Here is a 45,696-nt window from a genome sequence, read left to right as displayed (position 1 = left end):
GGGGGCAAAAGGGGGGAAGAAGGAAGGGGGGGGGCGTGGGATAAGGGGGCGAGAGCCGGGCCAGGCTGCACGACGGCGTATTGCCTGGCCCTGATTGCGCGATGACTAGTCGGTGAGGCGACTAGTGGGCTGGATGGCGCGGCCTGGTGCTCAAGCGCCACCACTCTCGTCCGACGACTCGTCACCGGCGACATGCAGCGCGACCTCGTGCTGACGCATCAGGGTCAGGATGCTTTCCGGGGGCTGGATATCGGTGAAGAGCGCATCGAGCTGACTCAGGTTGCCCTGGCGCACGACCGCATTGCGCTGGAACTTGGAGTGATCCGCGATCAGGAAGACCTGGCGTGAGTTGTGGATGATCGCCTGGGCGACACGCACTTCCTGATAGTCGAATTCCAGCAGCGAGCCATCTTCATCGATGCCGCTGATGCCAATGATCCCGAAGTCGACCTTGAACTGGTTGATGAAGTCGATGGTGGCCTCGCCGATGATGCCGCCATCGCGGGAACGCACCATGCCGCCGGCCACGATGACATTGAAATCCTCCTTGTGCTGGAGGATGGCCGCCACGTTCAGGTTGTTGGTGATGACCTCAAGCCCGTGGTGATCACATAGCGCCTCGGCCACCATCTCGTTGCTGGTGCCGATGTTGATGAACAGCGAGGCGTGGTCTGGAATCTGCCTGGCCAAGGCCGCCGCCATGCGCCGCTTGGCGCCCAGGTTCAATGTCTTGCGGGTGCTGTAGGCGGTGCTGACGGTACTGGACTCAAGCCCCGCGCCCCCGTGCACGCGCTTGAGCGCGCCGGCCTCGGACAGCTGATTGAGGTCGCGACGAATGGTCTGCGGCGTGACCTCGAAGTGACTGGCCAGCTGCTCGATGGAGGCATATCCCTGACGCGTGATCAGTTCGACAATGGCGCGATGGCGCTTTGGCTGCATCATCCTGCTCTCTTGTTGTCAGCGGCTTGCGAAACGTGAGTTCACTTCATGTCAGCAAGTGCGCATCACGGTTGCCGTTGGGGAGTGGGGTCGTCCAGCGAGGGTACATCCTAATCCAACAGGGGGGCGTCAGTGCAATTTGACGAATGGCGTCAAGGTGTTGCGAAGCTGCAACAGGCCATGTCGGCGCAATGGACATGAGACCAAGGTACAATGATATTGATTGGTAATACGTTTGTGATAGCGCGCATTTGGCGCTAACGTTTGCAGCGATATTCGAAGACGAACATTTCGTGTTCGGTTGTGATGGTTCAAGAGGAAGTGTTCTCGCTGCGCCTGCCAAGCGCGGAGAGGACAAAGCCAACCCGCTTTCTCCTGTCGCTCTCACATGATACCCGAGCCAATATAGTGAAGTACCGCAGTCTCCGCTGACGTGTACTCTCAGAAGCAGCCTCGAAGCCAAGGACAGTCATAATGTCTAGCCCCAAGCCAGAGAAAGACTCTCGCGTCGATGGACCCACGCGCATTCTCGCGATCGACCAGGGTACCACCAGCTCCCGCGCCATCCTGTTCGATCGTGAAGGGACGGTGACAGGTCTGGCACAGGAAGAATTCCCGCAGCATTTCCCGGACAGCGGGTGGGTCGAGCACAACGTCGATGATATCTGGGGGTCGGTGAAGCGCACCGTGCGTCAGTCGCTGATCAACACCAATGTCGGCGCCGAGCAGGTGGCCGCCATCGGGATCACCAACCAGCGTGAGACCACCATCGTCTGGGACCGCAAGACCGGCGTGCCGGTCTACAACGCCATCGTCTGGCAGGACCGTCGCACCCACGAGTACTGTCGTGAGCTTTCCGATGCCGGTCATGGTGACATGATCCAGCAGAAGACCGGTCTGCTGATCGACCCGTATTTCTCCGCGACCAAGCTGCGCTGGATTCTCGAGAATGTCGAAGGCGTTCGCGCACGCGCCGAGAAGGGCGAGCTGGCCTTCGGTACCGTCGACAGCTACCTGATCTGGAAGCTGACCGCTGGCAAGCGTCACGTCACCGATGCCACCAACGCCTCGCGTACCTGCCTGTTCAACATCGTCGATCAGTGCTGGGACAGCGAGCTGCTGGAGCTGTTCGGTATCCCGGAATCCCTGCTGCCGGAAGTGCTGGATTCCAGTGATGATTTCGGCACCACCGACCCGCAGCTGTTCGGTGCGGCGATGCCGATTCGCGGCGTGGCCGGCGATCAGCAGGCGGCGCTGGTCGGTCAGGCCTGCTTCACGCCCGGCATGAGCAAGAGCACCTATGGCACTGGCTGCTTCATGATCATGAACACCGGCGAGAAGATGGAGCTGTCCCGCAATCGTCTGCTGACCACGGTGGGCTATCGCCTCAATGGCAAGCCGACCTATGCCATGGAAGGCAGCATCTTCGTGGCGGGCGCAACCGTGCAGTGGCTGCGTGATGGCCTGAAGCTGTTCTCCGATGCCTCCGAGACCGAACCGCTGGCGCGTGCGGCCAAGGCCGACCACGGCGTCTACATGGTGCCGGCCTTCACCGGCCTTGGGGCACCGCACTGGGACCCGCAGGCGCGTGGCGCGATTCTGGGGCTGACCCGTGGCACCGGCATCACCGATATCGTGGCGGCCGGCCTGCAGTCGGTGTGCTATCAGACGCGTGACCTGCAGGAGTGCATGCTGGATGACGTGGCCATCAACTGCGCGAATCTGCGCGTGGATGGCGGCATGGTCAGCAACAACTGGGTGATGCAGTTCCTGTCAGACATGCTGGGCGTGAAGGTGGATCGTCCGCGCGTGCTGGAGACCACGGCGCTGGGTGTCGCGTATCTGGCTGGCCTGCATATCGGCTGGTATGAAAGCCTGGATGAGATCAGCGAGCTGTGGCATTGCGAGCGTACCTTCGCGCCGGAAATGGCGGAAGAGCAGCGTGAGCGCCTCTACGCCGGCTGGCTGGAAGCGGTGGAAAGAGTGAAAAGCGACGGAGGGCACTGAGCATGTGGACTGATGTCATGACAGGCGAGTTTCTCGGCTGTCTGTTCCTTATCCTGTTCGGCGGTGGCGTGGTCGCCAATGTGGTGTTGTCTGACACCAAGGGCAATGGTTCCGGCTGGATCGTGATCACCACCGGCTGGGGCTTTGCCGTGATGATCGGCGTATTCGTGGCCGTCTCGACCGGTTCGCCCCAGGCGGACCTCAATCCGGCGGTGACGCTGGCCAAGTATCTGCTCGGGGTGCATGCCACCCTCGTTGATGTGGCGCGGCATGTCATCGCGCAGATGCTCGGTTGTTTTGCCGGTGCCGTGATGGTGTGGCTGGCCTATCTGCCGCACTGGAAGCGCACCAGCGATGCTGGCCTCAAGCGGGCGGTGTTCTGCACTGACCCGGCAGTCGAGTGTCGTCTGGGCAACATGCTCAGCGAAGTGATCGGGACCGTGGTGCTGATCTTCGGTATCGGTGCCATCGTCGGTTCCGGCACCATCAGCGCTGGCCTGCTGCCGTATCTGGTCGGCATGCTGGTGTGGGCCATCGGTCTCTCGCTGGGTGGCGCGACCGGTTATGCCATCAACCCGGCACGTGATCTGGGCCCGCGTATCGCGCACTCCTTGTTGCCGATTCACGGCAAGGGCGCTTCCGGCTGGGGGTATGCCTGGGTGCCGATCGCCGGCCCCCTGGCGGGTGCCTTGATCGCGGCCTCCATGTGGCATCTGCTGCTGTAACAAATCCTTGCCGCAATCCGCTGGAGCAGCCCCCTGCACCTGTGGCACTGTAGCCTGACTTCGCCCCGTCCCTCGACGGGGCGAAGTCATTTCGGGTCTCCGCCTTTTCTCGCCATCCCCCCGGCGATAGCACCACTCCATCGTCATGGGGCGCGTTCGTGCGGGCGAGAGGTGGCGGTAGACGACTGACAGGGGGCAAGTGGCGGAGGTCATCAATATGTGGACTGACGTCATGACGGGCGAGTTTCTGGGTACCACCTTCATGATTCTGCTGGGAGGTGGCGTGGTCGCCAATGCGATGCTCAGGGGCACCAAGGGAGCGGGTTCCAGCTGGTTGATGATCAATGCCGGCTGGGGATTTGCCGTGATGGTCGGGGTGCTGGTCTCGACCTCGACAGGGTCGCCCTACGGCGATCTCAATCCGGCGGTGACGATCGCGAAATACCTGCTGGGCGTGCATACCGACGAGCTCAAGGTCGCCAGGATGATGCTGGCGGAGCTGCTGGGCTGCTTCATGGGGGCGGTGCTGGTGTGGGCGGCCTATTACCCGCATTGGGAGGTGACCCGAGACCCGCTGCGCAAACGCGCGGTCTTCTGTACTGATCCGGCAGTGGCCAACAAGGCGGCCAATGTCATCAGTGAAGCGATCGCGACGGTGGTGCTCATCTTCGCCATCGGCAGCATGGTCGACAGCGCGCTGGTCACCGATCAGGCGCTGCCATATCTGATCGGTGTGCTGGTCTGGGCGATCGGCCTGTCGCTGGGTGGGCCGACCGGCAACGCGATGAACCCGGCGCGTGACCTGGCGCCGCGCATCGCGCATTGGGTATTGCCGATTGCCGGCAAGGGCAGTTCGGGCTGGCAGTATGCCTGGGTGCCGATCGCCGGTCCCTTGCTGGGGGCCGTGTTGGCAGCTGCGCTGCGTCGGGTCTTCCTCTAGCCGTCGAGGCGCTGCGGCCAGCCATTGTCGTGTCCGTGCGCTGCCAGCCAACCTTGTGCCATTCGACAAGAGTGGTTGGCGGCGTAGGGCTGAGCAGGGCAGATCAGACCGGATGAGTCCTTTTCAGGCCTGGCCGCGATGACGTGCCTCGCTTGCGTGCCACGCGCGCGGCCGGTCCGTGCTCGTTCTATGTCCGCTCTATGCCCGTTCTATTTGCCTGATCATGGCAAGGCGGAATGGCGAGAAAATTTTTTATCATCAGGGGGTTGCATCAAAACGGGAGTTGCGTAGAATACGTCCTCGCTGACAGGGCAAAGCACTTCGCATCACACTGCTTCGCGTTTCAGCATGCTGACATAGGACCATAGCTCAGTTGGTTAGAGCGCCACGTTGACATCGTGGAGGTCGGCGGTTCAAATCCGCCTGGTCCTACCAGCATCGGCACTGATGGCAACATCGCGCCACTTGATTCAGGACCATAGCTCAGTTGGTTAGAGCGCCACGTTGACATCGTGGAGGTCGGCGGTTCAAATCCGCCTGGTCCTACCAAGCCGTTCCACGGTATGTTTCAAGTGTTCCTGTGTCATCTGCCACACTTCAGGACCATAGCTCAGTTGGTTAGAGCGCCACGTTGACATCGTGGAGGTCGGCGGTTCAAATCCGCCTGGTCCTACCAGATTCCAGAAAACGCCCGGCTCATCGAGTCTGGCGTTTTCGTGTGCGTGTCATGAAAATCTGCCGCGGGATTGGTGCGCGCCGCTCAGACAAGTGTCTCGTCGAGGAATTCGCGTGCTTCCTTGAGGGCGGCATTGGCAGCGCTCAGCAGTGGGGCGAAGCCGACGAACACATGTGGCATGTCCGGCCACAGACTCAAGGTGACGGGCGAGCCGCAGTCCTGCGCCTGAGTAGCATAGCGACGGCTGTCATCGAGCAGGATCTCCGCCTCGCCGCACTGGATAAGCGTCGGTGGTAGCTCAAACAGATTTCCCTCCAGCGGCGAGATGCGCGGATCACTCATGTCGGTGCCGTCCTGCACATAGGCCATGCTCACGAAAGGCAGCAGATTGGGATCGAGGACCGGGTCCACCTCGGCCTTGCGCGACAGCGAGGCGCTGCCCCAGCTGAGGTCCGTGGCGGGCGAGAAGGCGATCACCGCATCCGGCAGCCGCTCACCTGCGCTCTTGAGCGCATTCACGGCCGCCAGCGTGAGGTTGCCGCCCGCACTGTCACCGGCCAGCAGCAGGTGGTCCTGCGGGTATTCGTCACACAGCCAGCGCCACGCGGCCAGCACGTCCTGCAGGCCGGCCGGGAAGGCGGCCTCGGGCGCGAGGCGGTAATCCAGGGTGTAGGTCTCGGCGCGTGCCGCTCGCCCCAGACGGCTGGCCAGAGGACGATGGCCGGCAGGTGAGCCTGCGATCCAGCTGCCACCATGCACATACAGCAGGCGACGCGGGCGCGCTGGTGCGTCTTCGGGTGCCGGCAATACCTCACAGACACGCTCTCCCTCGCCGCCTGACACCATCGCGAGACGCGGTGTCACGCCGGTGTCGAGAATGCTGGCATCGGCGGCGAAGTAAGCCTCAAGCAGGGTGCGCTTGGCGCCGAGGTCATTGCCGGTGCGCGCCGTGAAGGCCTTGATGCGCTCAAGATGCTTGATGACCTGCTCAAGCCCGGCATGCGCTTCGTCGTGATTGTGCAGCGAGGCCTCCGCATGTGGGGGCGGCGAATCCGGGGAGGAGGGCGATGTAGAGAGCGACGAGGGATGAGATGGCGACCGGGATGACATGTTTGGCTCCTGTCGGGGGCGAGAGCTCTTAACCTGTCATCTCGCACGGGGCTGTGCAAGGCCTGACAGGCCACAACGCAAACCGCCCGCCGTGCGAGTGGCGCGGCGGGCGGCAGAGCGTGATGCTGACGTTCAGGCTGTCTGTCAGGCGGGCGCTCAGTTTGTCAGGCAGGAACGCTGTCGAAGTCGCTGGAGGCGATGAAGATCTCGACCAGGCGCTCGATGCCGGCCTGATCCTCTTCGTCGAAGCGCTCGGGGCTCGGGCTGTCCAGATCCAGCACACCCCACAGCACTTGCTGACCGTCCTGCTCGATGAGCACCGGGATGACCAGCTCGCTGCGCGAGGCGGCGTCACAGGCGATATGGCCCGGGAAGGCGTGCACGTCCGCGACACGCTGGGTGGTGCGCTCGGTAGCGGCAGCGCCACACACGCCCTTGGTGAAGGGAATCGGGTGGCAGGCCGGCTGACCCTGGAACGGCCCCAGGTGCAGGATTTGCGGCTGACGTTGCACATAGAAGCCTGCCCAGTTGAGGTTCTCCACTGTCATGTTGACGAAGGCAGCCGTCTGGGAGGCGTTGGTCAGCCAGTCGCGGGTATCGAGGATGGCATCCAGCTGGCGGGCCAGCAGTGAATAGTCGGGGCGAGTGGCCATGAGGGCTCCTGAGGGATAGGTAAGGTGGCGAGATGGCGCAAGAATGCGGTCGCGGGTCGCCTGTTTCAAGCGTGTCCTGCGCGCGTGTCTGCTCGCACTGCGCCGGCTGCTGGGCGTGATGAGATGCGTGATGAGATGAGTCATCCACCGGATGCAAAAGCGCCGACCAGTGGTCGGCGCTTTGCGTTCAGGCGTCTGTCGGTGACGTGGGGTGAGGCTTACTTCCAGCCCGGTACCGCCGCACCCTTGAACAGCTCTTCCGCCTTGGCTTCGACTTCCGGCGTCTGATAGGCCTTGACCAGCTTCTGCACCTTCTCGCTGTCTTCATCGCCCTGACGCACGACGATCAGGTTGACGTACGGAGACTCGGCGCCTTCACGGATCAGCGCGTCTTCCGGCTTCAATCCAGCCGGCTGGGCGAAGGTGTTGTTGATGAAGGCCAGGTCGACGTCCGGCAGGATGCGCGGCAGCTGGGCAGCCTCGATTTCCTTGAACTGGTAGTCATGCGGGTTCTTGGCGACATCGATCGGGGTCGCTTCGAGGTTGCTCTTGTCGGTCAGCTCGATCATGCCCAGGTCGTGCATCAGGATCAGCGAGCGGCCTTCGTTGGACGGGTCGTTCGGCAGGGCGATGGTTGCGCCGTCCGGCAGTTCGCTGATGTCTTCGTACTTCTCGGAATAGGCACCGATCGGGTACACGAAGGTCTTGCCGGCGCTGGCGAACTTGTAGCCGCGCTCACGCACCATGGATTCCATGTACGGCTGGTGCTGGTAGGCGTTGGCGTCCAGCGAGCCATCGGCCAGAGCGGCGTTCGGTGACACGTAATCAGTGAACTCGGTGATCTCGACGTTCAGGTCGTACTTTTCCTTGGCGATCTCGGCCGCGACCTTCATCACTTCGGTTTCCGGGCCTGCGACGGTGCCCATCTTGAGGGTGTTCTCGTCGGACGCGTCGTTGCCACAGCCTGCCAGCAGGGTGGCGCCGAGCAGGGTCGCGGCACCGGCAAGGCGCAGCGGGGAAGACAGTGTGGTCAGCATGTTGCGCATCGAGGTTCTCCTTGTGATCCAGCGTGACCGACGCGGTCCGCGGGATATTATGAGTGATGGCTCATCGTGATGAGCCGTCACGATACCGAAAGCATTCTTGCATGTGGAGCGACCGACGGCTGTCGAGCGCTCGTCACCGTGGCGGCAGGTGTCACTTGTGATTCGACTTGCGCACCAGGTGGTCACCCAGGCTCTGGAAGCCCTGCACCATGACGACGAGGATGACCACGGTCACCAGCATCACCATCGGGTCGAAACGGTTGTATCCGTAGCGAATGCCCAGATCCCCCAGGCCGCCGCCACCGACGGTGCCGGCCATGGCGGAATAGCTGATCAGGGTCACCACGGTGATGGTCAGGCCGTTGATGATGCCGCCGCGCGCTTCCGGCAACAGTACCTTGGTGATGATCTGCATCGGCGTGGCGCCCATGGCCTGGGCGGCTTCGACCAGACCCGGGCCGACTTCATTCAGTGCACCTTCGATCAGGCGGGCGACGAAGGGGATCGAGGCGATGGTCAGCGGCACGATGGCGGCATTGGTGCCGATCGAGCTGCCCGCGATCAGGCGCGTCAGCGGGATGATCGCCACCATCAGGATGATGAACGGCACCGAGCGACCGATGTTGGTGATGATGCTCAACACGCTGTTGAGTGCCGGGCGCGCGAGAATCTGGCCGGGACGCGAGGTGTAGAGTGCCACGCCCAGTGGAATGCCGAGTGCCGCGGAGATCAGGCCTGCCACCGCGACCATGTACAGGGTCTCGAGGGTGGAGGACAGGACGAGTTCAAGCAGTGCGGGTGACATGACCGAGCACCTCCACTTTCAGGTCGTGGGATTCGAGATAATCGAGCGCTTGCCGGGTCTGGCGGCTGTCGCCCATCAGTTCGGCGATCATCAGGCCCAGGGTGCGGTCCTGAATGGATTCCACCTTGGCCTGCAGGATGCTGACATCCACCTGGCATTCACGCGCCAGACGGGAGATCAGCGGAGTGGAGACGGCGTCGCCGCTGAAGGCCAGTCGCACCACCGGGTGGGTGTGCGGGCCGGCCGTGGCTTCGAGGCGCTCGACCAGCGCACGCGGCGGCTCAAGCTCCAGGAAGTCATTGAGGAACTCGCGACCCAGGCGGGTCTGCGGTGCGGTGAAGAAATCGCCTACCGAGGCGACTTCGACCAGTTCACCGCCGCTGATCAGGGCGACCTGATCACAGATGCTCTTGACCACTTCCATCTCGTGGGTGATCAGCAGGATCGTCAGGCCCAGCTTGGTGTTGATGTCCTTGAGCAGCTCAAGGATGGAGGCGGTGGTCTGCGGGTCGAGGGCCGAGGTGGCCTCATCACACAGCAGCACCTTGGGGCGGCTGGCCAGCGCACGGGCGATGGCCACACGCTGTTTCTGGCCGCCGGACAGCTGGGCAGGATACTGGTCGGCCTTGTCGCCCAGGCCGGTCAGCTCCAGCAATGGCTCGACGCGCTTTTTGATCTCGTCCTTCGAGATGCCAGCCAGCTCCAGCGGCAGCGCCACATTGGCGAAGACCGTGCGTGAGGAGAGCAGATTGAAGTGCTGGAAGATCATGCCGATCTGGTGACGAGCGCTGCGCAGGGCGGACTCGTCGAGCTCGGTCAGTTCCTGACCATCGACGACGACGCTACCGGCAGTGGGGCGTTCGAGTAGATTGACGCAGCGAATGAGGGTCGACTTGCCGGCACCGGACAGGCCGATGACACCGGTAATGGCGCCCTGAGGAACCGTGAGGCTGGCATCCTTGAGCGCGACCACGGCCTTGTCACCACTGCCGTAAGTCTTGGAGACGTTCTTGAGTGTGATCATGGGGGTCCGAGTGGTTAAGGCACCAACCGGATTGCGGGCGAAGGTCTGTAGAGGACAGAACGTTCTGCCGGCGTCTGCGCACATGGCAGACAGCGAAGAGGGGAGCGATCCAGTGGGGAGAAAAAAGACCACCCAAGACGGGTGGCCATCAACGCTGGACACACCCTTTTAGCAGAACTTGCACCCCGTGAGACCAGCTCTCGTGGTGGGCGCCCGCAATCCGGGTACAAATCGGCGCCAAACAGATTTGAGGCGCATTCTATCAGTCACCTTGGGGGTGTCAACGACTTTGGTCTTGCGCTGGACGTTTATTCGAACTGTCGTTCGATATGGCAATTCGGCGATACGCTCTGTAAGCCATTTCTTACAAGGCTCTTGTCGTGACGCGGGTTTCAACTGCCAGCGACGGCTTTCCTGTCTTGACGGTCAGTTGGGCATGAGTTGCGGCCCGCTCTGGCTACTTTGCGTTCGCGGTGGCAGCCGTGCTCGTCTGTTGCGAGTGGCGGGTGGTGAGGGCGGCAACGCCGCGCACTCCCACGGCAGACAACGCCAGCATGTCGACGGCTAGTCCACCATGCTAGGATTTCGGCTGGGCATGCCGGTCATCTCGCTGCTGCATGCCGTCCCTTATTCATGGCTTCTCGACAGCAAGAAGCAGCAGTGCAAGGAAAGATCACGCATGTTCACGGGTATTGTACAAGGCATGGCGGAAGTGGTGGCCATTGAAGAACGCACTGACTTTCGCACGCATCAGGTCCGGTTGCCGGCGGGACTGGAGGCGGGGCTGGAGCTGGGGGCCTCGGTGGCCCATAACGGTTGCTGTCTGACCGTGACGGCGCTTGAGGGTCAACTGGCCAGCTTTGACCTGATGCGCGAGACGCTGCGTCTGACCAATCTGGGCGAACTCGAGGTGGGCAGCGTCGTGAACGTGGAGCGAGCGGCACGCTTCGGCGACGAGATCGGCGGGCACTCGATGTCCGGGCATGTGATGGCGATGGTGACCATCGATGCCATCGAGGCCACTGCGGACAATCGTCGTATCTGGTTCCAGGCGCCGGCCGAGCTGATGCGTTTTCTGTTCGACAAGGGCTATGTGGGACTCGACGGTGTCAGCCTGACGATCGGCGAGGTGCAGGGCACACGCTTCTGCGTCAATCTGATTCCCGAGACGCTCGAGCGCACCCTGATGGGCGTGCGCGCCGTCGGTGATCAGGTCAACCTTGAAGTCGACCCGCAGACCCAGGCGATTGTCGAGACCGTCGAGCGGGTCATGGCCTCCCGTCTGGCATGAGGCTTGCAGGTCTGCAGCGGATCAACTCGCTGGCAGGACGCCAGAACTCGTCTGACTGGTCAGGAAATATGCCGGGAATGCTCGATTCGCTGCAGACCTTTGGGTACCATGTTGCGCCTTTCGATGCCCTGCCGCTGGCGGGGCATCGTGGTTCAGGCAGGCTGAACAGGGGAAAAGCTTCATCCGACGCCCTGTGCGGCATACCTGTCCGAGCGAGTTCGTCTTGATCTGCTGATTCTGACAATCACCGACCACTGCGCCTTGCCGGACAGGCACTGCTCAAGGATAGGGGCTACCTCAATGCTGGAACGTCTTTTCAAGCTCTCCGAGCACGGTACCAATGTGCGTACCGAAGTCATCGCAGGATTTACCTCCTTCCTCGCGATGGCCTATATCATCTTCGTGGCTCCCTCGATGCTGGCCTCCACCGGCATGGATCACGGCGCCGTGTTCGTCGCGACCTGTCTGGCGGCCGCCATCGGCTGTCTGGTCATGGGGCTCTACGCCAACTACCCGATCGCGCTGGCGCCGGGCATGGGGCTGACGGCCTTCTTCACCTATACGGTCGCCGGTCAGATGGGCGTGCCCTGGCAGGTCGCGCTGGGCGCGGTCTTCCTGTCCGGGGTGAGCTTCTTCCTGCTCTCCGCCTTCAAGATTCGCGAGTGGATCATCAATGCCATTCCCGCCTCGCTGAAGACCGGCATCGCCGCGGGCATCGGCCTGTTCATGGCGATCATTGCCCTGCAGGGCAGCGGCATCGTCGTCGACGCCCCGGGCACGCTGGTCACGCTGGGCGATCTGTCCTCACCGGCGGCCATGTATGCATTGCTCTCGTTCTTTTTGATCGTCGCGCTGTCGTATCGGAAGGTGATCGGTGCGGTGATGATCGGCATTCTTGTCGTGACTCTGCTAGCGACCCTGACCGGCAACAACGATTTCCACGGCTTTGCCTCGATGCCGCCGAGCATGCTGCCGACGCTGGCGGAACTTGATATCGCCGGCGCCTTCAATCTGGGCATGGTGTCGATCATCTTCGCCTTCCTGTTCGTCGATCTGTTCGACACCTCGGGCACGCTGATCGCCGTCTCCCAGCAGGCTGGCCTGACCAATGAGCGTGGCCACCTGCCGCGGCTGGGACGGGCCTTGATGGCAGATTCCAGTGCCACCATGGTCGGCTCTGTCATGGGCACCTCGAACGTGACCAGCTACATCGAATCCGCCACCGGCGTGGCCGCCGGCGGACGTACCGGCCTGACGGCCGTGGTCGTGGCCGGCCTGTTCCTCGTCAGCCTGTTCCTGTCGCCGCTGGCGACCTCGATTCCGGCCTTCGCCACTGCCGGTGCGCTGCTGTATGTCGCCTGCCTGATGACGGGCGGCCTGGCACGCATCGACTGGAACGACATTACTGAAGCGGCACCGGTGGTGATCGCCACCCTGGTGATGCCGCTGACCTACTCGATTGCCAACGGGATCGCGCTGGGCTTCATCAGCTACGCCGTGATCAAGCTGTTCTCCGGCCGTTATCGTGATCTGAGCCCGGGGCTGGTGATTCTCGCCATCCTGTTCGCCTGCAAATACCTGTTCCTCGACGGAGCCCTCTAATGAGCATCTACAGCGACTACATCAAGTCTGTCATCCGCACCGTGCCGGACTGGCCCCAGGAAGGCGTCAACTTCCGTGACATCACGCCGGTGCTGCAGAACTCCGCCGCGTTCCGCAAGCTGATCGACTCCTTCGTGCACCGCTATCAGGAGATGGAAATCGACGCCATCGCCGCCATCGATGCGCGTGGCTTCATCATCGGTGCTCCGCTGGCCTACGAGCTGGGCTGCAGCTTCGTACCGGTGCGCAAGAAGGGCAAGCTGCCGTTCAAGACCATCAGCGAGACCTACTCGCTGGAATACGGTGAGTCCACTGTCGAGCTGCACTCCGATGCCTTCCGTGAAGGCGATCGCATCCTGGTGATGGATGACCTGATCGCTACCGGCGGCACCATGCTGGCGGCCTGCAAGCTGATCGAGCGCACCGGTGGTGTGGTCGTCGAGACGGCAGCCATCATCGATCTGCCGGAAATCGGCGGCTCCGCGCGCATTCGTGAAGAAGGCCACAGTGTCTTCGCGGCGTGCAGCTTCACCGAATCCGAGTAATGCCGGCTTGACGCGATGGCCCTGTCTTCTGGCAGGGCCATCGTCGTTGCTGCGGGCAGCGAATCTGAGGCCCTTGTCCGCGCTCCGGCGTGGCTGAGTGGATCTTCCCCTTGTGCGGTGGCGCGCCAGCCACCATGCTTTCCTTCTGTTTCGTCATTGCGAGTGACCCACATGTCTTCCGAACGCTACCACGACCACTTCATCGTCTCCTGGGACCAGCTGCACCGTGATGTGCGCGCGCTATGTCACGACCTCAGTGGTCGCGACTTCAAGGGCATCATCGCCATCACCCGCGGTGGCCTGATTCCGGCCGGCCTGATCGCCCGCGAGCTGGGTATCCGCCACATCGATACCGTGTGCATCAAGAGCTATCACGACCACATGGAGCAGGGTGGTCTGGAAGTGGTCAAGGGCGTCGACCACGACGGTGACGGCTGGCTACTGGTCGATGACCTGGTCGACACCGGCAACACCGCACGTGCGGTGCGTGACATGCTGCCCAAGGCGCACTTCGTGACTGTCTATGCCAAGCCGGAAGGTCGTCCGCTGGTCGATGGCTTCATCACCGAAGTGCCGCAGAACTGCTGGATCCAGTTCCCGTGGGACATGGGCATCGCCTACGTCGAGCCGATCGCCGAGCAGCTCAAGAAGCAAGAGAGCGATAGCTGACATGCCGTTGGAGACTGCCGCGACTGGCCGCTCCGAGGTGTTGCCTGCCGATTGGCAGGCGCATCTCGGCCAAGAGTTTCAGGCTGACTACATGCAGCGTCTGCGCGACTTTCTGCGCGCCGAGAAAGATGCCGGCAAGGTCATCTATCCGCACTCCGATGACTGGTTCCGTGCCTTCTGGCTGACGCCGCTCTCCAACGTCAAGGTCGTGATCCTCGGCCAGGACCCGTACCACGGCCCGGGCCAGGCGCACGGACTGTGCTTCTCGGTACGCCTCGGGGTGCGCCCGCCGCCTTCGCTGAAGAACATCTACAAGGAACTGGCCACCGATGTCGGCGTCGAACCCGTCGATCACGGCTTCCTTGAAAGCTGGGCGAAGCAGGGCGTCTTGCTGCTCAACAGCGTGCTGACCGTCGAGCAGGGCAAGGCCGCCTCGCATCAGAAGCAGGGGTGGGAGCAATTCACCGACCGCGCCATCGACGTGATCAATCAGCACTGTGAGGGTGTCGTCTTCCTGCTCTGGGGCAGTCATGCCCAGAAGAAGGCCCGCGCTGTGGACGCCCAGAAGCACCTGGTGCTCCACGCGCCGCACCCATCCCCCCTCGCAGCGCACCGCGGTTTCTTCGGCTCTCGCCACTTCTCTCAAGCCAGCGCCTGGCTGGAAGCGCGTGGGGAAAAGCCGGTCGACTGGCAGTTGCCGCTGCTTAATGACCGAGTGTGAAGACGAGAAAGCACATTGACACATCCGACATTGCAAGGGCCTCGTGCGGGGCATCTCATCAGCCTCAAGAATCTGGGCGGGGCTTCACCAACTTCTTTCGCTCAGTTGCACGTTGCAGCTGTCGCTTGGCATCAGTGAGCCCTTTTGCGTCGGGTGGAGCGTAATCCCATTCTGGTCGCGCAGGCGCTCGAGTCGCGTGAAATCACTCATGTACTGGTGTGATGGGGCGGCAGCCCGGAGCAGGGCAGGTAAATGGACGTGGCCTCGAATGATCATTGCGCGAGACTTTTTGCCGGCCAAATGCTGTCAGGGTGTCGGGGCTTTATTGATGATGTGATGGGCAGTCAGTCTTCAATGTAAGAATGATATAGGAAATGACTTCTCTAGGGGGCATACCATAATATTAACAACGATGTGAATCAAGCAGCTCTCGACTCATCGCGCGTCTTTTCTGGTACTTGTAAATCTTATGCAATTCTATACAGGACATGATTGTTTTTTTGAATGTTTTATTGTTGATAATGACGCCGGAGTTCCAGGGTGTCATGGCTCTGTAATAAAAATATATATCTTTGAGCGGATGTAGAGAGCCATATTCCCAAGGTTTGCTGCGTTTTCCCATATAGTGAATCATCTTGGGTTTTTGGATGGACTCCAAAAACTCTTCTCTCGGTCTATGTTGCTCATGCATTCTTTTCTCGAGATTCTTGTATGCAGGGCGCTGGGCATTCCATGCCAATGGTAATTGTGTCCACTCACCATCGAGGATTTTGTTGAGTGCAGATTGTTCTGGATAAGTACAGAGTTCCGGGTGTTCGCGCAAAAAAGATAATGCTCTTTCTCCAATATTGAGTTCTTTCCAATAGCGCATGTTGATTAACATCAAGCCGCAGTTGAAATATTTTCCTTTTTCCAGCCCCAAAGATTTATAGGGAGATCGCCCTATATTTTCTACAGCAGCGAGTGTGAAATCAAGTGTTGGTAAATCATCCATGATTGTCGTAATGTCTTCCACGACAACTGTGTCGCAGTCGATGCATACGATAAATTTTATATATGGGGCAATGACTTCTTTTAGATAAAGTCTGAAATATATAGATAATCCATATCGCTTGACCTCCAAGCCTTCGAACTTGCTTTTGTCTAAGTAAGTAAAGGTGATGTTTGATTTATAGCAGGTGATCATTTCTTGCAGCCGAGAAATGGTGCTCGACGTCAATCCTGCGTCCCCTATAATGAAGCATAAGTCTTCAGGCGTCTGACAATTATCCAGAATGGAAATAATAGTAGTGGCAAGATGAGGCGCATAATTTTCATCGCAGGATATAAAAATATGTAGCATGGCTTATGATCACACCGTAAGTCTATTTGTCCATACTGTAGCATTATGCCAGCGCTTTATCTAGCGTCTCTTCTTTACGACGCTGGACACACGTTGGTTGCCTATTGCCTCCTAGCTCGAGTTTCAATGTAATGAGTCGCGCAAAATTTCAGCGTAAAATATTTTTATGCTGGCTAGCTGTGGATTGTTCTAATAAGATTATTATCTCGCGCATATATATTGCTTGTGCTGTCGGGTAGATCTTTTCTGACGGTTTGAAAAATTGAAAGATCGAAATTGTGTTTATTTGCAAATTCATTGAAATAGATGTCATAGGTTTAAGTTTGACTTATAATAAAATCTTGCTAAGCCCTCTTCGGGAAAGTGTCGTTAAATAGTCTTTGCATGTTGGGGACAGGGAGGGTGGAGCAGTATCGGGTTGTTATGTAAAGCGTTTTGTGTCATGATATCATAGATAATATTGTATGAAGATTTATCACAAGTTTTTTCTCTCTAAGCTTTATTTATCTTGGGCAAAGATGATGGCTCGAGGGTCGGCTTGCTGGGATATTTCGAAGCGTTGAATTATAGCTTCAAGGTGATTGCTGAAAAGTCGAATATTGATACAGTTATCGCTTATCTCAATAGAGTAATCCCTATTGCTGTAAAGCAAGAGAAAGTATCGCTCCAATGACTCGAGATAAAGTGGCTATTCCCCATGCTCAGAATTTTGCCAGCTTTGGGTATTCTTCCTTGTCTATAAAGGGATCGCCATTGGCATGATATTTGTGTCGCGCTAGACTCGTGAGTTTTAGTCAGTCTCCATTCGTGGCATCTTGCGTACGTATAGTTGTGCTAGTCTTGGTGTTTAAAGTGATCGTATTTATATAGAGGAAATGACATGTTAAGTCAGCCTAGGATTGGTCATCTCGTCAGTCTAAAGAATCTTGGAGGAGTTGAACGCCACTTCTCTCGCTTCTTCAATGACATGATAAAGACTGGGAATGATTACCACTTACTCCCTATGACCGATACACTGCATCCTATTGTGCAGGAAGAATTGCACGATCATTCCTTGCGTATCCATTCAATAAAAGGTCCTCGTGGTGTCAATCTCCCGAAGCAGATCCCATGGCTGCGCCCTGCCTATCAGCGGAAGCTGCTGAAGACCTTGTCACTTGAGCAATTAGTCATCTGGAATAAATATCGCAATTTTCCTATTGCGTTGCCGGACGATCTTCCCATCGTGCATTTCGAGCGTGGCAGTGCGTGGTTCATCGAGCCAGCCCCGGACGTCCAGCGTTATGTGAAACGTTGGTCTGGTGTCATCTGCAACTCCCACGCCTCACTACGGATGCTGCAGCTGAAGCTTGGTTTGCCGGAAGAGTGTCCAGCACTTGTCGCGCGCAATGCCATGATGTTGCCGCAGATGACGGCAACGCATGACGGAGAGGCCTTTCGCCTGGGATTCGCGGGTCGACTGACAGCGCTCAAGGCCCCTGTCATCGCCCTCGAGACAATAAGGTTGTTGCGAGAGAAGCATGAGAATGTGGAATTGCATGTTGCGGGTGATGGCCCACTGCGACAGCCCCTAGAAGCCCTGGCAATCAAATGGGGGCTCGATGATGTCGTGACTTTTCATGGCCCGGTCAAAGATATGCCCAGCTTTTACTGCAAGCTGGATGCCTTCATCTGTCCTTCTTGGCGAGAGCCTTTCGGCAATGTGGTGCAGGAGGCGCTAGCGCATGGCGTACCGGCCATCGTCGGTAATGTGGATGGGTTGCCTGAACAGGTTATCGCGGGGGAAAATGGCGCCGTGCTCCCCGCCGTCAGGCCGATAGCTGAACTCGGCAAGTATGATCCCGCCTTCATCGGTCCTGAGGTCAGTGTCTACTCGCCTGATGACGATGACATAGTCACGGCCAAGGTGATATCACATGTCGCATTGGCCGAAATTCTTGACAGCTGGATCACTCGTCCAGAGCTTCGTCGGGAAATGGGTAACCGTGCGCGGCAGATTCTGTCTGAGCGATTTGATTATTCTCAATATTGTGCCGCTGTCGGTGATTTCCTTGACCGCTTGGCCCGTGGGGAGGACGGACGCGCTTAACATCAATGTCGTGCTCGGCTAGAATGCGCTCAATTTACCAGCCTTCCCGCTGCTACCGTCCGAGCCGGCGGGGGTAATGCTGCGTATCGTTTGCACCATCTTCTGTCCCAAGAGGTATTTCCATGAGCGTCCATGCCATCAATCATCCGCTGGTTCAGCACAAGATTGGACTGATGCGTGCAGCAGGCATCAGCACCAAGAGCTTCCGTGAGCTGGCCAGTGAGGTCGCCAAGCTGTTGACCTATGAGGCAACCCAGGACCTGGAGCTGGAAACTACCACCATTGATGCCTGGAGCGGCAACGAGCTGGATGTCCAGACCATCAAGGGCAAGAAAGTGACCATCGTCCCGATCCTGCGCGCCGGCCTGGGCATGCTGGATGGCGTGACGGACCTGATTCCCCCGGCACGCATCAGCGTCGTGGGCCTGTACCGTGATGAAGAGACGCTGGAGCCGGTACCGTATTTCGAGAAGTTCGTGTCAGATCTCGACGAGCGTCTGGCCATCGTGATCGACCCGATGCTGGCGACCGGCGGTTCCATGATCGCCACGCTGGACATGCTCAAGGCCAAGGGCTGCCAGCAGATCAAGGTCATCGTGCTGGTCGCGGCGCCTGAGGGGATCGCCAAGGTGCAGGAATCCTATCCGGACATCGAGATCTACACCGCCTCCGTCGATGACCGCCTCGACGAGAACGGTTACATCGTGCCGGGCCTCGGCGATGCCGGCGACAAGATCTTCGGCACGCGCTGAGCGCCCGCCAGAGATGACAACGCCCTGCGCATCTGCGCGGGGCGTTTTTGTATCTGTCTGACCTGTCTGAGCAGTCAGGATCAGGCGGTTGACTCCTCCGCCCGTGAAAAGAAGTGCTGCCATGTCGTCTTCATCACCGTCCTCTGATACCTCCTCTCCCCATGCGTCGTCTGCCCATGTGCCCTTGCCGGAACAGGAAGGCTTCTCGCTGACGACGCTCGTCACCGGCGCGCAGATGCTGTTCGTCGCCTTTGGTGCGCTGGTGCTGGTTCCGCTGCTGACCGGGCTTGACCCCAACGTCGCCCTGTTCACGGCCGGTGTCGGCACCCTGGTCTTCCAGTGCGTGACCAAGGCCAGCGTGCCGGTCTTCCTCGCCTCATCGTTTGCCTTCATTGCGCCCATCCAAAGCTCGGTCGCGAACTTCGGCATTCCTGCCACCATGGGCGGCTTGTTCGTCGCGGGCCTGGTCTATGTATTGCTGGCGCAATGCATTCGCCTCAAGGGTGTCGGCATCGTGCATCGCCTGCTGCCGGCCGTCGTGGTCGGTCCGGTGATCATGGTCATCGGTCTGGCGCTGGCACCGACGGCGGTGCAGATGGCCACCGGCGAATTCAGCGACAACATCTCGCATGCTCAGGCGCTGACATTGTCATTGGCCAGTCTTGGCGTGACGCTGGTGCTATCGATCTTCGGGCGTGGCATGTTGCGCCTGGTGCCGATCCTCGGCGGTATCCTGACGGGGTATGGGCTGGGGCTGGTGATGGGGGTGATCGACCTCTCGCCGGTGCATGCCGCTGAGTGGCTGGCGCTGCCAAGCTTCACTGCGCCGACCTTCGAATTTTCCGCCATTCTGTTCATGATTCCTGTCGCCATCGCGCCTGCCGTCGAGCACATCGGCGACATGGTGGCGATCGGCTCGGTGACACGGCGCGATTACCTGAAGAAGCCGGGACTGCATCGCACGCTGCTCGGTGACGGCCTGGCGACGTCGGCGGCGTCACTGTTCGGTGGTCCGCCCAATACCACCTATTCCGAAGTGACCGGTGCGGTCATGCTGACCCGCAATTTCAATCCGCGCGTGATGACGGTCGCGGCCTGTGTCGCGATCTCGCTGGCCTTCATCGGCAAGGTCGGCGCCGTGCTGCAGACGATTCCCACGCCGGTAATGGGCGGCATCATGTGCCTGCTGTTCGGCTCGATCGCCGTAGTCGGCATGAACACGCTGGTGCGCGCGGGGGATTCACTGACCGCACCGCGCAATCTGGTGATCGCCTCCTTGATCCTGGTGTTCGGGATCGGTGGCATGCAGGTCGGTGGTGGTCAGTTCACGCTGCAGGGCGTGAGCCTGGCCGCCATTCTGGGCATCGTGCTCAACCTGATTCTGCCGCCGGCGAAAGAGGGAGAATGATTACCATTTGATGAGTGGTCGCAGGGAACATTTCCGCGAATGACGGTTCAGATAAATGCAACTCTCCTGTGCTGAGTGACTGGCACATGTGAGTTGCATTTTTCGTTTTCCCACCAGACGCCAGCTATCGTTTTCGCATGCCTTGCACGCGACACAAGACGGTACTGGCGGACATTCGAAGGAGTGATGCTTGCGTACCCTGGTCGTAGTGAGAAGCCTGAAAATGGGCGGCATGGAGCGAGTGGCGGTCAATCTTGCCGACAGTCTGGCCGCGAATGACCACGAGACGCATATGGTCATCTGGCGCGGTCGTGATCAGGTGCTGGAGCCGCAGGATGCCAGCGTCCAGCAGCACATCGTGCCGATTCAGCAGCGCGTCCAGCGTTCCGTCGGCGGCGCCCTGACGACACTGGCGTCACGTCTGGTGCTCAATCCCGTGATCCGTCGCTCCAATTTCGTGTGGGTCGGCAAGGCCGGTGGCGAGGAATTCGCCGCTTGGCTCAAGGAATTCGAGCAGGAGCACGGCAAGGTTGACCGCATCATCTTCCGTGGCCTGGGAACCTTCGAGCAGGTGTGGGGCTTCAAGGATTCCCGTGCACGGTACGTGCTGGAAAATCGCGTCAACTTTAGCGGCCCGCAGTGGAAGCAGCGCATGTTTGCTCGCTGCCTGCTGGAGGACAAGCATCTGGTGGCGGTGTCCGAGGATGTGGCGCAAGGGGCACGTGACATTGCTCGCCAGCATGGGGTGACGCCGGCGCATATCGAGACGATCGTCAATGCCTGTCCGATCACCCGGATCCGCGAGCAGGCCGCCATGGATGAGCCGGATATCCCCGCTGAGCCCTTCATTCTCAATGTGGCGCGTCTGGTGCCGCAGAAAGATCACGCCCTGTTGCTCGAGGCTTATGCCCTGGCCAATCCGAAGGAGCCGCTGGTGATCGTGGGGGCGGGCAATTGCCGGGAAGCCCTGGAAGCCCAGGCTGAGAGGCTTGGCATCGCCGAGCGGGTGATCTTCGCTGGTCAGCGTGACAACCCCTATGCCTGGATGCGTGCCGCCAAGCTATTTGTGCTCAGCTCGCGTGTCGAGGGCATGGGTATCGTGCTGATGGAGGCGCTGGCCTGCGGCACACCGGTGGTCTCGGTGGATTGCCGTGGTGGAATACGCGAGATCCTCAAGGGCGAGCTGGAACACGCCATCGCGCCGCATTCCGCTGAAGGCCTCGCGCGACGCATGAACGAGTTGTTGGCAGAGGAGGGCTATCCGATTCGCGAGGAATGGTTGGCAGATTTCTGTCCGCACACCATGGTGGAGCGCTTCCTGGCCGAACCGGCCACCAATGACCCCTGGGATGAGGTGCGCGAGCAGTCGCCTGATGCTGCAGGCCAGCCTCCCTCCCGCGCTGCAAGAGGCTAGCGACGTGCTTCACGCCAACTTGACCGAGCTTGCCAGGGTTGAGCTGGCAGGGCCGAGCAGCTCTCGAGCGAATGCCTGCCTAGCGACTCTGTGCGATGCATAGCCACTGGCAATCTGGGGCCTCGGCAGCGTCGGAGGTCTCGTGGTGGGTAACTTCACGGTTGGCGACTTCAGGAATGTCGAGCTCACCGCTGGCGGCTTGCGACGCCGCCGGCTTGCGCCAGTGCAGTTGATAGCGCTCCCCGGCATGCAGTCGCGCAGCATCACCGCATTCGAGAAGTGCCTCCTGGCAGGCCGCCGTCGCGGGGAATTCGATACACAGTGCGCCGTGCGTCACCAGCACCAGGCTGTCATGCGCGGCCTGCAGATAGGCGCTGCACCCCGGTGCGAGGCTGCCCAGCTCGACCTGGGGCTGTGGCGATGTCTGCCGGGATTGATCAATGCGCCGCAGCGTGAGTCCCGGTCCACAGCCCGCGATCGGCTCATGCTCGCTGTCACGCAGGATGCGTGGTGGTTCGACGGGGATCTCATCGCTGAAGAAGTCGCTCAGCGAGATCGGAAATACCTCGAGAATCTTGTTCAGCGAGCTGACGGAAGGGCTGACCGCGTCCTGCTCGACCTGCGAGATGGTCGAATTGGTCACCTGGGCGCGCTTGGCCAGTTCACGCTGAGAGAGGCCATGACGCGTGCGCAGTTCGCGCAGCCGCTTGCCCAGCGTGCGAGACGCTGCCATTTCCTCGTCTGCCATTTTCTCGTCGTCAGTGGGCTGCGCTGCCTTGCCGGCAGTGAGAGGTTCGGGGACAGTAGGGGAGCTATCGTGCGACATCAGTGGTGCCTGATTGAGTGAGCATGCGCGCAGGCTAGCACGCGGGTGGGAGTGCGTGGCAGTGCGCCTCGCCGCGCCCGGGTGAGTTCATTTGTTGCGTGTGGCTCAAGGCGAGCGACTGCTGCCCCCGGCGCTGAGCGTCTCGAGCAGATGGCGCCCTTGATCATCCTCATGATGCCGGCGTGCGATGCACGGCAGCCACAGGCAGAAGGTGGCGCCGCCCCCGGGCGTATCTTCCAGCCATAGCCTGCCCCCCAGCTGGGTGATCAAGCCCGATGAGACCGACAGCCCGATGCCCGAGCCATTGGCGCGCGTGGTGAAGAAGGGCGTGAAGATGCGCGACTTGAGATGCTCGGGCACGCCAGCGCCGTGATCGATGACGCGTATCTCGACTCCCGCCACGGGGGCGAGCTCCGCTGTTGGCGCTGGCACTGAGGCTGGCGCTGAAGCTGACGTATCGGGACGGCTGTTTGGCCCACCATTCATTACGGCCAGCGCCGCATCACGATCACGGCTGGTGATGCACAGCGTATCCGGCGCAGGCGCCATCTCGATGGCGTTGATCAGCAGGTTGACCAGCACCTGGGTCAGTTGCGCGCGATCGGCCTCGATCAAGCGGGTCGCCGCCAGCTCATGCTGCAATTGATGGCCATGATGATCCAGCGCGTGCCTGACCAGCACCTCGACACTGTGGATCGCCTCGTCGGGATGAATCTGGCTGAGGTGAGGCGCAACGAGTGACGGCGTCAGTGAGTTGCCGTCGCCAATGTCGTTGGAGGCGAGAGGATCGCGTGCGTACTGACGCAGGTTGTCGACCAGCGCGCGAATGCGTTTGACCTGATGGATGATGGTGGCGATTTCCTCGCGCACCGGCTCGGCCTGTTCACCGAGTATCACCTCGATCAACTCGACATGACCGAGAATCACCGCGGCGGGGTTGTTGATCTCGTGGCCGATACCCGCCGTCAGTTCGCCCAACGCCGCCAGTTTCTCGCGGGTCAGCAGGCGCGCACGCGCTTCACGCAGCAGGCGGACGTGCTCTTCCAGGGCCTGACTGCGTTCGCGCAGCGTGGCGGTCTGGGCGCTCAGATCGCGGGTGCGATCCTCCACCTGGGCTTCCAGCGTCTGGGCCGCGAGCTGTATCTCGTGGCGGTGCGCTTCCAGTCGCGCCAGCATGGCGTCGAATTCCTCGGCCAGTTCATCCAGCTCATCACCGTGTCGCTGCGCCGGCCCCAGAGAGGACAGCGGGCCTATGCGCAAGCCCTCCTGTGAGGGGGTATCACGCACCGCATGCACCACGCGGCGAATCTGGCGGATCGGCTGCATCAGGCGCTCGATGCTGCTCCACACCAGCAACACCCCCAACAGGCTGACCGCGATCAGCACCAGGCTGATATGCGTCAGCGTCTCGCGATAGAGCCGCGCGTAGGGCGCCTGCGGGTAGCCTGCGTAGATCATGCCGATCCGCTGGCCATCCAGGGAATCCAGCGGGGCATAGGCGGCCACGAACCAGTCACGAACCACGAAGGCACGATTGATATAGCGCTCGCCATTGCCGATCACCTGACGCTTCACCTCCAGCGAGGCGCGCGTGCCCAGCGCGCGCTCGCCGCTGGCGTCGGTGACATTGGTGGCGATGCGAACATCATCGAGAAACAGGGTGATGGTGCCGGTGCCATCTTCCGGCAGAGTGCCGGGGCCATAGAGCAGATCTCGGATCTCATCGACCAGACGCGGATCACGGTTGAGCAGGCGGCCCGCATCCAGCGCGCCCAGCAGCTTGCCCTCGCCATCGAGGATGGGCACCAGCGCCCGCAGCAGCATGCCGCGGTTTTCCTCGCGACGGGCACTGGGTTGTGCGTAGGGCGTCTGGCGCAGCGCAAGGCGCGCGCGCTCGGCAAGGGCAGGGTCCAGCGTCGCCAGCGAGTCGCTGGACAGCATGTCGAGGCCATCCAGGCTTTCGCCGCGCGCCAGTTGCGGAATCAGCGCGGCGACGCCGGGCGTCTGGCGCAACTGCTCGGTGGGCAGCCAGCGCAGCCAGTCGGCATTGAGGGTGTCCCGCATGGTATCCAGGCGCGGCACCAGGCGTGGCAACAGCTGCGCGATCTGCTCATCGGGTGCCACCAGCTGGCGCAGGTTACGACGCATCGCCTCCAGGCCATCACGCAGGCGCTGATGCTGGCTCTGCAGCGTGCGGCTGGCGACATCGAGGTCGCTGCGCACGTTCATGTACAGCTGGCGGTCGGTATAGGCCGTGGTCCAGTAGGCGGTCAGGCCGACCAGCGCCAGCATCAGCGCCAGCAGCGGCGCCAGTGTCAGCAGCAGCAGCCTGCGCCGCAGCGAACCGGCGAAGTAATGGCGCAGGCGCTTGATCATGCGCTGCCGTCGGCTCCGTAGGGAGCGGCGGACGTGGTGGCGGAGGCGGGTTGATCGCTCTCAGTGCCGCTCTCAGCGCCACTGTCCTCACTGATTTGCTGCTCGGCGCGCCAGGTGGTCAGTTTGCGATCCAGCGTCTTGCGCGAGATGCCCAGCTGTCGGGCGGCGGCGGACTTGTTGTTGGCATGTCGCTCCAGTACCGCGCACAGATGGGCCTTTTCCACCGCATCCAATGACCACTCGAGTGGATAGCCGCTGCTGGCGGCCTCTTCCTCGGCGGAGATGGTCGCGTCTCCGCTGTCATCCCATGCCGGGCGGCCTGATACCTGTTCAGCCTGACTGTCGGCCGGCAGGGTATCGCCGGGCAGGCGGCCGAGCAGCAAGGCGCGCTCGATGACGTTCTTGAGTTCCCGCACATTGCCGGGCCAGGAATAGTGGCACAGGCGAGTGAGATCAGAATGCTGCCAGGGCACGGCGGGGAGGTTGAGTTCACGCGACAGCTGGCGCGAGAAGTGCTGAGCCAGCGCCGGGATGTCCTCCGGGCGCTCGCGCAGGGCCGGCAGTGTCAGGCTCAACACGTTGAGGCGATAGTAGAGGTCTTCGCGGAAGCGGCCCGCGGCCACTTCCGTCTCCAGTGTGCGGTGAGTGGCGGCCACGATACGCACGTCCACCGCCTGTTCCTGCTCGCCGCCGACGGGGCGCACGCGGCGCGTCTCCAGCACTCGCAACAGCTTGGCCTGCATTGCCAATGGCATCTCGCCGATTTCATCCAGGAACAGCGTGCCGCCATCGGCGAAGCTGAACAGGCCATCACGGCCACGGTGGGCACCGGTAAAGGCACCTTTAAGATGGCCGAACAGCTCGCTCTCCAGCAGCTCCGGGCTGATGGCGCCGCAGTTGACCGGCACGAAGGCGCCGCGCCGACCGGATAGGCGATGCAGATCACGCGCCGCCAGCTCCTTGCCGGTGCCGGACTCCCCCAGAATCAGCACCGGCGAGGGTGCGGGAGCAACGCGCGCGATGATATGCGCCAGCTCCTGCATGGCAGGGCTCTCGCCCTTGAGGCTGGCCTCTTCCTGCTGATGGCGGGCATTGTCGCGACGGAGCAGGAAGTTTTCCCGCGTCAGCTGGCGGCGCTCAAGGCAGCGGTCCAGCGCGGCCTGCAACTGTTCGAGACGAAACGGCTTGATGATGAAATCACAGGCCCCGGCCCGCAGCGCTCGCACAGCGGTCTCGAGATCGGCGTAGGCGGTCATGAAGATGACATCGCTGACCGAAGAGGGCGCAAGCGCTTCATCCCAGTCCAGGCCATCGCGCCCCGGCAGGCGAATGTCGAGCAGGATGAGGTCGAAGTGCAGGCGCGAGCGCAGGGCTTCGGCCTGCTCGACACTCTCGGCGCATTCGATCAGCGCGAAGCGCGAGGACAGTGCCTTCTCCAGATAGCGGCGCATGCCGGGCTCGTCATCGACGATCAGTACCGAGGCGGTGGGGAGGGGGTCGCTGCCGCTACGCCGGGTCTCACGGGGTGTGGAGGGGGCGTGGGCAGTCATGGCGTTCCTCGGGTCAACAGGGCAGTAATGGTCGCAGGGGAGATCATCTCTATCATGCGGGCATTGTGGCGTGCTGCTCACTGGTAATCTAGCGCTGGATGCCACATTGCTGCCTCTTTCTGCTTACGCTGGCCACTGGCAGGGCCTTGCAGCCTTGTCAGCACGCGGCGCTGGCGGGCAGGGTTGGCAGGCTGTCCCGTTGCGCTACGCAAGGCCCGGCGATGACTCGGTAATCGGGTCGTCATGGGTCAGTGGTGGTCACGCCTGGACTTGTTGTCAGTATTTTTCCGGCCATTCCGGCAGTGCCATTTCAGCAGCGCCATTCGCTCCAGTCGATATAGCGACGGCAGCAGGGCGAGAAGGGCGTCAGGGACGATAGGGACGATAGGGACGATAGGGACGATAGGGACGATAGGGACGACAGGAGGCGGGAGCCGGCAAGTCTGCCCGCTGGAGAAGATTCCGGTATCATCGCCGGCTATCTTGCGTGCCAGTCCATGTATCAGCCCCGTCTGCCAAAGCCTTGAAAGCCTTTATTGGATCGTCCGTTTCGTCACCACAGCGCTTTCGGCATGTCGTTTGCAGAGTCAGCATTCACGTTGATGTCATCAAGACCGTCACGCCAGAAAAAATATTCAGGGAGCACCCCATGCCGCAACGCCATACCTTGTCTTCTCGTCGCCTGCTGGCCACCCTCGCAGGCCTGTCATTCGGTGCGCTGAGCATTCTGCCGGCCCAGGCAGCCGACGACATCATCCGTCTGGCCACCACGACCAGCACCTACAACTCAGGCCTGCTCGATCACCTGCTGCCGGAGTATGAACAGGCCCACGATGTCACCATTCAGGTCATCGCGGTCGGTACCGGCAAGGCGTTGCGCATGGGCCAGGATGGCGATGTGGATCTGGTGATGACCCACGCCCCGGGCGCCGAGCGCAAGTTCGTCGATGCCGGCTACGGTGTCGAACCGCATGGCGTGATGTACAACGACTTCGTGCTGCTCGGCCCCGAGGCGGACCCGGCGGCCATTGATGGCATGCAGGATGTGGACGCGGCACTGGGCAAGATCGCCGGCGCCAATGCCGGCTTCATCTCGCGCGGCGATGATTCCGGCACCCACAAGAAGGAATTGGCCCTGTGGCAGAGTGCTGATGTCACCCCTGACTTCTCCGGCTACAAGGCCGTCGGCCAGGGCATGGGCAAGGTGCTGAGCATGGCCAGTGAGCTGCAGGACTACACCCTGAGTGATCGTGGCACCTGGCTTGCGATGGAAGACAAGCTCGAGCTTGAGATTCTGGTCGAGGGCGATGCGCGCCTCTTCAACCCCTATCAGGTGATTCTGGTCAACCCGGCCAATCATGACGGGCTCAATACCCGTGGTGCGCGTGAGCTGGCCGAATGGCTGATTTCCAGCGAAGGGCAGCAGGCAATCGATGATTACCGTCTCAAGGGCAAGGCGCTGTTCCATGCCAGCCACGGCGAGACCGGCTTCGATGCTCGCCAGACAGCGGATCGCGCCTCTGAGCGCGCGCCGGTAAAGGCGCAGGGCGCACAGGCTGAGCCGCGTTCGTGAGCTTGTGGCAAACCACGCAGGAGGCCATGAGCCTCCTGCTGAGCATGGATGGCGCGCTGTGGGAGATCATCGGCGTGTCGTTTCGTGTCTCGTTGATGGCGATGTTGATCGCGGTGCCACCGGCACTGTTGATCGCCTTCGTGCTGGTTCGCTGCGCCTTCCCGGGGCGCTGGCTGCTGATCTCGCTGATCAATACCCTGATGGCCGTCCCCACCGTGGTGGTGGGGCTGCTGCTGTTCATCCTGCTGTCGCGCGCTGGCCCGCTGGGCGACTGGCATCTGCTGTTCACCCAGCCGGCGATGGTGATCGGGCAGATTCTGCTCGCACTGCCGATTCTGGTGGTGATGCTGCATGCCGCGCTGGCGGGCGTCGACAAGCGTGCCTGGGAGACGGCCTTGCAGCTGGGGGCGTCGCGCCGGGCGGCGCTGTGGCGACTGGTGATGGAGGCCCGGTTCGGCGTGATGGCGGCGTTGGTGGCCGCGTTTGGTAGAATCATCGCTGAAGTGGGTTGCGCCATGATGGTGGGTGGTAACATTGCCGGTTTCACGCGCAATATCACCACGGCCATCGCGCTGGAAACCCTCAAGGGCGAGTACGCCCAGGGGGTCGCCCTGGGCATGGTATTGCTGGTGTTGGCACTGGCGCTCAATCTGATGCTGGGGCTGTTGCGCGGTCGCGGTCAGCTGGTGGTGCAGGCGTGACCCGCGGCCTCGCCGCCAGTCACGTTCTGCTCCCGCAGCCTGCCAGCCGCCTGCCAGCCAGTTGAGACAAGCACACCAGCACTGATCGCGTCAGGCTGAATCGTCGTATGGAGTCATGATGTTCCCCCCTAGTTCTTCGTCCTCGTCTGTTCCCCCGGGCGACCCCTCCTGCCCGGTGGCGGGGACTGGCTTCGCGCAAGCCGCGCCGCCTGCTGCCCAGGCCCTCGCTGCTGACGCAAGCGTTGCCCCTCTGTTGCGCGTGCGCGGCCTCGAATATCGCTTGCCGCCTGCGGCGCAGGCATCCGGCGAGGGCGCCGAGCCGCAAGGGCGCCTGTTGTGGCATGTGGCGGCGCTGGATTGGGCGCCGACCCCGGCGTCCGGCTGGGTGCACCTCAAGGGCGACAACGGCAGCGGCAAGACCACGCTGCTGCGCGTGCTGGCCGGCATGCAGCCAGCGACTGGCGGCAAGCTTGAATGGCAGGCCCGTGACGCTCATCCGGTGCGCTACCTGCACCAGCAGCCGTATCTGTTCGACACCAGCGTGGCCGGCAATCTGGTGCTGGCGGCTCGCTGGCAACCCGACAGCGGCTCTGCCGGGCAGCAGCGTGATCAGGTCGAAGAGATGCTGCGCTGGAGCGGGCTGAGCGATCAGGCCCGTCAGCCGGCTCGCTCCCTGTCGGGTGGCGAGCGTGCCCGCCTGGCATTGGCGCGCGCCTGGTTGTCGCGTCCGCCGGTGCTGTTGCTGGATGAGCCTGCCGCCAATCTGGACCAGGCCGCCGTCGAGCAGTTGGCGCTGCGACTGGAGCAGATGTGTCAGCAGGGGTGTGCGGTGATCCTGTCCTCGCATCAGGACAATGCCTTGAGTCAGGGCTCGAGTGCGCGCTGGACGCTGAGCGCTGCCAGCCTGCACACTGAGCCCACAGCAGGCTGAGTTGCCTTCAATAGCTGAGCCTTCGGCGCAGGCGCTTCAATCTTCAGGGCTGAGAAGGCCTTGTTCATCAGCCGCTTGCACTGGATGCCCTGCCAGCAGCCCTGCTGCATGACATTACCTGCGCCTTTGCGCACTCGACCGGGATACGCCTTCATGCCGAGCTCCAATCACACCTCTGACACCACGCCACTGCCGAGCGATGCCGAGCAGCTCAAGGCCTCGCTCACGCCCGCCAATATCACCGGGGTGGTGCTGGCCGGTGGCCAGGCGCGGCGCATGGGTGGCGTCGACAAGGGACTGGTCATGCTCAATGAGGTGCCGCTGGTGGCGCATGTGCTGGCGCGCCTGACCCCTCAGGTGGGCGAACTGCTGATCAATGCCAACCGCTCCCACGCCGAATATGCCGCCTATGGGCATCCGCTGGTCGAAGACAGTGAGCAGGGTTACCACGGCCCCCTGATGGGCATGGCCAGTGCACTGGCGGCAGCGCGGACGCCCTGGGTGATGATGGTGGCCTGCGATGTGCCGCACCTGCCCAATGAGCTGGTCGAGACGCTGAGTGTGGCGCTGATCGACCATGCCAACGGCGATCATCTGGAAGGCTTCACTGTCGAGGGTGGTCACGCCGTTGATGCCGGGCCTGCGCTGCTGGCCGTGGCGGCAGACGACTTCCGTTACCATCCGGTGATCTGTCTCATGCACCGTGGCCTGCTGCCCTCGCTGCAGGCGGCGCTGGCCGCTGGCGAGCGCAAGATCGACCGCTGGTTCGATCAGCACGTCTGGCTCAAGGTTCAGGCGGGCAGCGAGCAGGACTTCGCCAATCTCAATACCCTTGAAGAATGCCGTGAGATGGAAGCCGGCTCGCGCTGAGCGCGCTTCTTTCCTGACGTCCTTTGCGTGTCATCCGTTCCCTCTTGCACACTCATGGTGTGTCATTGTGATGCAGGTCATCATCATCGGGGGCGTCTCTTCAGGAGTCTGGCGGGTTATTGTCTTTGCCTGCCCGGTATTGATGGCCTTGGCGTTGCACCTCAAAAGTGTCGTGTCTGGCGGTTCTGGCGGGTGTCTTGCCACTCTGCGTCGTTGCCCCCATTGAACCCTTGCTCATATCGAGTCGTTGCCCCATTGAAATGAGCGCCGTGCGTGTTCACCTTCATGGCATCCGCTCAGCCCGCATTGTCACCGTCATCTTTTCCCTTGCGGGCGCGGGCGCGCTGATGAGATGGGCCCGTCGACAGGCCGCCATACGCCGGAATCATCAAGAGAACCTTCATGCCTGAGTCTTCCTCCACGACTGACCAGCGTGCTGATACCGCTGTCAGTGCTGAACATTCTTCTCCCCGCAGTGATGCATCCGCCCCGCGTGGTGATATTTCTCATGAGGTCGGGATGTCGCCCGCCTGGCAGGCACGGCTGGCGGCGTCAGCGTGTCCACTGCTGGGCATCGCGGCCTGGAGCGGCACCGGCAAGACCACGCTGCTCGAGCAGCTGCTGCCCGAGTTGAGAGCGCGCGGCCTCCGTGTCGCCGTGATCAAGCATGCGCATCATGCCTTTGATGTCGATACGCCGGGCAAGGACAGCCATCGTCTGCGAACGGCCGGTGCCGTGCCGATGCTGGTGGCGTCTGCCAAGCGCTTTGCGCTGATGATGGAGACGCCGGGCCAGGCGGAGGCCGATCTGGAGCAGCTGGTGGCGCAGCTCGAGGGGCTGGAGGTGGACCTGATTCTGGTCGAGGGCTTCAAGCAGTGGCCGCTGCCCAAGCTTGAGCTGTACCGCGAGGCCGTGGGCAAGCCGCTGCGTGCCCCAGAAGACCCCTGGATCCATGTGTTGGCGACACCGGCGGCGCAGCTGCCGCCTCGTGATGATGTGCCGCAGGACCTCAAGCGGCTGGACCTTGACGATCCTCAGGCGCTGGCCGCCTGGATCGCCGCCTGGCCGGTGCATTGGCGTCTGGAAGGCGGCAAGCCGCGTGGCGAGGTGGGCGCATGAGCCTGTCGTGTTTCGATCCGCGTTTCGGCGAGCGCATGCTGAGTGTCGATGAAGCCTTGAGCGTGCTGGGGGAGAGCCTGGCGGGCGTGATGCGCACGCCGCGCAGCGAGCGTGTCGCCCTGGCGCAGGCGCCCGGGCGTGTGCTCGCCGAGACGGTCATCTCGCCGCTGGATGTTCCGGCGCAGACCAACGCGGCGATGGACGGCATCGCGCTGGCGCGGGCTTCATTGCCAGACCCGGCGAGCGGCGAGCCCCTGAGCGATCACTGCGAGTTGAGCGTGATCGGCAGCTCGCTGGCGGGCCATCCCTGGACGGGCCGGGCGCTCGCCGCGGGGGAGGCCATGCGCATCACGACCGGCGCGGCCCTGCCCGCAGGCGCCGACACCGTCGTCATGCAGGAGCAGCTCGAATATCGCTCCACACAGGGTGAGGGCGAAGCAGGCGAGCGGGTGGTGATCGAGGGCGTGACCAGCATTCGCCGTGGCCAGAATGTGCGTCAGGCCGGTGAGGACATCGCCCACGGCAGCCAGGTGATGGCGCCGGGCCAGTGGCTGACGCCTGCCGCCGTGGGCGTGCTGGCCTCGCTCGGGCTCGCCGAGGTCGCCGTCTATCGGCCACTGACGGTGGCGATCTTCTCCACCGGTGACGAAGTCACGGCCCTCGGTGAGACGTTGTCGGCCGGCGGCATCTATGACGCCAATCGCTTCAACCTCGTGGCGCTGCTGCGCGACCAGGGCATCGAGGTGCTGGATCTTGGCATCCTGAGCGATGACGAGACGAGCGTGAGTGCTGCCCTGCGTGATGCCGCGACGCGTGCCGACATGGTCATCACCTCCGGCGGCGTATCGGTGGGCGAGGCCGATCATGTGCGCAGCGCCCTCGCTGCCTCTGGTGAGCTCGCGCTGTGGCGCATCGCCATGCGTCCGGGGCGCCCGCTGGCGTTCGGCATGTTGCGTGGCACTCTCGCCGCCGACGCGTCGTCATCTGGGCAGGTGCCGTTCTTCGGCTTGCCGGGTAATCCGGTGGCGACCATGGTCACCTTCCTGCAGTTCGTGCTGCCCGCGCTGCGCCTGTTGTCGGGACAGCAGCGGTTGGCGAAGGCTGAGGCGAGCGCCTCCGCGACGACACTGGCGCAGTGGCAAGCCCCGCGCCTGCAGCTGATAGCCGGCGAGACGCTGCGCTCACGTGCCGAGCGTGTCGACTATCATCGCGGCCAGATCGTGCTGGATGACCAGGGGCGTCAGGTGGTGATGACCACGGGGCGGCAGGGCTCGGGTATTCTGACCTCGATGTTGCTGGCCGAATGCCTGATCGAGATTCCCGCCGGCTGCGCCACGCTTCACGCCGGCGAGCCGGTCATGGTGCAGTGGCTGGGCAGCCGCGGCATCGTCTAGGCGACGCCCGCGCAATCGTCTAGGCGACGCCCGCGCAGTGGTCATGCCAGCTGATTCATGAAAAGATAGTCTGCTAATTTCTTGGCCAGTCCTGTTCATCAGGGCTTGCCTGCCTGCTTCTTCAGGCTTTGGTATTTCTGAGATTGCCGCCAGTCAGGCGCACCCGATACGGATACGAGACAGCTCATGAGCCTTACTCATCTCAACGCACGCGGCGAAGCCCATATGGTGGATGTTGCGGACAAGCAGGAAACCCGCCGCGAGGCGCGAGCCAGCGCACGCGTCAGCATGCTGCCTGCCACGCTCGCTCTGCTCGCCGAAGGTGGCCTGCCCAAAGGGGATGTGCTGTCGACGGCGCGTATTGCCGGTATCCAGGCGGCCAAGCGCACTCATGAGCTGATCCCGCTCTGTCATGCCTTGATGCTCTCCAAGGTGACGGTCGACTTCACGCTGGACAGCGCCAACAGCTGTGTGGAAATTCAGGTGCTGTGTCGCCTCAATGGGCGTACCGGTGTCGAGATGGAGGCGCTGACGGCGGCCTCGGTGGCGGCCTTGACGCTCTATGACATGTGCAAGGCGGTCGACAAGGGTATCGTGATCGGCGATATCCAGCTCGAGACCAAGACCGGTGGCAAGAGTGGTGACTGGCAGCGTCCGGAGGAGGCCGCCGCTGTCGAGCAGACGCCGGTTGAGCCAAGCCGGACCGAACCAAGCCGTGCTGCGACAGCTGAGCCCATCGAAGCGACAGCGGGACAGGCCGCTCCGGCGGCACGCGGTGATGCCACTGTGCGGGTCCTCTTCCTGGCGGAACTGCGGGAACGCTTGGACCTCGACAGCCTGGCGCTGAATCTGACGACGCTGTCCCAAGCGACGGTCGGGGGCTTGAAGCGCACCCTGGCGCTGCGTGACCCTCAGCTTGAAGCGCTCAATGACACTCGCGTGCTGTGCGCCGTCAATCAGGACATGGTGCGCGATGACCACCCATTGAATGCCGGTGATGAAGTCGCCTTCTTCCCACCGGTGACGGGGGGCTGACATGACCCAGGTCGCAAACGAAGCCTCGCGGGCCTTTTCGGTCAGCATTCAGGTCAGCGATTTTGATCTGCGTGTCGAGCAGGACGTCCTGACGCGTGGGCGCGGCGACATTGGTGCCGTGGTGTCCTTCACGGGACTGGTGCGTGATTTCAATCAGCGACCGGATGTCGTCGCGCTGACGCTGGAGCACTATCCCGGCATGACGGAGCGCAGCCTCGAACGCTTGATCACAGAGGCGCGCGAGCGCTTCCCGCTCACCGGGGTGCGCATCATTCACCGTGTCGGACGGCTCGAGCCCGGCGACAATATCGTGCTGGTGCTGGTCGCCAGTGCGCATCGTCAGGCGGCCTTTGCCGGCTGTGACTTCCTGATGGACCACCTCAAGTCGCGGGCGCCTTTCTGGAAAAAGGAGCACACCGCCACGGGAGATTATTGGGTGCGGGAACGCTCGAGCGATCGCGAGGCACTCGAGCGCTGGCATCCAGAGTCCACGGTGACGGCGGAGGGTGAAGCGGTATCCCCCCTTGCCGAGCAACACAAGGCTGATGACTCATTGGCCGAGGCCAGCAGCGAAGAGAGACAATCAGCGCTGGCAACACCCAAGTTTTCGGGAGAGTCATGATGGAAACCCTGGTCGATGACTTCGGTCGTCGCATCCGCTATGTTCGCCTGTCAGTGACGGACCGCTGTGATTTTCGCTGCGTCTATTGCATGAGCGAAGAGATGACCTTTCTGCCGCGTGACGAGGTCTTGAGCCTCGAAGAGATCGCGTTGCTGGCGCGCGCCTTCGTGGAATTGGGGGTCGAGAAGATTCGCCTGACCGGCGGGGAGCCGCTGGTACGGCGTGATATCGGCAAGCTGGTTGATGAAATCGGCGCGCTCGAGGGGCTCAAGGACTTCTCGATGACCACCAACGGCGCGGGCCTTGCCAAGCACGCCGCTCAGTTGAAGGCCGCCGGCATGTCACGGCTGAATATCAGCCTTGATTCTCTGGACCCGGAGCGCTTCAAGGCGCTGACGCGTACCGGCGATCTGAACAAGGTGATCGCCGGTATCCGTGCTGCGCGCGAGGAAGGTTTCCGCATCAAGCTCAATGCAGTGGTGCTGAAAGGGCGCAATGATCACGAAGTGGTGTCGCTGGTCGAATTCGCGCGTGAGGAAGGGTTGGACATCAGCTTCATCGAGGAGATGCCGCTGGGCCAGGTCTCGGACCACGGGCGTGATGAGACCTTCTGCTCCAGTGATGATGTCCAGGCGCGCATCGAGACGCGTTATCCGCTGATTCCCACGCTTGAAGACAGTCTGGGGCCGGCGCGCTATTTCCGCATGGCGGACAGCGAATCACGGGTGGGATTCATCTCACCGCACAGTCATAACTTCTGCTCGACCTGCAACCGCGTTCGCGTCACGGTAGAGGGGCGTCTGTTGCTGTGTCTTGGCAATGAGCACTCGCTTGACCTGCGTGACATCATGCGTCGCCACCCGGGTGACATCGAGCCGCTCAAGGCCGCGATCATCGATGCCATGCACCTCAAGCCCGAGCGTCATCACTTCACGACGGACGGTGATGTCCAGATCGTTCGCTTCATGAACATGACAGGAGGCTGAGTCCTTTTTCGTCATCAGTCGCGGCGCTCATGTTGATCGAGCTATCTCGGATAACTCACAGGCGCTCACCAAAACCCCGCTATCAAGCGGGGTTTTTGTTGGTCTACCCTATGGAAACACTGCCTTGCTTTTGACAAGGCTTGTTAGTTCATATTTAGCGCTTATACTTTGCTGCATTATCACATCCAATGCGATGACTCGCAGGGATTCCAGCTCAGTGCATATGGTGGAGGTAGCGAAATGACAGCCGATTCTCTCGAAAAGATCGCTCGTAACAAGAATGTTGCTCGTGCAGCAGCGCGTCAGCTGTCCATGGAACAACTGCACAAGCTCTCCGAGGTCATCAATGAGGTGATCGAGCAGAAAGCCGAAGAAGACGAGCAGCGCCGCGAAGAAGAAATCGCCAAGGAGCGCAAGCTTGCCGAGATTCGTGATGCGATGATCGAAGCTGGCCTTTCCGTGGATGATCTGGTCAGTGATCAGCCCAAGCGTCGTGGCCGTCCGCCGAAGAACAAGTCCGTTTGAGACCTTCGGCCTGACGCCATGGAGGTGGCTGAAGCGCTTGCGATCGAGATTGCCAGCCGGCAAGTCGGCAATCTCGCCATCACCAGTCCCTGAGCGCCTCCCAGCAGCAGAAAAGCCCGCCCGGTATTTCCCGGGCGGGCTTTTTCATGCGCTGCTTTGTGCAGGGCAGTGAGCTCAAGGCGGCCATCACTTCAATGATGGCGCGACACTTACTCCTGATTCATGGCCATGATATGCAGGAAGAGCACCGGCTCATGGCGCAGGTGGTTGCGCAGCCAGCGATTGATGCGGCCATCGAGTTGCTGCTTGAGTTCACGTTCATTGCTGGCATCCAGGCCTGCCAGGGTGTCATCCAGCCACTCGGCGAAGCTGTCTTCATCGAGGCTCGAGGTACCGCTGATATCCAGCATCAAGCGGCCGATGCGAACCCAGCCGGCCTCCTGCAGCGTGACGGGCAACGCCAGTGAGACGCTGCCATGCCGGCCGAGACGCGCGCGGGCACGGCGGTCCATGGAATCCAGCGGACGCACCTTGTCATGCTCGATGATGCGCTCGTGCAGTGTCAGGCGTTTCTCCACCGACAGCCCCTGAGCATCGAGGCGAATCACGTCACCATTGACGGGAATCAGCGGTGCCTCGATGCCCAGGGACTGTGCCACCTGGGTGTGAGCGAGCTGGTGGCGATATTCGCCATGCACCGGCAGCAGGCGTACCGGTTTCAGCCAGCCATAGAAGGTGCGCAATTCTTCCTGCGCCGGGTGCCCGGAGGCATGCAGGTCCGGGAACTGCTTCTCTTCCATGATGCCGACGCCGAGGCGTGTCAGGGCGTTGTGCAGCTTGCCGATGGCCAGCTCATTGCCGGGAATCGCCTTGGAAGAGAAGATCACGGTGTCGCCGGCGGCCAGCTCGAAGTCCGGATGGCGGGAATTGGCCAGGCGTGACAGTGCGGCGCGCGGCTCGCCCTGGCTGCCGGTGGCGATCACCATGACCTCTTCCGGGGGCAGGTAGCCCAGGTCCTTCACCGGTACCAGCGGCGGGAAGTCTTCCAGATAGCCGAGACCGCGGGCGACGCGCACCATGCGCTCCATCGAGCGCCCCAGCAGCGTGATGCGGCGACCATTGCGTGCGGCGGCGCGCCCCAGCGCCAGTATGCGGGCCAGGTTGCTGGCAAAGCAGGTCACGACGACCCGTCCGCGGCAGCCGGCCAGCGTCTTCTCCAGTGCGCGTGCTACCTCGCCCTCGCTGCGCGAATGGCCCGCCAGCGGCGCATTGGTGGAGTCGCCGACGACCAGATCGACCGGTGCCAGTGCCTGATAGCGCTCCGGATCGGTGGGCTCGCCGATCAACGGCTCCGGGTCCAGCTTCCAGTCGCCGGTATGCATCACGCGATATTCCGGCGTGACGATCAACAACGAGCAGCTTTCCGGAATGGAGTGGGTCAGCGGTAACAGTCGCAGTGCGAAGGGGCCGGATTCGAAGCCTTCATCCACCTCGATGATCTGCAGGCTGGAGGTTTCCAGCTCGCGCTCGGCAAACTTGGCGCGCAGCAGGCCAGCCGCCAATGGCGTGGCGATGATCGGGCAGCGCCATTTCGGCCACAGCCAGGCGACTGCGCCGATGTGGTCTTCGTGGCCATGGGTGATCACCAGCATCTGCGGGCTGATGCCCAGGCTTGCCAGGGACTCGATATCCGGCACCTGCAGCGGACCCTCCGGCAGGTCCTGGCGAATCATCATGCCGCAATCCACGGCAATCCAGTGATCCTGATAACCATACAGCGTCAGATTCATGCCGATCTCGCCGCAGCCACCCAGTGGTAGCAGGTGCAGCGGCGGACGTTGTCTCTGACGGACTTGAACGCGGGGTTTCAACATGGATGTCATGCCATCTATAAAATGTGGCTCAACTATACGGGAATCCCGCGAAGCGCCACAAATGGCGCTGTTGTCCGGTCGAGACGATTCGAGGGCGGCCCGGCCGTCCGCGTGACGCCTTGGGGTGGGCCGGCATGATGGCCGCTGATCGCAATGTCGTATTGACCATATGGACAGAATCGGGGCGCAGCACTGTTTCAGGCCGCGTGATCAGCTACAATAGCCCACCTTTGCCGAGGGGCTGCTTACGGGCGGTGTCATGATTCCTCGCGCAGGCCGGCGCTTCGCCGGCTGAACATCATTCCCGCTATCACAATGGTTGAACTTACGATGTCTCACGCCTATCGCCTGGTGGTGTCCTGCCCTGATCAGGTCGGAATTGTTGCCCGAGTTTCCACTTTCATCGCCGAGCAGGGCGGGTGGATCACCGAAGCCAATCAGCATTCTGATCTTGGCGCCGGTCGTTTCTTCATGCGCTATGAGATCAACCCCGAAACCATCGGCCTGAGCGCCGCTGAGCTCGGCAAGCGCTTCGCCCCGATCGGTGAAGAGTTCGGCATGCAGTGGCGCGTGCATGACACGGCTGCCAAGAAGCGTGTCGTGCTGATGGTCTCCAAGGACTCCCATTGCCTGGTGGACCTGCTGCATCGCTGGCAGTCCGGTGATCTGGATTGCGAGATTCCCTGCGTCATCTCCAACCACGATGACATGCGCTCGCTGGTGGAATGGCACGGCATTCCGTTCCATCACGTGCCGGTCGACAAGAATGACAAGGCACCGGCCTTTGCCGAAGTCGAGCGTCTGGTGGAAGAATCCCAAGCCGATTGCATCGTGCTGGCGCGCTACATGCAGATCATTCCGCCGAGCCTGTGTGAGCGCTATGCCGGTCGCCTGATCAACATCCACCACAGCTTCCTGCCTTCCTTCGTGGGCGCCAAGCCGTATCACCAGGCCTTCGGGCGTGGGGTCAAGCTGATCGGGGCGACCTGCCATTACGTGACCGAAGAACTGGATGCCGGCCCGATCATCGAGCAGGACATCCATCGCGTCACTCACTGCCATACCGCCGAGGAACTGGTGCGCATCGGCCGTGATGTCGAGCAGAAGGTGCTGGCGCGCGGGCTGCGTTGGCACCTGCAGGATCGCGTGCTGATCCACGGCAACAAGACCATCGTCTTCGCCTGAGCCCCGCTTGCTCAGCGCATGAGTCTGTCATCGACCTGAGGTCGTGACGAAGAAGCCGGTACCTGTTTCAGGTGCCGGCTTTGTTGTTTGCGGGATGGGGTGGGCGCCTGGCGCGAGCTAGAACAATCCCAGCTGCTGGGCGTCCTCGCGGGCCTTGAGGCGTACGCCGACGCCCAGCAGGCGGACAGGGCGATGGCCGCGTTGCCAGGCTTGCTCCATCAGCAGGGCGAAGCTGTTGGCGCTCGGCAGCGTGGTGGTCGAGGCGGGGAGCAGGCTTTCCAGCGTGGTGCTCTCGAAGTTGCTGAAGCGGATCTTGACGAACTGCTTGGCCAGCACCGGCTGGTCATGACGGGCGTGACGACTGGTCAGGCGTTCGAGCAGGGCAGGCAGGCGCTCGAGGCAGGCCGGTAGATCAGGCAGGTCGTGATCGAAGGTGTGCTCGACACTGATCGACTTGCGCTCACGCTCGACACGCACCGGTCGCTCATCGATGCCGTGCGCCAGTTCGTGCAGGCGGGTGCCGAACTTGCCGAAGTGCTCGGCCAGTGTCGTCAACGGCGTGGTGCGCATGTCCTCGCAGGTGGTGATGCCCAGGCGTGTCAGACGCGCCAGCGTCGCGGGGCCGACCCCGTGCAGCTTGCCGACGGGCAGCTGGCGGATGAAGGCGTCGCTGGTCTCGGGCGTGATCACTGTCAGGCCGTCGGGCTTTTCCCAGTCACTGGCGATCTTGGCCAGAAACTTGTTGGCGGCCACGCCAAGGGAAAGCGTGATGCCGGTGCGCTTGAGCGCCTCTTCCTTCAACCAGCGCGCCATCCAGGTGGCGCTGCCCTGAAAGTCAGTCACGGCGCTGACATCCAGATAGGCCTCATCCAGCGAGAGGGGCTCCACCAGGGGCGTCAGCTCATGGAAGAGTGACTGGATCTCGGCGGAAACGGCCCGGTAGCGCTCGAAGTCCGGTGGCACCAGAATCAGCTGTGGGCACAGGCGCAGCGCGCGGGCAGTCGACATCGCCGAGCGTACGCCGAAGGCACGCGCGGGATAGTTGCAGGTGGCGATGACACCGCGTTGCTCGGTGCGGCCACCGATGGCGATGGGCACCTCGCGCCACTCGGGATGGCGGAGCATCTCGACGGCGGCATAGAAGCAATCGCAGTCGGCGTGGAGGATCTTGCGCATGCGCGCATCATGCTAAAAGACTGGATGGCTGTCCAGTAGCGGCGCTCATTCATTGCGCCTGAGCCGGCTCAGCAACGACAACGCCCGACAGTGAGAAAGGTCCTCTCTGTCGGGCGTTGGCATGTCTGGCATCTCGCTTTGGTGCGAGACTGTCGCTCAGCGGATTACAGCGTCATCGCGGCCACCCAGCCGAACACGATCAGCGGGATGTTGTAGTGGATGAAGGTCGGCACCACGCTGTCCCAGATGTGGTCGTGCTGCTGATCGACATTCAGGCCGGCCGTCGGGCCGAGGGTCGAGTCAGAGGCAGGTGAGCCGGCATCCCCCAGCGCGGCGGCGGTGCCGATCAGCGCGACGGTGGCCAGCGGCGAGAAGCCGAATTGCAGCGCCAGCGGTACGTAGATGGCGGCAATGATCGGAATGGTCGAGAAGCTGGAGCCGATACCCAGGGTGATGAACAGGCCGACCATCAGCATGACCAGCGCGGCCAGCGGCTTGTTGTCACCGATGATGTGGAAGGAGGCGTCGACCAGGGTCTGGATGTCGCCGGTGGCCTTCATCACGGAAGCGAAACCTGCCGCCGAGATCATGATGAAGCCGATCAGCGCCATCATGCGCATGCCGGACGTGAAGAGGTCATCCGCTTCGTTCCACTTGAACAGGCCACCCAGCGAGAGGATGGCGAAGCCGACCAGGCCGCCGAGAATCATCGAGCCGGAATACAGCTGAATGCCGAGGGCGGCGATGATGGCGATGCCTGCCATGATCAGGCCGCTCTTGGACGGCGTGTGCATGGGCGTGTGATGCGGTACGTTGCTGGACTTGATCTCGCGGGTCGCGTAGTCACGCGGCTTGCGGTAGGAGACGAACAACGCCGTCAGCAGGCCGAGGAACATGCCGCCGACCGGAATCGCCATCGCCATCGGCACCATGCCGCGGGTCACGTCGAGGCCGAGCGACTGGCCGGCCTCATTGATATTGGCCAGCAGGATGTCGTTGAGGAAGATGGAGCCGAAACCGACCGGCAGCAGCATGTAGGGTGCGGTCAGGCCGAAGGTCAGTGCACAGGCCACGGCACGACGATCCAGGCGCAGGCGGTTCATGGCGACCAGCAGCGGCGGAATCAGGATCGGGATGAAGGCGATGTGGACCGGAATCAGGTTCTGGGAGGAAATCGCGACCAGGGTCACGCTGCCCAGCAGGCCGTACTTGATGGCCGTCTGGCGGCGCGGCGTGCTTTCGCCATTGAGCAGGCCGATCAGGCGTGCGGCGAGCAGGTCCGGCAAACCGGAGCGAGACAGGGCGACGGCGAAGGCACCGAGGGTGGCGTAGGCCAGCGCGACCTTGGCGCCGCCGCCGACACCGTCATTGAAGGCGCCGAGCGTGTCGGTCAGGGACAGACCGCTGAACAGACCGCCGACCAGGGCGCCGGCGACCAGCGCGAAGACGACCGAGACGCGAGCCAACGACAGGCCGACCATGACCAGGACGGCCAGAATTACCGCATTCATGCGAGTACCTCTATGTGGGGTTGTGCCAGCTTTGGGAGTATTGCGGACAGAGCGGGCGAACTGTGGGTGCGTGGCCACCCGATCCCGGGGCAATGCCTCGCATGACGTGTACATTCGTGACGAATGCCTTGCTGTCGCAGTGTTCCTGCGGCTTCCTCCTGAATGCCGTCAAAAACGGCGCATTATCTTACCAGAAGGGCAACGCAAGCTGAATGACCGATGAACGTGGGCGCTGCCAAATGGCACAAGTTGGCGTGCCATGACGGCTTTTTGTAGAATGCCATGCTGCCCGGCGGCTGCAGTCGCAGGCGTTATTCAACAGGAGTGCGCATGCTGGAGCTGGAAAATGCCCGCGTCATCGGCATGGGAAATGATCGGCGTGTCTATCAGGACCCGAACGACCCCCATCGCTGCATCAAGGTCCCGCGTTACCCTGACAAGGGCAGCCGCCAGAATGAACGCGAGCAACGCTATTTCGAGGGCCTGGTCAGACGTGGCATGCGCGACTGGTCCTATGTGCCTGCCTACCACGGCAGTGTCGCCACCGCCGAGGGGCTCGGGCTGGTCTTCGATCTGATTCTCGACAGTGACGGCTCCACGTCACGCCGACTGCGCGAGGTGCATCTCGAGACCCCCGAGCGCCTGAGCACCGAGGTGCTGGTGAGCGAGCTGGCCAATCTCTATCGCTATCTCGAGAAACGCTGGTTGATTCCGTCTGATCTCAATGATCGCAATATCGTGGTCCAGTTCAGCGACGACCAGCCGCCCAGATTGTGGCTGATCGACGGTATCTCGAATCCTGACTTCATTCCGCTGGCGACCAGTGTCGCCTGGCTGGCGCGGCGCAAGGTCGCGCGTCGTTATCGTCACTTCCTCAAGAAGCTGGTCAAGGGCGGTCAGCTCTCGCCAGAGGATTATCAGGCACTCGAAGCCCGTCTGTGGGGGTGAATGTCTCTGATGGTGATAGCTTTCGATACTGGTGGCGCTCGAGAGTGGCTGCCCCTGATGGTGCTTGTCGCTGATGGCAATCGCCTTTGATGAACATCGCCAGGGGCAGTCGTGTTGTGTATCAGTGCAATCAGTGCATCAGTGTTCCAGGGTCTCGAAGTAGCTGGTCATCGCATGGGTGATCTGGCGCAAGTCCTGCGGCGAGGTGATATAGGCCGGCATGGTATAGAGCCAGCGACCGAAGGGGCGTAACCAGACACCCAGTTTACGGGCATGGGCCTGAGCGCCTGCCAGGCTGCTGGCATCGTGCACTTCTATCACCGCCGTGGCACCCAATACGCGTATATCGCGAATGGCGGGGTGGGAGAAATTCAGCAGGGTGCCGCGCAACAATTGATTGAGCTCGGCAATCTTGCCCAGATAATTCTCTTCCTCGAATACCGCGAGACTTTCCAGTGCTACCCGACAGGCCAGCGGATTGCCCATGAAGGTCGGGCCGTGCATGAAGGCGCTATTGGCATCCTCGCCATCAAATGCATGGAAGATATGACTCTGGGCCAGGGTGGCGGCATGTCCCAGATATCCCCCCGTCAGTCCCTTGGAGAGCACCATGATGTCGGGAGAGACATTGGCGTGTTCACAGGCAAACATCTTGCCGGTCCGACCGAAGCCGGTCGCGACTTCATCGAAGATCAATACGATCCCGAACTCATCACATAACTCGCGCGCCGCCTCGAGATAGTAGGGCGAGTACATGTTGAGGCCACCTGCCGCCTGTAACAGAGGCTCCATCAACAATGCCGCTATCTCATGCTGGTGTGTTTCCAGACAGGCGCGCAATGCGCTGATATCGTCTGCTACCTCTTCACGACTGGCGCTGAAACCGGCAGTCGGTGCCGGTGCGAAATGATGTCTGGGCAGGAAATCGGCGAACAGGGAATGCATGCCTTCCTCGGGGTCACACACTGCCATGCAGCCCGCCGTATCGCCGTGATAGGCCTTCATCAATGACAGCATGCGCGTTCGTCCGCGCGTGTCATCGCGGTCTTTGCGCTGTTGCTGATATTGCACTGCCATCTTCATGGCGACTTCCATGCCCACCGAGCCGCTATCCGAGAAGAAGACATGATTCAGGCCCTCGGGGGTGACGCGCACCAGCGCATCGGCAAGCTCCTTGGCCGGTCGATGGCGAATGCCGCCCAGCATCACATGGCAGAGTTCTGCCGCTTGCTGCTGAATGGCCGCGACGAGACTTGGGTGTCCGTAGCCATGGATCATGCACCACCAGGAACATGTCGCATCCAGCAGTGTCTCACCTCCCGCCAGTGTCATGCGGGCTCCCGTGCCGCCGACCACCTCCAATGGCGCTGGCATGTCCTGCATCTGGGTATAAGGGTGCCAGAGAGAAAGTGAGTCCGTAGCGCGGGTCGGCATCTGGGAAAATGGCATGGAGTGTCTCTGCGAGTGGCGGGAGTGTGGAATGGCGTGATGACGGCTCAATCTTTGTCAACTTTGACCATTCTATCAGGTTGACGGTGTTTTTGAAGTGACGCTTTCTGGAGAAAGTGTTGCATTTTGCACCACTATTAGTTCGCCACCTGCTTTAGTATGGACTTCTGTTGTTCGTTCAGGTGCATGCTTTTCGAGGTGCGCAGGCAATGACAGCTCTACATCGAAAGTCTGCAATCTGACGCCGCCACGCCAACGGGAAAGTGGTTGCATAATACTTCCTTGTGGGTTGTTGTCATGAATTGTGCATATCCCGTGAATATTGGAGGTCCAGTGATGGCGGGCCCTCAAGCCTGATATCAGGTCGTGGTAAAGACTTCTTCGTGTTGGTGCAGAGACATTTTTGGCAGGCCTGTCTTCAGTTGTGACAGGGGATAATGAAGTGCCTGGGCAGTGAGTACTGTTTTTTTGCTGGCTATTGCATTGATCGGCAAGATTGCATACTTTGGAAACATGTTATTTAAGACTTCACCTTGCAGTTGACTCGGTCTATAATCGCCCTTGATCTGGTGTGGGCGCTTAACTGTCCCGAGTGTCCTGCACAAGTCTTTATGAAAACACGCTGTTAAACATGTACGGCAGATGAATATCGCCGAGCCTCTTTCAGCATCGTGTTTTCGTGACTCAACTGTCTGTCCCGACATCCTGGAGATACTCATGTCCCTGTTGACTGATTTCATGCAGAAAGAGCAAGAGCTCAAGAAACTTCAAGAGCAGCTGGAAAGCCTGCGCAATGATGACCGTCTGAAGAACGAACTCGAGTTCAAGGACAAGCTGGACGCGCTGATGGGCGAGTACGGCAAGTCCACTCGTGACGTCATCACCCTGCTGGACCCGAAAGCGTCCCAGGCGCCGGCTGCTGCCGCACCGGAAAGCAAGACCGGTGGCGTGCGTCGCAAGCGCAAGCTGAAGGTCTACAAGAACCCGCACACCGGTGAAGTCATCGAGACGCGTGGTGGCAACCACAAGCAGCTGAAAGAGTGGAAGGAAGAGCACGGTGCGGAAACCGTCGAATCCTGGCTCGAGCGCACTGAAAGCTGAGCACTGGCTTTGTTGCCAGCTAGCTGACGCTGCCAGACATGAAAAAGCCCCGCAATCGCGTAATGCCAGTCAGTTAACACTGACTGGCATTTTTCTTGGCCGGATACTTCTGCGGCCGGCGCCTGACCGATCGAGGATAAGACCGTTCGCGTCGTTCCGGTAAAACGAACGACGGTGCCATGTCCA

Annotated in this window: 40 protein-coding genes and 3 tRNA genes; 28 read left to right on the top strand and 15 right to left on the bottom strand. The window is 61.5% G+C overall.

Going from position 1 to position 45,696, the window contains the following annotated elements; translation table 11 throughout:
* Window positions 1-150: 150 nt before the first annotated feature.
* Window positions 151-942, bottom strand: coding sequence for a DeoR/GlpR family transcriptional regulator (locus IZU87_RS13740; protein WP_213114877.1), 792 nt, complete (start codon window positions 940-942; stop codon window positions 151-153).
* Between the two features lie 471 nt (window positions 943-1,413).
* On the opposite strand from IZU87_RS13740, the gene glpK reads away from it, so the two are divergent.
* From glpK to IZU87_RS13710, 6 genes are all read left to right on the top strand, one after another.
* A complete protein-coding gene (gene glpK, locus IZU87_RS13735; RefSeq protein ID WP_213114876.1) occupies window positions 1,414-2,946 on the top strand; it encodes a glycerol kinase GlpK in 1,533 nt (510 codons plus the stop codon).
* Between the two features lie 2 nt (window positions 2,947-2,948).
* Window positions 2,949-3,671 carry an MIP/aquaporin family protein gene (locus IZU87_RS13730; RefSeq protein ID WP_249330616.1) on the top strand — a complete coding sequence of 241 codons (723 nt, stop codon included), beginning with the start codon at window positions 2,949-2,951 and terminating at the stop codon, window positions 3,669-3,671.
* 217 nt (window positions 3,672-3,888) lie between these two features.
* Window positions 3,889-4,611, top strand: coding sequence for an MIP/aquaporin family protein (locus IZU87_RS13725; RefSeq protein ID WP_213114875.1), 723 nt, complete (start codon window positions 3,889-3,891; stop codon window positions 4,609-4,611).
* Window positions 4,612-4,969: 358 nt separating this feature from the next.
* A tRNA-Val gene (locus IZU87_RS13720) sits at window positions 4,970-5,046 on the top strand.
* 37 nt (window positions 5,047-5,083) lie between these two features.
* Window positions 5,084-5,160: transfer RNA gene (locus IZU87_RS13715), tRNA-Val, on the top strand.
* A gap of 50 nt (window positions 5,161-5,210) precedes the next feature.
* Window positions 5,211-5,287, top strand: a tRNA-Val gene (locus IZU87_RS13710).
* An 84-nt stretch (window positions 5,288-5,371) separates the two neighbouring features.
* Here IZU87_RS13710 and IZU87_RS13705 read toward each other — a convergent pair.
* From IZU87_RS13705 to IZU87_RS13685, 5 genes are all read right to left on the bottom strand, one after another.
* Window positions 5,372-6,397, bottom strand: coding sequence for an alpha/beta hydrolase (locus IZU87_RS13705; protein ID WP_283248913.1), 1,026 nt, complete (start codon window positions 6,395-6,397; stop codon window positions 5,372-5,374).
* A 164-nt stretch (window positions 6,398-6,561) separates the two neighbouring features.
* Entirely contained in the window at window positions 6,562-7,050 is a 489-nt protein-coding gene (gene msrC / locus IZU87_RS13700) for a free L-methionine (R)-S-oxide reductase MsrC (RefSeq protein ID WP_131432461.1), read from the bottom strand.
* A 218-nt stretch (window positions 7,051-7,268) separates the two neighbouring features.
* Window positions 7,269-8,087: a MetQ/NlpA family ABC transporter substrate-binding protein gene (locus IZU87_RS13695; RefSeq protein ID WP_213114882.1), complete on the bottom strand. Its 819-nt coding sequence runs from the start codon at window positions 8,085-8,087 to the stop codon at window positions 7,269-7,271.
* Window positions 8,088-8,247: 160 nt separating this feature from the next.
* A complete protein-coding gene (locus IZU87_RS13690; protein WP_107336314.1) occupies window positions 8,248-8,901 on the bottom strand; it encodes a methionine ABC transporter permease in 654 nt (217 codons plus the stop codon).
* Complete coding sequence (locus IZU87_RS13685) at window positions 8,882-9,925, bottom strand: methionine ABC transporter ATP-binding protein (RefSeq protein WP_213114874.1); 1,044 nt, start codon at window positions 9,923-9,925, stop codon at window positions 8,882-8,884. The genes IZU87_RS13690 and IZU87_RS13685 overlap by 20 nt, the downstream gene beginning before the upstream one ends.
* Window positions 9,926-10,604: 679 nt before the next feature.
* On the opposite strand from IZU87_RS13685, the gene IZU87_RS13680 reads away from it, so the two are divergent.
* From IZU87_RS13680 to ung, 5 genes are all read left to right on the top strand, one after another.
* Window positions 10,605-11,216, top strand: a complete 612-nt coding sequence (locus tag IZU87_RS13680) for a riboflavin synthase (protein WP_054557313.1) — start codon at window positions 10,605-10,607, stop codon at window positions 11,214-11,216.
* A gap of 300 nt (window positions 11,217-11,516) precedes the next feature.
* A complete protein-coding gene (locus IZU87_RS13675; RefSeq protein WP_043335611.1) occupies window positions 11,517-12,818 on the top strand; it encodes an NCS2 family permease in 1,302 nt (433 codons plus the stop codon).
* A complete protein-coding gene (locus tag IZU87_RS13670) occupies window positions 12,818-13,363 on the top strand; it encodes an adenine phosphoribosyltransferase (RefSeq protein WP_043335609.1) in 546 nt (181 codons plus the stop codon). Before IZU87_RS13675 ends, IZU87_RS13670 begins: the two co-directional genes overlap by 1 nt.
* 171 nt (window positions 13,364-13,534) lie before the next feature.
* Complete coding sequence (gpt, locus tag IZU87_RS13665) at window positions 13,535-14,032, top strand: xanthine phosphoribosyltransferase (RefSeq protein WP_043335607.1); 498 nt, start codon at window positions 13,535-13,537, stop codon at window positions 14,030-14,032.
* A gap of 1 nt (window position 14,033) precedes the next feature.
* Complete coding sequence (gene ung, locus IZU87_RS13660; RefSeq protein WP_213114873.1) at window positions 14,034-14,753, top strand: uracil-DNA glycosylase; 720 nt, start codon at window positions 14,034-14,036, stop codon at window positions 14,751-14,753.
* A 403-nt stretch (window positions 14,754-15,156) separates the two neighbouring features.
* Here the strand turns inward: ung and IZU87_RS13655 are convergent, their stop codons facing one another.
* Window positions 15,157-16,095 (bottom strand): glycosyltransferase family 8 protein, encoded by a 939-nt coding sequence (locus IZU87_RS13655; protein WP_213114872.1) that lies wholly within the window; start codon window positions 16,093-16,095, stop codon window positions 15,157-15,159.
* An 880-nt stretch (window positions 16,096-16,975) separates the two neighbouring features.
* Here IZU87_RS13655 and IZU87_RS13650 point away from each other — a divergent pair.
* The 4 genes from IZU87_RS13650 (at window position 16,976) to IZU87_RS13635 (ending at window position 21,758) form a co-directional block, all read left to right on the top strand.
* Window positions 16,976-18,184, top strand: a complete 1,209-nt coding sequence (locus tag IZU87_RS13650) for a glycosyltransferase (RefSeq protein WP_213114871.1) — start codon at window positions 16,976-16,978, stop codon at window positions 18,182-18,184.
* A 122-nt stretch (window positions 18,185-18,306) separates the two neighbouring features.
* A complete protein-coding gene (gene upp / locus IZU87_RS13645; RefSeq protein WP_213114870.1) occupies window positions 18,307-18,936 on the top strand; it encodes a uracil phosphoribosyltransferase in 630 nt (209 codons plus the stop codon).
* A 121-nt stretch (window positions 18,937-19,057) separates the two neighbouring features.
* Window positions 19,058-20,344, top strand: a complete 1,287-nt coding sequence (locus IZU87_RS13640; protein WP_084589577.1) for a uracil-xanthine permease family protein — start codon at window positions 19,058-19,060, stop codon at window positions 20,342-20,344.
* Window positions 20,345-20,534: 190 nt separating this feature from the next.
* The gene (locus IZU87_RS13635; RefSeq protein ID WP_249330615.1) at window positions 20,535-21,758 is read left to right on the top strand and encodes a glycosyltransferase; all 1,224 of its coding nucleotides are present in this window, start codon (window positions 20,535-20,537) and stop codon (window positions 21,756-21,758) included.
* A gap of 79 nt (window positions 21,759-21,837) precedes the next feature.
* Here the strand turns inward: IZU87_RS13635 and IZU87_RS18165 are convergent, their stop codons facing one another.
* From IZU87_RS18165 to IZU87_RS13620, 3 genes are all read right to left on the bottom strand, one after another.
* On the bottom strand, window positions 21,838-22,506 hold the full coding sequence (locus IZU87_RS18165; RefSeq protein WP_249330614.1) for a helix-turn-helix domain-containing protein: 669 nt from the start codon (window positions 22,504-22,506) through the stop codon (window positions 21,838-21,840).
* A gap of 183 nt (window positions 22,507-22,689) precedes the next feature.
* Window positions 22,690-24,960: a sensor histidine kinase gene (locus IZU87_RS13625; RefSeq protein WP_213114869.1), complete on the bottom strand. Its 2,271-nt coding sequence runs from the start codon at window positions 24,958-24,960 to the stop codon at window positions 22,690-22,692.
* The gene (locus IZU87_RS13620; protein ID WP_213114868.1) at window positions 24,957-26,510 is read right to left on the bottom strand and encodes a sigma-54-dependent transcriptional regulator; all 1,554 of its coding nucleotides are present in this window, start codon (window positions 26,508-26,510) and stop codon (window positions 24,957-24,959) included. Before IZU87_RS13620 ends, IZU87_RS13625 begins: the two co-directional genes overlap by 4 nt.
* 649 nt (window positions 26,511-27,159) lie before the next feature.
* Between IZU87_RS13620 and IZU87_RS13615 the strand changes: the two genes are divergently transcribed.
* From IZU87_RS13615 to IZU87_RS13570, 10 genes are all read left to right on the top strand, one after another.
* Entirely contained in the window at window positions 27,160-28,083 is a 924-nt protein-coding gene (locus tag IZU87_RS13615; protein WP_082388644.1) for an ABC transporter substrate-binding protein, read from the top strand.
* 26 nt (window positions 28,084-28,109) lie between these two features.
* Window positions 28,110-28,784, top strand: a complete 675-nt coding sequence (locus IZU87_RS13610) for an ABC transporter permease (RefSeq protein ID WP_199852303.1) — start codon at window positions 28,110-28,112, stop codon at window positions 28,782-28,784.
* A gap of 118 nt (window positions 28,785-28,902) precedes the next feature.
* Window positions 28,903-29,715 carry an ABC transporter ATP-binding protein gene (locus IZU87_RS13605; protein WP_213114867.1) on the top strand — a complete coding sequence of 271 codons (813 nt, stop codon included), beginning with the start codon at window positions 28,903-28,905 and terminating at the stop codon, window positions 29,713-29,715.
* A 153-nt stretch (window positions 29,716-29,868) separates the two neighbouring features.
* Complete coding sequence (gene mobA / locus IZU87_RS13600; protein WP_213114866.1) at window positions 29,869-30,585, top strand: molybdenum cofactor guanylyltransferase; 717 nt, start codon at window positions 29,869-29,871, stop codon at window positions 30,583-30,585.
* A 519-nt stretch (window positions 30,586-31,104) separates the two neighbouring features.
* Window positions 31,105-31,704, top strand: a complete 600-nt coding sequence (mobB, locus tag IZU87_RS13595) for a molybdopterin-guanine dinucleotide biosynthesis protein B (protein WP_213114879.1) — start codon at window positions 31,105-31,107, stop codon at window positions 31,702-31,704.
* Window positions 31,701-33,098 carry a molybdopterin molybdotransferase MoeA gene (gene moeA, locus IZU87_RS13590; protein WP_213114865.1) on the top strand — a complete coding sequence of 466 codons (1,398 nt, stop codon included), beginning with the start codon at window positions 31,701-31,703 and terminating at the stop codon, window positions 33,096-33,098. Before mobB ends, moeA begins: the two co-directional genes overlap by 4 nt.
* Window positions 33,099-33,284: 186 nt before the next feature.
* Complete coding sequence (moaC, locus tag IZU87_RS13585; protein ID WP_213114864.1) at window positions 33,285-34,133, top strand: cyclic pyranopterin monophosphate synthase MoaC; 849 nt, start codon at window positions 33,285-33,287, stop codon at window positions 34,131-34,133.
* Between the two features lies 1 nt (window position 34,134).
* On the top strand, window positions 34,135-34,755 hold the full coding sequence (locus IZU87_RS13580; RefSeq protein WP_213114863.1) for a molybdenum cofactor biosynthesis protein MoaE: 621 nt from the start codon (window positions 34,135-34,137) through the stop codon (window positions 34,753-34,755).
* On the top strand, window positions 34,752-35,741 hold the full coding sequence (moaA, locus tag IZU87_RS13575; protein ID WP_054556294.1) for a GTP 3',8-cyclase MoaA: 990 nt from the start codon (window positions 34,752-34,754) through the stop codon (window positions 35,739-35,741). Before IZU87_RS13580 ends, moaA begins: the two co-directional genes overlap by 4 nt.
* 240 nt (window positions 35,742-35,981) lie before the next feature.
* Window positions 35,982-36,266: an H-NS family histone-like protein gene (locus IZU87_RS13570; RefSeq protein WP_043336782.1), complete on the top strand. Its 285-nt coding sequence runs from the start codon at window positions 35,982-35,984 to the stop codon at window positions 36,264-36,266.
* A gap of 209 nt (window positions 36,267-36,475) precedes the next feature.
* Here the strand turns inward: IZU87_RS13570 and IZU87_RS13565 are convergent, their stop codons facing one another.
* The gene (locus IZU87_RS13565) at window positions 36,476-38,056 is read right to left on the bottom strand and encodes a ribonuclease J (protein WP_043336797.1); all 1,581 of its coding nucleotides are present in this window, start codon (window positions 38,054-38,056) and stop codon (window positions 36,476-36,478) included.
* 414 nt (window positions 38,057-38,470) lie between these two features.
* Between IZU87_RS13565 and purU the strand changes: the two genes are divergently transcribed.
* A complete protein-coding gene (purU, locus tag IZU87_RS13560) occupies window positions 38,471-39,325 on the top strand; it encodes a formyltetrahydrofolate deformylase (RefSeq protein ID WP_054556293.1) in 855 nt (284 codons plus the stop codon).
* A 117-nt stretch (window positions 39,326-39,442) separates the two neighbouring features.
* Here the strand turns inward: purU and dinB are convergent, their stop codons facing one another.
* Window positions 39,443-40,501 (bottom strand): DNA polymerase IV, encoded by a 1,059-nt coding sequence (dinB, locus tag IZU87_RS13555; RefSeq protein WP_054556292.1) that lies wholly within the window; start codon window positions 40,499-40,501, stop codon window positions 39,443-39,445.
* A 164-nt stretch (window positions 40,502-40,665) separates the two neighbouring features.
* Window positions 40,666-42,012: a Na+/H+ antiporter family protein gene (locus IZU87_RS13550; protein ID WP_213114862.1), complete on the bottom strand. Its 1,347-nt coding sequence runs from the start codon at window positions 42,010-42,012 to the stop codon at window positions 40,666-40,668.
* Window positions 42,013-42,342: 330 nt separating this feature from the next.
* Here IZU87_RS13550 and IZU87_RS13545 point away from each other — a divergent pair, with 330 nt between their 5' ends.
* On the top strand, window positions 42,343-42,960 hold the full coding sequence (locus IZU87_RS13545) for a YrbL family protein (protein ID WP_213114861.1): 618 nt from the start codon (window positions 42,343-42,345) through the stop codon (window positions 42,958-42,960).
* Window positions 42,961-43,098: 138 nt separating this feature from the next.
* On the opposite strand, the gene bioA is transcribed toward IZU87_RS13545, so the two are convergent.
* Both bioA and IZU87_RS13535 read right to left on the bottom strand, forming a co-directional pair.
* Window positions 43,099-44,409: an adenosylmethionine--8-amino-7-oxononanoate transaminase gene (gene bioA, locus IZU87_RS13540; protein ID WP_249330613.1), complete on the bottom strand. Its 1,311-nt coding sequence runs from the start codon at window positions 44,407-44,409 to the stop codon at window positions 43,099-43,101.
* Between the two features lie 75 nt (window positions 44,410-44,484).
* On the bottom strand, window positions 44,485-44,682 hold the full coding sequence (locus IZU87_RS13535; RefSeq protein WP_152965394.1) for a hypothetical protein: 198 nt from the start codon (window positions 44,680-44,682) through the stop codon (window positions 44,485-44,487).
* A gap of 444 nt (window positions 44,683-45,126) precedes the next feature.
* On the opposite strand from IZU87_RS13535, the gene IZU87_RS13530 reads away from it, so the two are divergent.
* Window positions 45,127-45,510, top strand: coding sequence for a histone-like nucleoid-structuring protein, MvaT/MvaU family (locus tag IZU87_RS13530; RefSeq protein WP_043336770.1), 384 nt, complete (start codon window positions 45,127-45,129; stop codon window positions 45,508-45,510).
* Window positions 45,511-45,696: the final 186 nt, after the last annotated feature.

The sequence above is a fragment of the Cobetia sp. MC34 genome (genome assembly GCF_018340035.1).
GTDB lineage: Bacteria > Pseudomonadota > Gammaproteobacteria > Pseudomonadales > Halomonadaceae > Cobetia > Cobetia amphilecti.
Note: the sequence above shows the minus strand (reverse complement) of the source record. Positions and strands in the feature narration are given on the sequence as shown.

What these genes read in the sequence shown, in the direction of transcription:
- glpK (WP_213114876.1), top strand. Translation starts at nt 1,414, where the DNA reads ATGTCTAGCCCCAAGCCAGAGAAAGACTCTCGCGTCGATGGACCCACG.
- IZU87_RS13670 (WP_043335609.1), top strand. Translation starts at nt 12,818, where the DNA reads ATGAGCATCTACAGCGACTACATCAAGTCTGTCATCCGCACCGTGCCG.
- IZU87_RS13615 (WP_082388644.1), top strand. Translation starts at nt 27,160, where the DNA reads ATGCCGCAACGCCATACCTTGTCTTCTCGTCGCCTGCTGGCCACCCTC.
- moaC (WP_213114864.1), top strand. Translation starts at nt 33,285, where the DNA reads ATGAGCCTTACTCATCTCAACGCACGCGGCGAAGCCCATATGGTGGAT.
- IZU87_RS13530 (WP_043336770.1), top strand. Translation starts at nt 45,127, where the DNA reads ATGTCCCTGTTGACTGATTTCATGCAGAAAGAGCAAGAGCTCAAGAAA.
- IZU87_RS13655 (WP_213114872.1), bottom strand. Translation starts at nt 16,095, where the DNA reads ATGCTACATATTTTTATATCCTGCGATGAAAATTATGCGCCTCATCTT.
- IZU87_RS13690 (WP_107336314.1), bottom strand. Translation starts at nt 8,901, where the DNA reads ATGTCACCCGCACTGCTTGAACTCGTCCTGTCCTCCACCCTCGAGACC.
- IZU87_RS13605 (WP_213114867.1), top strand. Translation starts at nt 28,903, where the DNA reads ATGTTCCCCCCTAGTTCTTCGTCCTCGTCTGTTCCCCCGGGCGACCCC.
- IZU87_RS13550 (WP_213114862.1), bottom strand. Translation starts at nt 42,012, where the DNA reads ATGAATGCGGTAATTCTGGCCGTCCTGGTCATGGTCGGCCTGTCGTTG.
- IZU87_RS13730 (WP_249330616.1), top strand. Translation starts at nt 2,949, where the DNA reads ATGTGGACTGATGTCATGACAGGCGAGTTTCTCGGCTGTCTGTTCCTT.
- gpt (WP_043335607.1), top strand. Translation starts at nt 13,535, where the DNA reads ATGTCTTCCGAACGCTACCACGACCACTTCATCGTCTCCTGGGACCAG.
- IZU87_RS13680 (WP_054557313.1), top strand. Translation starts at nt 10,605, where the DNA reads ATGTTCACGGGTATTGTACAAGGCATGGCGGAAGTGGTGGCCATTGAA.
- IZU87_RS13705 (WP_283248913.1), bottom strand. Translation starts at nt 6,397, where the DNA reads ATGTCATCCCGGTCGCCATCTCATCCCTCGTCGCTCTCTACATCGCCC.
- IZU87_RS13570 (WP_043336782.1), top strand. Translation starts at nt 35,982, where the DNA reads ATGACAGCCGATTCTCTCGAAAAGATCGCTCGTAACAAGAATGTTGCT.
- IZU87_RS13725 (WP_213114875.1), top strand. Translation starts at nt 3,889, where the DNA reads ATGTGGACTGACGTCATGACGGGCGAGTTTCTGGGTACCACCTTCATG.
- IZU87_RS13685 (WP_213114874.1), bottom strand. Translation starts at nt 9,925, where the DNA reads ATGATCACACTCAAGAACGTCTCCAAGACTTACGGCAGTGGTGACAAG.
- mobA (WP_213114866.1), top strand. Translation starts at nt 29,869, where the DNA reads ATGCCGAGCTCCAATCACACCTCTGACACCACGCCACTGCCGAGCGAT.
- IZU87_RS18165 (WP_249330614.1), bottom strand. Translation starts at nt 22,506, where the DNA reads ATGGCAGACGAGGAAATGGCAGCGTCTCGCACGCTGGGCAAGCGGCTG.
- ung (WP_213114873.1), top strand. Translation starts at nt 14,034, where the DNA reads ATGCCGTTGGAGACTGCCGCGACTGGCCGCTCCGAGGTGTTGCCTGCC.
- IZU87_RS13580 (WP_213114863.1), top strand. Translation starts at nt 34,135, where the DNA reads ATGACCCAGGTCGCAAACGAAGCCTCGCGGGCCTTTTCGGTCAGCATT.
- IZU87_RS13565 (WP_043336797.1), bottom strand. Translation starts at nt 38,056, where the DNA reads ATGAATCTGACGCTGTATGGTTATCAGGATCACTGGATTGCCGTGGAT.
- IZU87_RS13610 (WP_199852303.1), top strand. Translation starts at nt 28,110, where the DNA reads ATGAGCCTCCTGCTGAGCATGGATGGCGCGCTGTGGGAGATCATCGGC.
- moaA (WP_054556294.1), top strand. Translation starts at nt 34,752, where the DNA reads ATGATGGAAACCCTGGTCGATGACTTCGGTCGTCGCATCCGCTATGTT.
- moeA (WP_213114865.1), top strand. Translation starts at nt 31,701, where the DNA reads ATGAGCCTGTCGTGTTTCGATCCGCGTTTCGGCGAGCGCATGCTGAGT.
- IZU87_RS13545 (WP_213114861.1), top strand. Translation starts at nt 42,343, where the DNA reads ATGCTGGAGCTGGAAAATGCCCGCGTCATCGGCATGGGAAATGATCGG.
- upp (WP_213114870.1), top strand. Translation starts at nt 18,307, where the DNA reads ATGAGCGTCCATGCCATCAATCATCCGCTGGTTCAGCACAAGATTGGA.
- purU (WP_054556293.1), top strand. Translation starts at nt 38,471, where the DNA reads ATGTCTCACGCCTATCGCCTGGTGGTGTCCTGCCCTGATCAGGTCGGA.
- IZU87_RS13650 (WP_213114871.1), top strand. Translation starts at nt 16,976, where the DNA reads ATGTTAAGTCAGCCTAGGATTGGTCATCTCGTCAGTCTAAAGAATCTT.
- dinB (WP_054556292.1), bottom strand. Translation starts at nt 40,501, where the DNA reads ATGCGCAAGATCCTCCACGCCGACTGCGATTGCTTCTATGCCGCCGTC.
- IZU87_RS13675 (WP_043335611.1), top strand. Translation starts at nt 11,517, where the DNA reads ATGCTGGAACGTCTTTTCAAGCTCTCCGAGCACGGTACCAATGTGCGT.
- IZU87_RS13640 (WP_084589577.1), top strand. Translation starts at nt 19,058, where the DNA reads ATGTCGTCTTCATCACCGTCCTCTGATACCTCCTCTCCCCATGCGTCG.
- IZU87_RS13625 (WP_213114869.1), bottom strand. Translation starts at nt 24,960, where the DNA reads ATGATCAAGCGCCTGCGCCATTACTTCGCCGGTTCGCTGCGGCGCAGG.
- IZU87_RS13695 (WP_213114882.1), bottom strand. Translation starts at nt 8,087, where the DNA reads ATGCTGACCACACTGTCTTCCCCGCTGCGCCTTGCCGGTGCCGCGACC.
- mobB (WP_213114879.1), top strand. Translation starts at nt 31,105, where the DNA reads ATGTCGCCCGCCTGGCAGGCACGGCTGGCGGCGTCAGCGTGTCCACTG.
- bioA (WP_249330613.1), bottom strand. Translation starts at nt 44,409, where the DNA reads ATGCCATTTTCCCAGATGCCGACCCGCGCTACGGACTCACTTTCTCTC.
- msrC (WP_131432461.1), bottom strand. Translation starts at nt 7,050, where the DNA reads ATGGCCACTCGCCCCGACTATTCACTGCTGGCCCGCCAGCTGGATGCC.
- IZU87_RS13740 (WP_213114877.1), bottom strand. Translation starts at nt 942, where the DNA reads ATGATGCAGCCAAAGCGCCATCGCGCCATTGTCGAACTGATCACGCGT.
- IZU87_RS13620 (WP_213114868.1), bottom strand. Translation starts at nt 26,510, where the DNA reads ATGACTGCCCACGCCCCCTCCACACCCCGTGAGACCCGGCGTAGCGGC.
- IZU87_RS13535 (WP_152965394.1), bottom strand. Translation starts at nt 44,682, where the DNA reads ATGCAACCACTTTCCCGTTGGCGTGGCGGCGTCAGATTGCAGACTTTC.